50 protein-coding genes and 3 tRNA genes (2 of these 53 only partly in view) are annotated in these 56,822 nt (G+C 70.1%); 19 read left to right on the top strand and 34 right to left on the bottom strand.

Features of this window, described 5'->3' with window-relative positions; all coding sequences use genetic code 11:
• Positions 1 to 1,024, top strand: partial view of a DNA repair protein RadA gene (radA, locus tag ASF96_RS02895; protein WP_055935774.1) — the 3' portion only. Its footprint begins 344 nt before the window's first position; 1,024 of the gene's 1,368 nt are visible here — the last part of the coding sequence; the start codon falls outside the window, past its left edge; its stop codon occupies positions 1,022 to 1,024.
• Positions 1,025 to 1,423: 399 nt separating this feature from the next.
• Here radA and ASF96_RS02890 read toward each other — a convergent pair whose 3' ends face one another.
• From ASF96_RS02890 to ASF96_RS02865, 6 genes are all read right to left on the bottom strand, one after another.
• Positions 1,424 to 1,834, bottom strand: a complete 411-nt coding sequence (locus ASF96_RS02890) for a hypothetical protein (protein ID WP_055833399.1) — start codon at positions 1,832 to 1,834, stop codon at positions 1,424 to 1,426.
• Positions 1,835 to 1,927: 93 nt separating this feature from the next.
• Positions 1,928 to 2,644: a FadR/GntR family transcriptional regulator gene (locus tag ASF96_RS02885; RefSeq protein ID WP_055935772.1), complete on the bottom strand. Its 717-nt coding sequence runs from the start codon at positions 2,642 to 2,644 to the stop codon at positions 1,928 to 1,930.
• 25 nt (positions 2,645 to 2,669) lie between these two features.
• Positions 2,670 to 3,449 (bottom strand): 3-oxoacyl-ACP reductase, encoded by a 780-nt coding sequence (locus tag ASF96_RS02880; RefSeq protein WP_055935769.1) that lies wholly within the window; start codon positions 3,447 to 3,449, stop codon positions 2,670 to 2,672.
• An 81-nt stretch (positions 3,450 to 3,530) separates the two neighbouring features.
• The gene (locus tag ASF96_RS02875) at positions 3,531 to 4,886 is read right to left on the bottom strand and encodes an aldehyde dehydrogenase family protein (RefSeq protein WP_055935766.1); all 1,356 of its coding nucleotides are present in this window, start codon (positions 4,884 to 4,886) and stop codon (positions 3,531 to 3,533) included.
• Positions 4,883 to 5,677, bottom strand: a complete 795-nt coding sequence (locus ASF96_RS02870; protein WP_055935763.1) for a gamma-glutamyl-gamma-aminobutyrate hydrolase family protein — start codon at positions 5,675 to 5,677, stop codon at positions 4,883 to 4,885. Before ASF96_RS02870 ends, ASF96_RS02875 begins: the two co-directional genes overlap by 4 nt.
• A complete protein-coding gene (locus ASF96_RS02865) occupies positions 5,658 to 7,013 on the bottom strand; it encodes a glutamine synthetase family protein (protein WP_055935760.1) in 1,356 nt (451 codons plus the stop codon). Before ASF96_RS02865 ends, ASF96_RS02870 begins: the two co-directional genes overlap by 20 nt.
• A 147-nt stretch (positions 7,014 to 7,160) precedes the next feature.
• Here ASF96_RS02865 and ASF96_RS02860 point away from each other — a divergent pair, with 147 nt between their 5' ends.
• The gene (locus ASF96_RS02860; RefSeq protein ID WP_055935757.1) at positions 7,161 to 8,702 is read left to right on the top strand and encodes an amino acid permease; all 1,542 of its coding nucleotides are present in this window, start codon (positions 7,161 to 7,163) and stop codon (positions 8,700 to 8,702) included.
• Positions 8,703 to 8,763: 61 nt separating this feature from the next.
• Here ASF96_RS02860 and ASF96_RS02855 read toward each other — a convergent pair whose 3' ends face one another.
• The 3 genes from ASF96_RS02855 to ASF96_RS02845 form a co-directional block, all read right to left on the bottom strand.
• Complete coding sequence (locus ASF96_RS02855; protein ID WP_181016005.1) at positions 8,764 to 9,426, bottom strand: hypothetical protein; 663 nt, start codon at positions 9,424 to 9,426, stop codon at positions 8,764 to 8,766.
• Positions 9,427 to 9,471: 45 nt separating this feature from the next.
• Positions 9,472 to 9,981: an amino-acid N-acetyltransferase gene (locus ASF96_RS02850; protein WP_055937627.1), complete on the bottom strand. Its 510-nt coding sequence runs from the start codon at positions 9,979 to 9,981 to the stop codon at positions 9,472 to 9,474.
• A gap of 70 nt (positions 9,982 to 10,051) precedes the next feature.
• Positions 10,052 to 12,577 (bottom strand): ATP-dependent Clp protease ATP-binding subunit, encoded by a 2,526-nt coding sequence (locus tag ASF96_RS02845; RefSeq protein WP_055833379.1) that lies wholly within the window; start codon positions 12,575 to 12,577, stop codon positions 10,052 to 10,054.
• Positions 12,578 to 12,767: 190 nt separating this feature from the next.
• On the opposite strand from ASF96_RS02845, the gene ASF96_RS02840 reads away from it, so the two are divergent.
• Genes ASF96_RS02840 through ASF96_RS02830 form a run of 3 tightly spaced genes read left to right on the top strand, consistent with a single transcriptional unit; the run spans position 12,768 to position 14,238 of the window.
• The gene (locus ASF96_RS02840; RefSeq protein ID WP_055935754.1) at positions 12,768 to 13,394 is read left to right on the top strand and encodes a hypothetical protein; all 627 of its coding nucleotides are present in this window, start codon (positions 12,768 to 12,770) and stop codon (positions 13,392 to 13,394) included.
• A complete protein-coding gene (locus tag ASF96_RS02835; RefSeq protein ID WP_156458687.1) occupies positions 13,394 to 14,008 on the top strand; it encodes a hypothetical protein in 615 nt (204 codons plus the stop codon). Before ASF96_RS02840 ends, ASF96_RS02835 begins: the two co-directional genes overlap by 1 nt.
• Entirely contained in the window at positions 14,005 to 14,238 is a 234-nt protein-coding gene (locus ASF96_RS02830; protein ID WP_055833368.1) for a helix-turn-helix domain-containing protein, read from the top strand. Before ASF96_RS02835 ends, ASF96_RS02830 begins: the two co-directional genes overlap by 4 nt.
• A gap of 9 nt (positions 14,239 to 14,247) precedes the next feature.
• On the opposite strand, the gene ASF96_RS02825 is transcribed toward ASF96_RS02830, so the two are convergent.
• The 3 genes from ASF96_RS02825 to ASF96_RS02815 all read right to left on the bottom strand — a co-directional run bounded on the left by ASF96_RS02825 (position 14,248) and on the right by ASF96_RS02815 (position 16,791).
• The gene (locus tag ASF96_RS02825; RefSeq protein ID WP_055935746.1) at positions 14,248 to 14,985 is read right to left on the bottom strand and encodes a hypothetical protein; all 738 of its coding nucleotides are present in this window, start codon (positions 14,983 to 14,985) and stop codon (positions 14,248 to 14,250) included.
• A 77-nt stretch (positions 14,986 to 15,062) separates the two neighbouring features.
• Positions 15,063 to 16,529, bottom strand: coding sequence for a cardiolipin synthase (gene cls, locus ASF96_RS02820; protein ID WP_200934059.1), 1,467 nt, complete (start codon positions 16,527 to 16,529; stop codon positions 15,063 to 15,065).
• Between the two features lie 64 nt (positions 16,530 to 16,593).
• On the bottom strand, positions 16,594 to 16,791 hold the full coding sequence (locus ASF96_RS02815; protein WP_055833357.1) for a hypothetical protein: 198 nt from the start codon (positions 16,789 to 16,791) through the stop codon (positions 16,594 to 16,596).
• Between the two features lie 134 nt (positions 16,792 to 16,925).
• On the opposite strand from ASF96_RS02815, the gene ASF96_RS02810 reads away from it, so the two are divergent.
• Positions 16,926 to 18,086, top strand: a complete 1,161-nt coding sequence (locus ASF96_RS02810) for a DUF4192 family protein (protein WP_055935743.1) — start codon at positions 16,926 to 16,928, stop codon at positions 18,084 to 18,086.
• Here the strand turns inward: ASF96_RS02810 and lysS are convergent.
• The 13 genes from lysS to tilS all read right to left on the bottom strand — a co-directional run bounded on the left by lysS (position 18,037) and on the right by tilS (position 30,143).
• Complete coding sequence (gene lysS / locus ASF96_RS02805) at positions 18,037 to 19,557, bottom strand: lysine--tRNA ligase (protein WP_055935740.1); 1,521 nt, start codon at positions 19,555 to 19,557, stop codon at positions 18,037 to 18,039. The two genes, ASF96_RS02810 and lysS, sit on opposite strands and share 50 nt — an antisense overlap.
• A gap of 276 nt (positions 19,558 to 19,833) precedes the next feature.
• On the bottom strand, positions 19,834 to 20,688 hold the full coding sequence (gene panC / locus ASF96_RS02800; protein WP_055935736.1) for a pantoate--beta-alanine ligase: 855 nt from the start codon (positions 20,686 to 20,688) through the stop codon (positions 19,834 to 19,836).
• Positions 20,685 to 21,407 (bottom strand): DUF2520 domain-containing protein, encoded by a 723-nt coding sequence (locus tag ASF96_RS02795; protein ID WP_055835780.1) that lies wholly within the window; start codon positions 21,405 to 21,407, stop codon positions 20,685 to 20,687. Before ASF96_RS02795 ends, panC begins: the two co-directional genes overlap by 4 nt.
• Positions 21,404 to 23,080 carry a PH domain-containing protein gene (locus ASF96_RS02790; RefSeq protein WP_235560513.1) on the bottom strand — a complete coding sequence of 559 codons (1,677 nt, stop codon included), beginning with the start codon at positions 23,078 to 23,080 and terminating at the stop codon, positions 21,404 to 21,406. Before ASF96_RS02790 ends, ASF96_RS02795 begins: the two co-directional genes overlap by 4 nt.
• On the bottom strand, positions 23,077 to 23,724 hold the full coding sequence (locus ASF96_RS02785; protein ID WP_082509247.1) for a PH domain-containing protein: 648 nt from the start codon (positions 23,722 to 23,724) through the stop codon (positions 23,077 to 23,079). Before ASF96_RS02785 ends, ASF96_RS02790 begins: the two co-directional genes overlap by 4 nt.
• A complete protein-coding gene (locus ASF96_RS02780; protein WP_055833345.1) occupies positions 23,678 to 24,163 on the bottom strand; it encodes a DUF3180 family protein in 486 nt (161 codons plus the stop codon). The genes ASF96_RS02785 and ASF96_RS02780 overlap by 47 nt, the downstream gene beginning before the upstream one ends.
• On the bottom strand, positions 24,160 to 24,684 hold the full coding sequence (gene folK, locus ASF96_RS02775) for a 2-amino-4-hydroxy-6-hydroxymethyldihydropteridine diphosphokinase (RefSeq protein WP_055935735.1): 525 nt from the start codon (positions 24,682 to 24,684) through the stop codon (positions 24,160 to 24,162). Before folK ends, ASF96_RS02780 begins: the two co-directional genes overlap by 4 nt.
• Positions 24,681 to 25,049 carry a dihydroneopterin aldolase gene (gene folB, locus ASF96_RS02770; protein WP_055935733.1) on the bottom strand — a complete coding sequence of 123 codons (369 nt, stop codon included), beginning with the start codon at positions 25,047 to 25,049 and terminating at the stop codon, positions 24,681 to 24,683. Before folB ends, folK begins: the two co-directional genes overlap by 4 nt.
• Positions 25,049 to 25,852, bottom strand: coding sequence for a dihydropteroate synthase (folP, locus tag ASF96_RS02765; protein WP_055935730.1), 804 nt, complete (start codon positions 25,850 to 25,852; stop codon positions 25,049 to 25,051). Before folP ends, folB begins: the two co-directional genes overlap by 1 nt.
• The gene (gene folE / locus ASF96_RS02760) at positions 25,849 to 26,436 is read right to left on the bottom strand and encodes a GTP cyclohydrolase I (protein WP_055935726.1); all 588 of its coding nucleotides are present in this window, start codon (positions 26,434 to 26,436) and stop codon (positions 25,849 to 25,851) included. Before folE ends, folP begins: the two co-directional genes overlap by 4 nt.
• 6 nt (positions 26,437 to 26,442) lie before the next feature.
• Positions 26,443 to 28,446, bottom strand: a complete 2,004-nt coding sequence (ftsH, locus tag ASF96_RS02755) for an ATP-dependent zinc metalloprotease FtsH (RefSeq protein WP_055833329.1) — start codon at positions 28,444 to 28,446, stop codon at positions 26,443 to 26,445.
• A gap of 120 nt (positions 28,447 to 28,566) precedes the next feature.
• Positions 28,567 to 29,118: a hypoxanthine phosphoribosyltransferase gene (gene hpt / locus ASF96_RS02750; RefSeq protein ID WP_055935723.1), complete on the bottom strand. Its 552-nt coding sequence runs from the start codon at positions 29,116 to 29,118 to the stop codon at positions 28,567 to 28,569.
• Positions 29,119 to 29,141: 23 nt separating this feature from the next.
• Positions 29,142 to 30,143 carry a tRNA lysidine(34) synthetase TilS gene (tilS, locus tag ASF96_RS02745; RefSeq protein ID WP_055935721.1) on the bottom strand — a complete coding sequence of 334 codons (1,002 nt, stop codon included), beginning with the start codon at positions 30,141 to 30,143 and terminating at the stop codon, positions 29,142 to 29,144.
• A gap of 181 nt (positions 30,144 to 30,324) precedes the next feature.
• On the opposite strand from tilS, the gene ASF96_RS02740 reads away from it, so the two are divergent.
• Positions 30,325 to 30,858, top strand: a complete 534-nt coding sequence (locus ASF96_RS02740; protein WP_055833321.1) for an inorganic diphosphatase — start codon at positions 30,325 to 30,327, stop codon at positions 30,856 to 30,858.
• 72 nt (positions 30,859 to 30,930) lie between these two features.
• Here the strand turns inward: ASF96_RS02740 and ASF96_RS02735 are convergent, their stop codons facing one another.
• On the bottom strand, positions 30,931 to 32,388 hold the full coding sequence (locus ASF96_RS02735) for a M23 family metallopeptidase (protein ID WP_055935718.1): 1,458 nt from the start codon (positions 32,386 to 32,388) through the stop codon (positions 30,931 to 30,933).
• Between the two features lie 214 nt (positions 32,389 to 32,602).
• Here ASF96_RS02735 and ASF96_RS02730 point away from each other — a divergent pair.
• The 3 genes from ASF96_RS02730 (at position 32,603) to ASF96_RS02720 (ending at position 32,914) form a co-directional block, all read left to right on the top strand.
• Positions 32,603 to 32,675: transfer RNA gene (locus ASF96_RS02730), tRNA-Glu, on the top strand.
• 28 nt (positions 32,676 to 32,703) lie between these two features.
• Positions 32,704 to 32,777 (top strand) — tRNA-Asp (locus tag ASF96_RS02725).
• A 64-nt stretch (positions 32,778 to 32,841) separates the two neighbouring features.
• Positions 32,842 to 32,914: transfer RNA gene (locus ASF96_RS02720), tRNA-Phe, on the top strand.
• 262 nt (positions 32,915 to 33,176) lie between these two features.
• Here ASF96_RS02720 and ASF96_RS16685 read toward each other — a convergent pair.
• On the bottom strand, positions 33,177 to 36,011 hold the full coding sequence (locus ASF96_RS16685) for a hypothetical protein (protein WP_156458686.1): 2,835 nt from the start codon (positions 36,009 to 36,011) through the stop codon (positions 33,177 to 33,179).
• Between the two features lie 578 nt (positions 36,012 to 36,589).
• Between ASF96_RS16685 and ASF96_RS02705 the strand changes: the two genes are divergently transcribed.
• A complete protein-coding gene (locus ASF96_RS02705) occupies positions 36,590 to 38,650 on the top strand; it encodes an MDR family MFS transporter (RefSeq protein ID WP_055935709.1) in 2,061 nt (686 codons plus the stop codon).
• 59 nt (positions 38,651 to 38,709) lie between these two features.
• Here the strand turns inward: ASF96_RS02705 and ASF96_RS02700 are convergent, their stop codons facing one another.
• From ASF96_RS02700 to ASF96_RS02690, 3 genes are all read right to left on the bottom strand, one after another.
• Positions 38,710 to 40,293, bottom strand: coding sequence for an AMP-binding protein (locus tag ASF96_RS02700; RefSeq protein ID WP_055935707.1), 1,584 nt, complete (start codon positions 40,291 to 40,293; stop codon positions 38,710 to 38,712).
• Between the two features lie 83 nt (positions 40,294 to 40,376).
• The gene (gene chrA / locus ASF96_RS02695; RefSeq protein WP_055935704.1) at positions 40,377 to 41,573 is read right to left on the bottom strand and encodes a chromate efflux transporter; all 1,197 of its coding nucleotides are present in this window, start codon (positions 41,571 to 41,573) and stop codon (positions 40,377 to 40,379) included.
• Positions 41,574 to 41,614: 41 nt separating this feature from the next.
• Positions 41,615 to 42,571: a Gfo/Idh/MocA family protein gene (locus ASF96_RS02690; RefSeq protein ID WP_055937621.1), complete on the bottom strand. Its 957-nt coding sequence runs from the start codon at positions 42,569 to 42,571 to the stop codon at positions 41,615 to 41,617.
• A 128-nt stretch (positions 42,572 to 42,699) separates the two neighbouring features.
• Here ASF96_RS02690 and ASF96_RS02685 point away from each other — a divergent pair, with 128 nt between their 5' ends.
• The 8 genes from ASF96_RS02685 (at position 42,700) to ASF96_RS02650 (ending at position 51,052) form a co-directional block, all read left to right on the top strand.
• Entirely contained in the window at positions 42,700 to 43,854 is a 1,155-nt protein-coding gene (locus ASF96_RS02685) for a polysaccharide deacetylase family protein (RefSeq protein WP_055935701.1), read from the top strand.
• A gap of 158 nt (positions 43,855 to 44,012) precedes the next feature.
• Entirely contained in the window at positions 44,013 to 45,140 is a 1,128-nt protein-coding gene (locus tag ASF96_RS02680) for a glycosyltransferase (protein WP_055831824.1), read from the top strand.
• A 43-nt stretch (positions 45,141 to 45,183) separates the two neighbouring features.
• A complete protein-coding gene (locus ASF96_RS02675) occupies positions 45,184 to 45,441 on the top strand; it encodes a glutaredoxin family protein (protein WP_055831826.1) in 258 nt (85 codons plus the stop codon).
• An 11-nt stretch (positions 45,442 to 45,452) separates the two neighbouring features.
• Positions 45,453 to 46,391 (top strand): amidohydrolase family protein, encoded by a 939-nt coding sequence (locus ASF96_RS02670; RefSeq protein WP_055935698.1) that lies wholly within the window; start codon positions 45,453 to 45,455, stop codon positions 46,389 to 46,391.
• Positions 46,381 to 47,622, top strand: a complete 1,242-nt coding sequence (locus ASF96_RS02665; protein ID WP_055935695.1) for a kynureninase — start codon at positions 46,381 to 46,383, stop codon at positions 47,620 to 47,622. The genes ASF96_RS02670 and ASF96_RS02665 overlap by 11 nt, the downstream gene beginning before the upstream one ends.
• Before the next feature lie 68 nt (positions 47,623 to 47,690).
• Positions 47,691 to 49,439, top strand: a complete 1,749-nt coding sequence (locus ASF96_RS02660; RefSeq protein ID WP_200934058.1) for a cation:proton antiporter — start codon at positions 47,691 to 47,693, stop codon at positions 49,437 to 49,439.
• Between the two features lie 186 nt (positions 49,440 to 49,625).
• Positions 49,626 to 50,378, top strand: coding sequence for an SDR family NAD(P)-dependent oxidoreductase (locus ASF96_RS02655; protein ID WP_055935692.1), 753 nt, complete (start codon positions 49,626 to 49,628; stop codon positions 50,376 to 50,378).
• A 197-nt stretch (positions 50,379 to 50,575) separates the two neighbouring features.
• Entirely contained in the window at positions 50,576 to 51,052 is a 477-nt protein-coding gene (locus ASF96_RS02650; protein ID WP_055831833.1) for a hypothetical protein, read from the top strand.
• A 116-nt stretch (positions 51,053 to 51,168) separates the two neighbouring features.
• Here ASF96_RS02650 and ASF96_RS02645 read toward each other — a convergent pair whose 3' ends face one another.
• The 4 genes from ASF96_RS02645 to ASF96_RS02630 form a co-directional block, all read right to left on the bottom strand.
• Positions 51,169 to 53,514, bottom strand: coding sequence for an ATP-binding cassette domain-containing protein (locus ASF96_RS02645; protein WP_055935689.1), 2,346 nt, complete (start codon positions 53,512 to 53,514; stop codon positions 51,169 to 51,171).
• 162 nt (positions 53,515 to 53,676) lie between these two features.
• Positions 53,677 to 55,230: a DEAD/DEAH box helicase gene (locus ASF96_RS02640; RefSeq protein ID WP_055935685.1), complete on the bottom strand. Its 1,554-nt coding sequence runs from the start codon at positions 55,228 to 55,230 to the stop codon at positions 53,677 to 53,679.
• Positions 55,231 to 55,449: 219 nt separating this feature from the next.
• On the bottom strand, positions 55,450 to 56,022 hold the full coding sequence (locus ASF96_RS02635; RefSeq protein ID WP_055935682.1) for a DNA-3-methyladenine glycosylase I: 573 nt from the start codon (positions 56,020 to 56,022) through the stop codon (positions 55,450 to 55,452).
• A gap of 90 nt (positions 56,023 to 56,112) precedes the next feature.
• A protein-coding gene (locus ASF96_RS02630; RefSeq protein ID WP_055935679.1) for an NADH:flavin oxidoreductase/NADH oxidase crosses the window boundary here: on the bottom strand, positions 56,113 to 56,822 show its 3' portion. The gene runs 403 nt beyond the window's last position; only the last 710 of its 1,113 coding nucleotides appear in the window; its start codon lies beyond the right edge, outside the window; the stop codon is at positions 56,113 to 56,115.

The raw sequence follows: 56,822 nt of genomic DNA, 5'->3' as shown, positions 1-56,822 counted from the left end.
CGCGCAAAGCGCCCGCGCGGGGCGACGCGTGCTCTACGCCAGCGGTGAAGAGTCCGCCGCCCAGGTGCGTCTGCGCGCCGAGCGCACCGGCGCGCTCCACGAAGAGCTGTTCCTCGCCGCCGAGACCGACCTGGCCACGATCCTCGGGCACATCGACCAGGTCGAGCCCGGCCTGCTCATCGTCGACTCGGTGCAGACGGTGTCCTCCTCCCACAGCGACGGCGCCGCGGGTCAGCCGGCGCAGGTGCGCGAGGTCGCGTCGGCGCTCATCCGTGTCGCGAAAGAACGCGGGCTGCCTGTCATCCTCGTCGGCCACGTCACCAAAGACGGCTCGATCGCCGGACCCCGCATCCTCGAGCACCTCGTCGACGTGGTGTGCCACTTCGAGGGCGACCGGCAGACGTCGCTGCGCTTCGTGCGCGCGCTCAAGAACCGCTTCGGCCCCACCGACGAGGTCGGCTGCTTCGACATGACCGGCACCGGCATCTCCGAGGTGTCCGACCCGAGCGCCCTGTTCCTCGGGCACGGCGAACCCGAGCCGGGCACGTGCGTCACCATCGCGATGGAGGGCCGCCGCGCCCTGCCCGTCGAGATCCAGGCACTCGCCGTGCGCCAGACGGCACCCAACCCGCGGCGCATCGTGAACGGCGTCGACTCGTCGCGCGTGGCGATGGTCCTCGCCGTGCTCGAGAGCCGCATGGGCCTCACCCTGTCCGACCGCGACGTGTATGTCTCGACCGTCGGCGGGGTGCGCCTGGTCGAGCCCGCGGCCGACCTCGCCATCGCCATCGCTGTGGCCAACGCCGTGAAGAACCGCAAGGTGTCGAAGCGCCTCGCCGCGATCGGCGAGTTGACGCTCACCGGCGAGATCCGCAACGTCACTCAGGCCGCGCAACGGGCGTCCGAAGCCAGGCGCCTGGGCTATCACACGGTGCTCGACGCCTCGTCGCGCAAGCTCGCGCAGGCGCTCAACGAACTGCAGGTGCGCGGCATGCCGCGCGACGACAGCGAACCGGGGTTCTGAGCCACTCGGACCGACGCCGCGACGCTGCGGTCGAGGTGCCTCCGTCAAGGTCCCGTGGTCGAGGCGCCGCGATCTCGACGCCGCGCTCAGGCGCCGCGGTCGAGGTCCCGCGACGGTGGGATCACGCTGCGCTGAGCAGCGGACGACCCGAACCGGGCCGGGTGAGGGCGTGAAAGATCCCCCGGAACGATAAACCCGCGTCGTCGATCAGCGACCCGGAGGAGCGGCCCGCCGGCGGCGGTGCGGCGACGTCATGCCCAGAACCGCGGGGATGACAAGTCCGGCGGCGCACACGGCACCGGCGATCAGGAACTCCATGTCCCCGAGTCTTGCACGCGTCCCTCACCCGCGCGAGTCCGATACTTCACCCGCGAGCGGGGGTCGGTCCGCGGTCGGGCCTCAGGCGTCGAGCGCGGCGATCAGATCGGCGGGCGACGCCTGGATCGGGTGCGGCCCCGCGATGTCGAGGAACACCGAGGTGATGGCATCCTGGTGCGCTCCGAGGAACGCGCGCAGCCACTGCGGCGACTGCAGCGCCACGTGCGGCGGCAGCGTCTCGGGCTTGTGGGCGGCGTCGCTGAACAGCAGCAGTGCGATCTCGCCGGAGTCGGGGTCGCGGTACGTCCACACCTCGCCGACGTCGAGCGGGTTGTCGGGGTCTCCCGCGCTCATCAGCGGAACCACCGTCGGCCCGTGCCGCAGGGCGAAGGCGATCGCCGCCATGTCCTGGGTCTGCAACGCATCGGTCAGCGCGGTGTTCTTGAAGTCCACGGCGACCTTCTTCCCCTTGCGCTTTTTGCCTCCCGCCATCCTCCGAGCCTAACCGCGGCTCCTCGGCTCCGCGGCGACGCGTCGCGGAACTGCACCGCGCGGCCGGGCTACTCGAGGCCGAAGCCCCGCTCGCTACGCCAGGAACCCGCGCAGCAAGGCCTCCGACCCGGCCAGGTGATCCCGCATCGCCGCGTGGGCGGCATCCGGTCTCCCCGCCAGGATCGCCGACACGATCGCCGCGTGCTGCGAGGTCGAGTGATCGATGTTGCGCGGCAGCAGGGGGAACGTGTCGAGCCAGGCGTTCACACGCGCCCGGTTGTCGGCGACGAGGGGCACGAGCGAGGGGATGCCGGCGAACTCCGCGATCGTCAGGTGCAGCAGCGTGTCCAGGCGCCGGTAGTCCGCGCCGGAGGCCGTGGCCGCCGCCTCGTGCCGAGCCCAGAGCACATCGCGCTCGTCGGCCGACAGCGCGCGGCCCGCGGCGGCCCACGCCGCCCCGGTCTCGAGCACGCCGCGCAGCGCGATCACGTCGGCGAGCTCGGTCTGCGCCACCGCCGCGGGCTCCGACGGACGCGGCACGGGGTCGATCACGAATGTGCCGCCGTAGCGTCCGCGCCGCGTCTCGAGCCATCCGGCGTCGGCCAGTTCGCGGATCGCCTCGCGCACGGTGTCGCGACTCACGCCGTACAGCGCGGCGAGCTCGCGCTCCGCCGGAAGGGACTCCCCGGGAGCGACCAGGCCGAGACGAACGGTCTGCACGATGCGCGCCGTGGTGTCTTCGAGCGCGTTGCCGCTGCGCACCGGCCGGTACACGGCTCGGCGCAGGTCGTCGAGCGGCGCGTCTGTCACCGTCTCAGCCTGTCATGTCACCGGTTCACAGGGGCGTGACGTAGGCGTTGGTGATCCCGCCGTCGACGACGAACGCCGTCGCGGTGATGAACGACGCGTCGTCGGATGCCAGGAAGGCCACCGCCGCGGCCATCTCGTCGGGCTCCGCGAACCTCCCCATCGGCACGTGCACGAGCCGACGCTGCGCCCGCTCGGGGTCTTTGGCGAACAGCTCCTGCAGCAGCGGCGTGTTGACGGGTCCGGGGCACAGGGCGTTCACGCGGATGCCTTGGCGGGCGAACTGCACGCCGAGCTCGCGGGTCATGGCGAGCACGCCGCCCTTCGACGCCGTGTACGAGATCTGCGAGGTCGCCGAGCCGAGCAGCGCCACGAACGACGCCGTGTTGATGATCGATCCCCGGCCGGCGGGCACCATGTGCCGCAGGGCGGCGCGCGAGCACAGGTAGACGCTCTTCAGGTTGACGTCTTGCACGCGGTCCCAGGCGGGCAGCTCGGTCGTCTCGATCGAGTCGTCGTCGGCGGGCGAGATGCCGGCGTTGTTGAACGCGATGTCGACGCTGCCGAGGTCGGCGGCCACGCCGTCGAAGAGGGCGTCGACCGATGCCTCGTCGGCCACGTCGACCTGACGGAAGACGCCGCCGACCTCGGCGGCGGCCGCGGTGCCGGTGGTCTCGTCGAGGTCGGCGATCACGACGCGCGCGCCTTCCGCGGCGAAGCGGCGCGCGGTGGCGAGGCCGATGCCGCTCGCGCCGCCCGTGACGATGGCGACGCGGCCGCCGAGACGCTGGGTGAGGTCGATGGTCATTGCGGGTGGTTCCTTTCGAGCGGTACCGCGTCCCCCTGTCTGTTCGGGGGCAAGTGGGGAATGGGGGTCAGGGTGACGGGTTCACTCGGTGGCGTAGAACACGTTCTTCACCTCGGTGAAGTGCTCGGCGGCATCGGGACCCAGCTCGCGACCGAGGCCCGACGCCTTCATGCCGCCGAAGGGCGTCGAGTACCGCACCGAGGAGTGCGAGTTCACCGACAGCACGCCACTGCGGACGGCGCGGGACACCCGGATGCCACGGCCCAGGCTCTCGGTCCAGATCGAGCCCGCGAGGCCGTACGCGCTGTCGTTGGCGAGGCGGATGGCATCCGCCTCGTCGTCGAAGGGCATCACGGCCAGGACCGGACCGAACACCTCCTCGCGAGCGACGCGGTCGCCGGGCTGCGCCAGCACCACGGCCGGGGCGAACCAGAAGCCGTCGCCCTCGGGCGCGGATCCCCGGAACGCCACGTCGGCCCCGTCGAGGAAGCCCTGCACGCTGGAGCGGTGCGAGGCCGAGATGAGCGGCCCCATCTGGGTGTCCTCCCGCGTCGGGTCGCCGACCTTCCAGGCCGACACGGCCGGTTCGAGCAACTCGAGGAACCGGTCGAAGACGCTCCGCTGCACGAGCAGGCGGCTGCGGGCGCAGCAGTCCTGCCCCGCGTTGTCGAACACGGAGCCCGGGACGCCGGCCGCCGCCTTCTCGAGGTCGGCGTCGGCGAAGACGAGGTTCGCGCTCTTGCCGCCGAGCTCGAGGGTCACCGGTTTGAGCATTCGCGCGCACCCGGCGGCCACCTCGGTGCCGACCTCGGTCGAGCCGGTGAAGACGACCTTGTGCACGTCGGGGTGCGAGACGAAGCGCTGGCCCACGACCGAGCCCGAGCCGACCACGACGCGGAAGAGCCCCTCGGGGAGCCCGGCCTCGAGCGCCAGCTCGCCGAGCCGGATCGCCGTCAGCGGGGTGAGCTCGGCAGGCTTGAGCACGACGGCGTTGCCCGCGGCGAGCGCCGGCGCGAAACCCCAGGCGGCGATGGTCATGGGGAAGTTCCACGGCACGATGATCCCGACCACGCCGTAGGGCTCGTGGTAGGTCACGTCGAGCCCTCCGGCGACCGGGATCTGCGACCCGATCAGGCGTTCCGGCGCCCCGGCGTAGTAGTTGAGCACCTGGGCGACGTGCTGCGCCTCCCAGCGGGCCGAGCCGATGGGGTGGCCCGAGTTCTTCACCTCGAGCGCGGCGAGCTCGTCGACGTGCGCCTCGACGACCCGGGCGAACGACCGCAGCGCGTCGGCGCGGGCGACGGGGGCGAGGGCTGCCCACGCGCGCTGAGCGCGCACGGCGTCGGCGACGGCGGCATCCACCTGGGCGAGATCGGCGCGCTCGATGGTCGTGATCGGCGACCCGGTCGAGGGGTCGGTGACGGTGAACGTGCTCATGCGAGAGCTCCCTGGTGCTCGGAGGTGGAGATGTCGGTGCCGGAACGCGCGGCGCGATACGCCGCCGCCGCGGCGACGAGTCCCAGGAACAGCCGCCGGTCTTCGGCGTTCTCTTCGGGATGCCACTGGACGGCCACGAGGTAGTCGTCGCCCTCGGCCTCGACGGCCTGCACGAGTCCGTCGTCGGTGCGCGCCGTCACCCGCAGGCCCGCGCCCAGTCGGTCGACGCCCTGGTGGTGGTAGCTGTGGACGGTGAGCGATCCGGCGCCGACGAGACCGGCGAGTCGGGTCGAGGCATCCACCTCGACGACGTTCTCGGCGAAGACGCCTCCGCCCACGCGGTACCGCTCGGTGCCGAGGGCCTCAGGAAGGTGCTGGTGGAGCGTGCCGCCGAGGGCGACGTTGAGAAGTTGCAGCCCCCGGCAGATGCCGAAGATGGGGATGCCGCGCTCCCGCGCCCCCGCGAGGAGTGCGAGTTCCCAGGCGTCGCGGTCTGCGCGCGCCGGGTCGGTGAGCGGGTGACGTTCGGCGCCGTAGAGCTCGGGCTGCACGTCGAGGCCCCCGGTGAGGATGAGGCCGTCGAGCCCGTCGAGTACGGCGGCGGCCGCCCGCTCGGGGCGCGGCTGCGGCGGCAGCAGCACGGCGCTGGCCCCCGAGGCGGTGACGGAGTCGAAGTACTGCTGCGGCAGGAACGATGCCCGCACGTCCCACACGCCCTGCTTCGCTCGCTCCAGGTAGGTCGTGAGCCCGACGACGGGTGTCCGGGTCGGATCAGAGGCGCTCGAAACCACGCACCCGCTCCCAATCGGTCACGGCGGCGTCGAAGGCCTCGACCTCGATGCGCGCCTGGTTGAGGTAGTGCTCGACGACGTCGTCGCCGAAGGCGGCGCGGGCGATCGTCGACGCGCGGAACAGCTCCGCCGCTTCCCGCAGGGTCGTCGGCAGCGTGTCGACGCCCGAGGTGTAGGCGTTGCCCGAGAGGGGCTCGGGAAGCGGCAGCTCGTTCTCGATGCCGTACAGGCCGCCGGCGATGATGGCCGAGATGGCGAGGTAGGGGTTCACGTCTCCGCCGGGCACGCGGTTCTCGACCCGCAGCGACGAGCCGTGGCCGACGACGCGCAGCGCGCACGTGCGGTTGTCGACGCCCCAAGCCACCCCGGTGGGCGCGAACGAGCCCAGCGCGAAACGCTTGTACGAGTTGATCGTCGGCGCGTACAGCAACGTGAATTCGCGCAGGGTCGCCAAAATGCCGGCGATCCAGTGCTCCATGAGGGGGCTGAAGCCGTGCGCGCCGTCGCCCGCCATCACGGCGTCGCCGCCGTCGCCGCGGACCGACAGGTGGATGTGGCAGCTGTTGCCCTCGCGCTCGTTGAACTTGGCCATGAACGTCAGCGACTTGCCGTGGCGGTCGGCGATCTCTTTCGCGCCGTTCTTGTAGATCGTGTGGTTGTCGGCGGTCTCGAGCGCTTCGGCGTAGCGGAAGGCGATCTCCTGCTGGCCGAGGTTGCACTCGCCCTTCACGCCCTCGCAGTACATGCCCGCGCCGTCCATGCCGAGGCGGATGTCGCGCAGCAGCGGCTCGAGCCGCGTGGTGGCGAGCAGGTTGTAGTCGACGTTGTAGTCGGTCGAGGCGCGCAGGCCCGTGTACCCCTTGGCCCAGGCTTCGCGGAAGGAGTCGTCGAAGACGATGAACTCCAGCTCCGTGCCCGCGTAGGCGGTGAGTCCGCGCTCCGCCAGACGCGCGCGTTGGGCGTTCAGGATGCCGCGGGGCGACTGCCCGACGTGCCGACGGTCTCCCCACGCGAGATCCGCCATCACCAGCGCCGTGCCTGGCTGCCAGGGGAGGCGGCGGAGCGTGTCGAGGTCGGGGACCAGCAGCATGTCGCCGTAGCCCGTCTCCCAGCTCGACATGGCGTAGCCGTCGACGGTGTTCAGGTCGACGTCGACCGACAGCAGGTAGTTGCAGGCCTCGGCCCCGTGGGGCAGCACCTCGTCGCGCCAGAAACGCGCCGCGACGCGCTTGCCGACGAGGCGGCCCTGCGCATCGGGGAAGGCCACGACGACCGTGTCGATCTCGCCGGCCTCGATCGCGGCATCCAGTTCTGCGGTGGTGAGATTGCCCGCCATGGTGTCCCTCTCGCCTGCTCGTCGCGACCTCGCGTGCGGAGGTCGTAACGAGGAACTTACACGCCAAAGGTAGACAGGTCGACCAATAGAAGGCCATGATTCTGCGCAGGCGCTCCTGAAGCCTGCCCGTTACCGTCTGGAGGCCCTATGTCCACCTCGAGCAGTTCCCGCAGAAAGGTCGCCGGCGCCACCTATACGGCGACCGACTCCACGTACTTTGAGAAACGCACCCTGAAACGTTCGGCCGGCGTCTGGGGGCTGTGGGGCCTCGCGGTCGCCGCCGTCATCTCGGGCGATTTCTCGGGGTGGAACTTCGGCGTCGCCAACGCCGGCTTCGGCGGCATGCTCATCGCCTTCGTGGTGCTCGTGGTCATGTACTACGGGCTGACGTTCTCGATCGGCGAGATGGCCGCCGCCATGCCCCACACCGGCGGCGCCTACTCGTTCGCGCGATCCGCGATGGGTCCCTGGGGCGGCCTGGCCACGGGCCTCGCCGAGACCATCGAGTACGTCGCCACGACGGCGGTCGTCGTCTACTTCTCCGGCCAATACGCCGACTCGGCGCTGGAGCTGCTCACCGGCGTGAGCCTGCCCGCGTTCGTGTGGTGGATCATCCTCTACGCGCTCTTCATCGCCCTCAACGCCGCCGGCGCGAACATCTCGTTCGGCTTCGCGATCGTCGTGTCGATCATCTCGATCGGCATCATCGTGGTCTTCGGCGTGATGTCCCTGGTCACGGGGGCGTTCGACTGGGCCTCGCTGTGGAACATCGTCCCCGATGCGGGGCAGACCGAGTTCCTCCCCCACGGCGTCGGGGCGATCCTGCTGGCCCTCCCCTTCGCCATGTGGTTCTTCCTCGGCATCGAGGAGCTGCCGCTGGCCGCCGAAGAGTCGCACGACCCCGCTCGCGACATCCCGCGGGCCGGCCTCTGGGCCCGAGGGACGCTCATCGTCACGGGTCTCATCGTGCTCTTCCTCAACACCGGCGTGCTCGGAGCCGAAGCGACCGGGACCTCCGTCGAACCCCTGCTCGACGGGTTCCGCGCGATGGTCGGCGACCAGGCCGCGGCACTCCTGTCGCTGCTCGCCCTGGTCGGGCTCCTCGCATCGCTGATGGGCATCATGTTCGCCTACGGCCGCAACATGTACTCGCTCTCGCGCGCCGGTTACTACCCGCGCTGGCTCTCTCTCACCGGTGCCCGGAAGACCCCGTGGGTGGCCCTCGTGTTCGGTGCGGTGCTGGGCTTCTTCGCCCTGGTGATTGTGCAGGCCGCGGGAGGAGATGCGAGTCCCGCCGGAGCGATCGTGCTGAACATCGCCGTCTGGGGCGCGGTGCTCGCGTACTTCCTGCAGATGGTCTCGTTCATCGTGCTCCGCAAGAAGTTCCCGAACGCGGTGCGTCCGTACAAGAGCCCGTGGGGCCTGTTCGGTGCCTACTCCGCGGCGATCATCGCCGCCGTCGTGTTCTTCGGCCTGCTGCTGAACTCGGCCTACCTGCTGGCGATCGTCGCGATCATCGTGGTCTACGCGGTGATCTTCGTCGCCTTCGCCGTCTACGGCCGCCACCGCCTCGTGCTCTCGCCCGAAGAGGAGTACGCCCTCTCCGGCGGTCTGCACGGCGACCCGCAGAAGGAGGGCTACGACGCCCTGCAGGGCGAGGTGTTCGGCAAGGATTCCCCGCGCAGCTGACCCGGTGATGACGGAGGGGTGGATGCCATGGCATCCACCCCTCCGTTCGTCGCGGTGCGCGTCACTGCAGGACGAACGACGCCGTCCCCGCCGACGGGATGCCGCCGATCGACACGCTCAGGTGGTACGTCGCTCCGCTGCCCGGCGCGTACGGCCGCTCGCTCTCGCACGAGCTCACCGAGGAACGCGTGCGGTCCCAGGTGAGGGGCGCCGAGCTGGTGACGGTCTGGCCGGCGGCGAGGGTGACCTCGAGATCGCTCGGCTCGGACTGGCAGTCGGTGGAGCGCCACCACACGTCGGAGCCGCTCGTCACGGTGAACGACTGCGCGCTCGTTCCGACGTTCATGGTGCAGGCGTTCGCCGACGAGTTGGTGAGGCGGATCGAGAGCTGCGGGTTCTCGCCCTGCGCGTACTCGGCCTTGTCCGACAGCGCCTCGACCGAGATGTCGGCGGCGGTGCACTCGACGGGCCCCGACGACACGCTCTGCGTCGGGGTGGAACTCGGAGTCGCCGCGGCCGGCGGAGCAGCCGACGAGACGGCGGGGTCGGGGGCACTCTCGGCGGTGGCAGGCGTCTCTTCGGCCGTCGGGACGGCGCGCCAGGGCGGAGCCGCGACGAGCCACACGACGAGGCCGATCACGATCAGGGCGAAGAGCCCTGCCGCGAGACGACGTCGACGATAGACCGCCGGGGACTGCCTCCGCCTTCGGGGGGCATCGGTCATGGTTCCAGGGTAGGCGTCACGGCTGAGTCCCCGCCCACGGCGCGCTCAGAGCTGCTTGAGCATGCGCGTGTTGCCCAGGGTGTTGGGCTTGACGTGCGCGAGGTCGAGGAACTCCGCGACGCCCTCGTCGGGACTGCGCACGAGCTGCGAGTACACGTCGGGGTCGACCACCTGCTCGCCGATCTCGGCGAACCCCCGACGCGTGAAGAAGTCGACCTCGAAGGTCAGGCAGAACAGGCGGCTGACGCCCAGCTCGCGCGCCCGCTCCTCGAGCATCTCGACGATGGCCCGCCCCACGCCGTGATGCAGCCACTCGTCATGAACGATGAGGGTGCGCACCTCGCCCAGGTCTTCCCACATGACGTGCAGGGCGCCGCAGCCGATGACGACGCCGTCGGCCTCGGCCACGACGAACTGCTGCACCGACCCGTAGAGCACCACGAGGTCTTTGCCGAGCAGGATGCGCTTCTGCACGAACGGCTCGAGCAGTTCGTGGATGCGTCGCACGTCGGCGGTACCGGCGGGGCGGACGACGAACGGCGCGGAAGAGGTCATCGACCCAGCGTACGCCGCGACGACGAAGGGCCCGGATGCCATGGCATCCGGGCCCTCGTCTGTTATGCGATCAGCTGCCCGCCAGAGTGTCGGGCGTCGCGGCGATCTCGCCAGCGGTTCCGACCCCGATCGCGACCTTCTCGCCGCGGGGGGCGGTCTCGAACGCGAACTGACCGTTCTCGACGGTGACCTTGACGTGGTCTCCCGCCTCGAGCTCGCCGTGCAGGATCTTCTCGCTGAGACGGTCCTCGACCTCGCGCTGCATGGCGCGACGGAGCGGTCGCGCACCGAGCGTCGGGTCGAAGCCGATCTCGATGAGCTTGTCCTTCGCGTCGTCCGAAAGCTCCACCGTCATGTCGCGGTCGAGCAGACGGTCGGCCAGGCGCTTGACGAACAGGCCGACGATCTGGCGAAGCTCGGGCTTGCTCAGCTGCGGGAAGACGATGACGTCGTCGACACGGTTGAGGAACTCGGGCTTGAAGTGGCGCTTGAGCTCTTCGTCGACCTTGCCCTTCATCCGCTCGTACGACGTCTGGGCGTTGCCCTCGACCTGGAAGCCGACCGGGCCCCCGGCGATCGCCGACGAACCGAGGTTCGTCGTCATGATGATCACGGTGTTCTTGAAGTCGATGACGCGACCCTGACCATCGGTCAGGCGACCCTCTTCGAGGATCTGCAGCAGCGAGTTGAAGATGTCGGGGTGGGCCTTCTCGATCTCGTCGAAGAGCACGACCGAGAACGGCTTGCGGCGCACCTTCTCGGTGAGCTGGCCGCCCTCTTCGAATCCGACGAACCCGGGAGGGGCACCGAACAGACGCGAGACGGTGTGCTTCTCACCGAACTCCGACATGTCGAGCGAGATCAACGCGCCCTCGTCGTCGAAGAGGAACTCGGCGAGCGCCTTGGCGAGCTCGGTCTTTCCGACACCCGTGGGGCCGGCGAAGATGAACGAGCCCGAGGGACGCTTGGGGTCCTTGAGGCCCGCACGCTGACGACGGATCGTGCGCGACAGGGCCGCGATCGCCTCTTCCTGGCCGACGACGCGCTGGTGCAGCGCCTTCTCCATGAACATGAGGCGGCTGGACTCTTCTTCGGTGAGCTTGAACACCGGGATGCCGGTCGCCTGGGCGAGCACCTCGGCGATCAGACCCTCGTCGACCACCGCGTGCGAGGCGACGTCACCGGAGCGCCACTGCTTCTCGAGGCGCAGGCGCTCGGCGAGGAGGGACTTCTCCTCGTCGCGCAGCGACGCGGCCTTCTCGAAGTCCTGCTCCTCGGAGGCCAGCTCCTTCTGCTCGCGGACCTTGGCGATCTTCTCGTCGAACTCGCGCAGCTCGGGCGGCGACGACAGGATCGACAGACGCAGGCGGGCGCCGGCCTCGTCGATCAGGTCGATGGCCTTGTCGGGCAGGAAGCGGTCGCTGATGTAGCGGTCGGCGAGGTTGGCCGCCGCGACGATCGCGCCGTCGGTGATCTGCACCTTGTGGTGCGCCTCGTACCGGTCGCGCAGCCCCTTCAGGATGTTGATCGAGTGAGGCAGGCTCGGCTCGGCCACCTGGATCGGCTGGAAGCGGCGCTCGAGGGCGGCGTCCTTCTCGAAGTGCTTGCGGTACTCGTCGAGCGTGGTGGCACCGATGGTCTGGAGCTCACCGCGGGCGAGGAGGGGCTTGAGGATCGACGCGGCGTCGATCGCGCCCTCGGCGGCACCCGCACCCACGAGGGTGTGGATCTCGTCGATGAAGACGATGATGTCGCCGCGTGTGCGGATCTCTTTCGTGACCTTCTTCAGGCGCTCTTCGAAGTCGCCGCGGTAGCGGGACCCGGCGATGAGCGAACCGAGGTCGAGCGAGTAGACCTGCTTGTCCTTGAGCGTCTCGGGCACGTCGCCCTTGACGATGGCCTGCGCGAGGCCCTCGACGACCGCCGTCTTACCCACACCGGGCTCACCGATGAGGACGGGGTTGTTCTTCGAGCGACGCGACAGGATCTGCATCACGCGCTCGATCTCTTTCTCGCGCCCGATGACGGGGTCGAGCTTGTTGTCGCGCGCGGCCTGCGTGAGGTTGCGACCGAACTGATCGAGCACGGCCGAGCCGCCCTGCGTGCCGGTCGAGGTCTGCTCACCGGCACCCGAGGCGACGCCCGCGGGCTCCTTGCCCTGGTAGCCCGAGAGCAACTGAATGACCTGCTGGCGCACCTTGTTCAGGTCGGCGCCGAGCTTGACGAGCACCTGGGCTGCGACACCCTCGCCCTCGCGGATGAGACCGAGCAGGATGTGCTCGGTCCCGATGTAGTTGTGGCCGAGCTGCAGCGCTTCGCGCAGAGACAGCTCGAGGACCTTCTTCGCACGCGGCGTGAAGGGGATGTGGCCGGTCGGCTGCTGCTGCCCCTGGCCGATGATGTCCTGCACCTGCTCACGGACGGCGTCGAGCGAAATGCCCAGCGACTCCAGCGCCTTGGCAGCCACGCCCTCACCCTCGTGGATGAGGCCCAGAAGGATGTGCTCGGTGCCGATGTAGTTGTGGTTCAGCATCTTCGCCTCTTCTTGGGCGAGCACCACTACACGACGAGCACGATCGGTGAATCGTTCGAACATCCTCAGTCCCTCCAAAAATGGGCTGACAGGCACGCCTCCGCGCGCCGTACATCGAGAGTAACCAGCGGCCGGATGCCGGGGACCCATGTTCGCCGTGGGCATACCGAGACGACGGCCGGTCTTGCGCAACACATCGATAGTCGTTACTTTATCGACAACCGATAACAACGATCATCGATAAGGAGTTGTCATGACCTCCCCCCGTCCGACCTCCCGTGTCCTCTCCCCCAGCGACACCGCCGGCTACGTCTTCTTCATCGTCGTCGGCGTCGCGATCGCCGTGTGGGCCGTCGTCCGCAGCGTCGCGAACATCGTCGCGGCCGTCCCCAACCGCAACGTCCGCGTGCCGATGCCCTTCGTGGACACCGCCGCCCAGGCACCCATCGGCCCCGCCGGTGCCCCCGTGCCGATCGAACTGACCGGCGGCGTGGTCACCGCCCCGTCCCTCCCCGCCCCCTCCCTGTGGGCGCTCTTCCTCGCCGAGGGCCTGTTCGCCGCGGTGGTGGTCACGGTGGTGACGCTGCTGCTGCTCGTCACCACCTCGGTGCTGCGCGGGCGGATCTTCAGCCGGCGGCAGACGGTCCTCGTGTCGACCGCGGGCATCGTCGCCCTCGCCGGCGTGGCCGGTGTGCCGTTCTTCCACAACATGGTCGCCAACGGCGCCATCGCCTGGCTCTCGGAGCGCACCTACGACCGCGGCACCGTGTCGCAGATCGATCTGCCGAGCTTCATCGGGGTCGCTTTCGTCGTGGCCCTCGTCGGCACGGTCTTCGCCGTGGGCGACCGCCTACAGCGCGACACCGAGGGGCTGGTCTGATGTCGAATCCCTCCTGGGTCTCCCCGCGCATGGAGCGCGGCATCGTCTGGCTCTTCGTCGCGGCGGGCGCCGTGATGGGCCTCACCCTGGCGCTTCCGGGCGTTCGGGCGGCGATCGGCATCGCGACGGGCGACGGCGGGTTCAGTCTTCTCACCGATGCCGAGGTCGAACACTCCGCCGCCGCGGGCGGTGCGGGCATCGCGTCCGCGCGGTACGAGTCCGCCTGGGTCGTGGCCACGGGGCTCAGCACGGGTGCGCGCACCCTGTTGGTGCTGGGCGCCTCGTTCGGCGCCCTCACGGTGCTGATCACGGTGGGCGCCGTCGTGCTCTTCTTCCTGCTGCTGCTGTGGCGGCGGCCGTTCCACCGTGCACTCGTCCTGGCCACGCAGGTCGCCGGCTGCGCTCTGCTGGTGGGTGGGATCCTCTCGGCGGGCCTGTCCGGACTCGGGCGCATGATGGCCGCGGATGAACTCAACCCGGCGGCGGGGGAAGTCTTCGTGGTCGGCACGTCATTCGACCTGGTGTGGGCTCTCGTGGGGCTCGGCGTGCTGGCGCTGTCGCTCGTCTTCTCGCGCGGCATCCGCCTCCAGCGCGACACGGAGGGGCTGGTATGAGTCCCGCGGCGAGCGACGAGGGCCCCACCGGCATCCACTGCCGCCTCGACGAGCTCCTGGAGGCACGCGGCATGACGCTCACCCGTCTGAGCGAACTCGTCGGGGTCTCGGTCGTGAACCTCTCGGTCCTGAAGAACGACCGCGCTCGCGCCGTTCGCTACTCGACGCTCTCGGCCATCTGCCGGGTGCTCGAGTGCGAGGTCGGCGACCTGCTGGTGGTGGAGCGGTGACCCCCGCCGTCAGCGGGTGCCGATGACCGCGATCGCGCCCGTCGTCTCGACGTTTCCCCCCGACAGCACGACGGACGCATCGCCCGAGGGGACGTTGCCGCCCACATCGGCGAGCGTGACGCGGGGAGCGATGTCCATCGTGCAGATCTGATCGCTCGGGGGCGTGGCGAACTGCACGGCGATGTCACTCGCCGACGTGGTGACCGACTCGACCGTGGGCGGGCATCCCGAGCTGCCGTAGGTGAGGATCGCGACGAGCGAGTCATCGACCCATCCGGCGCTGGGGGCGAAGTCGGTCAGTCCCGCGGGGGCCGCCGACGGCAGCCCATTGAGCGACACCTCGCCCTGCGCGACACCGTCGACCGAGACGGTCCACGCGCGGGTGACGTCGGTCCCCTCGGGCAGTCCCACCAGCGTCGCGCGCGGCGCCATGTCGCGCGTGCAGGAGTCGCGGCCCGACTCCTCGAGCGTCACGGACACCGTGCCGTCCGCCACCGACGGTTCACCGCTCACCACGGGCGGGCACGACGAGCTCCCCTGGGTGACCAGCGCGATCGAGCGGCCTCCCTCGAGCCACGCGGCACCGATCTCGCCGACGGGCGCCGTGGCCGTGGCATCCGGGGTCGAGACCGAGGGATCGGCCGACGCGGCCGACGATGCGGCACCGGTCGCGCAGCCGGTGAGCGCTCCCGCGGCGAGAAGAGCGGCACCGATGACTCCGGCGAGGGACAGCGAGCGACGAGACATGGAACCTCCAACGGGGGGACGTTCCGGCTCATGATGGCCGAAGATCCTGGATGCCAGCGGCGAATGCCGCGATCGCGTCACTGCAGAGCGGAGGTGAGGCGGGCGAGGTTGTCGAGGATCGTGGAGCGCAGGGGCTGGGTGCGCCACTCCTCGATCGTCAGTTGACGGCTCAGTTCGCGGTACCGCCCCTCGACCTCGCGCATGTCGTGCACGAAACCCTCGCCGCGCACCAGGAGCGACACCTCGAGGTTCAAACCGAACGAGCGCATGTCCATGTTGCTGGAGCCGATGACGGCCACCTCGTCGTCGATGGTCACGCTCTTGCTGTGCAGGATGTACGGCTTGCGGTACATCCAGATCGTGACGCCGGCGCGCAGCAGCGCCTCGTAGTAGCTGCGTTGCGCGTGATAGACCATCGCCTGGTCGCCCTCTTCGGAGACGAAGAGCTCGACGTGCACCCCGCGCTGGCAGGCCGTGGTGATGGCGAGCAGCAGAGCCTCGTCGGGCACGAAGTAGGGACTCACGATGATGATGCGTTCGCGGGCGGCGAAGAGGAGCCCCAGGAACAGCTTGAGGTTGTTCTGGAAGTCGAAGCCCGGGCCCGAGGGCACGATCTGGCAGTCGAGTTCGCCCGGACCCGAGGTGACGCTGAACAGGTCGATCTCGTCGCTCAGGGTCTCGTCGGTCTCGCTGTACCAGTCCGACAGGAACACCGCGTTGATGCTCGCCACGACCGGTCCCTCGACGCGCACCATGAGGTCGACCCAGTGCAGGCCGCGGCGGATGTTCTTGCGCAGGTTGTACGAGGAGTCGGTGACGTTCTGCGACCCCATGTACGCCACGTCGCCGTCGATCACGAGCAGCTTGCGGTGGTTGCGCAGGTCGGGACGCTGGTAGCGGCCCCGCAGCGGCTGCACCGGCAGCATGAGGTGCCAGTGCGCCCCCATCGCGTCGAGCCGTCGCAGAGTCTGCTTGTAGAACGGCTTGCCCCGGTTCGCCCAGTGGTCGAGCAGCACGCGCACGACCACGCCGCGCGCAGCGGCCTGTTCGAGGGCGCGGAAGAAATTGTCGGTCGAGTCGTCGGACTGCAGGATGTAGAACTCGACGTGCACGTAGCGCCGGGCCTGGCGGATGGCGTCGGCCATGGCGTCGAGGCTGCTCTGGTAGTCGGCGATGAGCGTCGCGGCGTTGTCGCCCGCGAGAGGCATGGCACCCAGGTTGCGGTTCAACCGCACGAGCGCGCGGAACCAGTCGGGTGCGTTCGGCTGCAGCGTGCCGAACTCGAGCGAGGCGCTGGTGTCGTGGATGTACTCGTTGATCGCGGCCTGTTTGCGTCGGCGCTTTCGCGGCAACCGCGGATTGCCGATCAGCAGGAAGAGGAAGACGCCGACGAAAGGGATGAAGTAGATCGCGAGCAGCCAGGCCATGGCGGCCGTGGGGCGCCGGTTGCGCGGCACGATGATGATCGCGGCGATGCGCACCACCAGGTCGACGACGAAGAGCGTGATGACGAGCCAGCTCGTTTCGAACGCGGCGTTGATCACGGATCCTCCTGGACGGGTCGTGGACCCAGCGTAGCGACGGCGTCCGACATCGACCGCGCGTCCGTCAGTTCGCGGAACCCTCGCTGCTCGCAGCGACCGGCGGGAGTCCGCGCTTCGCGCGCTCCTGCGCCTCGATGCGGGCGTACACCTTGCGCTCCGTGCGATCCATGCGGATGACGTTGCGGAGGATGAAGAAGAACACCACCGACACGACCAGGGTCGGCAGGATCGCCCACAGCATCGCGACCCAGGTGGCATCCATGCCCCCAGAATACCCGGGCAGCCGGGATCAACGGTCGCCGCACCCGTCCTCCCCACCCCTGCACCCTGGGGAACTGTCCACCGTCGAGCCATTTCGGCCCGCGCGGACCTCTCCCTCCGCGGCACTCTCGACCCATGACCACCACCGTCGTCCGAGCCTCGTCCTCGTCGTCCTTCCTCGCGCTCGTCCCCCGCCTGCTGGAGTGCACGCCCCACCGCAGTCTCGTGCTGGTGCCCTTCGCCCACGGCCGGTCGCTCGGCGCTCTGCGCGTCGACCTGCCCCACGGGCGCGGGCAGGCAGAGCTCGACAGCATCGCCTCCACCGTCATCGGCACCGCCTGCAAGGTCGCCCGCACCGACGCCATCGCCCTCGCCGTCTACGCCGACGAGACGCTGAACGGGGGTGCCCCTCTCCCCCACCGCGCCTTCGTCGACGCCGTCCTCGCCCGCGCCGACATCTGCGGGCTCAGGGTCGTCGACGCGCTCGTCGTGGGCGCGAACGCCTGGAACAGCTACCTCGACCCGTCGATACCGGCCGGGCGTCCCCTCGCCGAGATCGGATCCGCCCTGACCGACGCCCCCGACACGCTGGTCGCGCCCGACCAGTTCTCGGCGGCAGAACTCCCCGACCCCGACCCCGCACTGGCCCGCGCGGTCGCGCGCCTCCTCGACGACGTCGACCGGGTGCTCGCCCGGCCCCGCGACCGAGCGCGACTCAGCGCTGCACGCCAGGGGGCGGCCGACGACATCGTCACCGCCCTGGCCGACCCTCCCGCGCTGCTCGAGGACGCCGCCCGCACCCGCCCCGACGAGGTGACCCCGGCGCGGCTGGCCGCGCTCGCGTTCTGCCTCGAGCGCCCCGCACTGCGCGACGTCGCCCTCATGCAGTGGGCGGGTGACATCACGGTCGGCGACGCCGTGTTCGACGCGCAGACGACCTTCGGCGACGGTGAACCCTTCCCGGTCGACCTGGCGCGGCCGATGTGGGGCGAAGGCCCCGCTCCCGACGCCGACAGGCTCCGCCACGCGCTGGAGCTCTGCCGACGGGTGGCGTCGGTGGTTCCGCGCGAGCGGCGTCCCGGTGCGTTGTCGGCCTGCGCCTGGCTGGCCTGGGCCACCGGTCGCTCGTCGCACGCGGGCACCTACGCGCAGGCCGCCGTCGAGATCGACAGTGCACACGGCCTCAGCGCGATCGTGCTGACCATGCTCGACGCCGGACGCCTGCCGGAGTGGATCTTCGACCGACCTACTTCACCAGCGGGAAAAGAATCGTCTCGCGGATCCCGAGGCCGGTGATGGCCATGAGCAGGCGGTCGATGCCCATGCCCATGCCGCCGGTGGGGGGCATCCCGTGCTCGAGCGCGCGCAGGAACTCCTCGTCGATCGGCATGGCCTCGTCGTCGCCGCGCGCGGCGAGCTTCGCCTGCTCGACGAAACGCTGCCGCTGGATGACGGGGTCGACGAGCTCGGAGTACCCGGTCGCCAGTTCGAAGCCGCGAACGTACAGGTCCCACTTCTCCACGACGCCCGCGATCGAGCGGTGCTCGCGCACCAGGGGGCTCGTGTCGACGGGGAAGTCCATGACGAAGGTCGGGCGGGTCAGCCCGCCCTTGACGAAGTGCTCCCACAGTTCCTCGACCCACTTGCCGTGCGTCTCGTGCGGCGGGGCGTCGACGCCGGCCTCGGCGCCGAGAGCGCGCAGCTCGTCGAGCGAGGCCTGGGGGGTGATGGTCCGACCCGCGGCCTGCGACAGCGAGTCGTACATCGAGATGCGGTCCCACTCCCCGCCCAGGTCGTACTCGGTGCCGTCGGCCCACGTCACCGTGGTCGAGCCGGCCACCGCCATGGCGGCATCCTGAATGAGGGTCTGCGTCAGATCGGCGATGCCGTTGTAGTCGGTGTAGGCCTGGTAGGCCTCGAGCATCGCGAACTCCGGGCTGTGCGTGGAATCGGCGCCCTCGTTGCGGAAGTTGCGGTTGATCTCGTACACGCGGTCGATGCCGCCCACGACGGCGCGCTTGAGGAACAGCTCCGGCGCGATCCGCAGGTAGAGCTCGGTGTCGAAGGCGTTGGAGGTCGTGATGAACGGACGCGCGCTCGCGCCGCCGTGCTGCACCTGCAGCATGGGCGTCTCGACCTCGACGAAATCGCGTTCGGTGAACGTGCGGCGCAGGCTCGCATTCACCTTCGCCCGGGCGAGCACGGTCTCGCGTGCCCGATCGCGGACGATCAGATCGAGGAACCGGCTGCGCACGCGGCTCTCTTCGTTCAGCTCGGAGTGCAGGTTGGGCAGCGGCAGCACGGCCTTCGCCGCGATGGTCCACTCCGACACCATGATCGACAGCTCACCGCGTCGGCTCGAGATGACCTCACCCGAGACGAACACGTGGTCGCCCAGGTCGGTGAGCTCCTTCCACGCCTGCAGGGACTCCTCGCCGACGTTCGCGAGAGAGACCATCGCCTGGATCCGGCTCCCGTCGCCGGCCTGGAGCGAGGCGAAGCACAGCTTGCCGGTGTTGCGGCTGAACACCACACGTCCGGCGACGCCCGCGACCTCGCCGGTCTCGGCACCCGCCTCGAGATCACCGAACCGTGCACGCAACGCCGAGATCGTGGTGGTGACGGGCACCGCGACGGGGTACGGCCCACCGGCGGCGTCGGCGCGCTCGGCGAGCAGGCGCTCGCGCTTGGCGAGGCGGACCGCCTTCTGCTCGAAGACCTCGTCTTCGGTCGGTTCGGCGGTGTCGTTCGCGGGCGCGTCGGTCATCAGGGATGCTCCTCGGGGTCGCTTCCAGTCTATTCGCCGGGATCACCGGCGCCGTGGCGGTCGATTGGCGCGGCGACCGGCGCGCGGCGCTCAGCGCCGGGCCCGCAGCGCACGGCGTCTCAGGCCCGGCCCGCAGCGCACGGCGCCCCGCGCCCGGTGTCCTGCGACAGACACCTCGGCGAGCGCCCGCCGCCCCGCACCGATGCGCGGCGGCGCGGCCCAGACGTCGCCCAGCGACGACAGCGCAACCGACCCCGCGCGGCCACCGCCTCCGCGTCAGCGCAACGAGATCTCGGTGTTGTCGATGAAGCGGTGTCCCGCGACCGTCGCCGCGATGAGGGCGAGGGCGCGCCCCGTGTGGCCTTCGTCGACGGGCAGGAACGTGGCCGGGTCGACCACGTTGAGGTACTCCAGGGTGATGCGCTGCTCGCCCATCAGCGACGACTGGGCCGCGGCGATACAGGAGTCCACGCCCAGATCGGCGTTCGAGGCGGCCGCTTCGAGGGCGCGCGGCAGAAGCGAGGCCGCGCGGCGCTCGGCGTCGTCGAGCAGCGCGACGCGGCTCGACACGGGCAGCCCGTCGGGAGTCCGCACCGTCGGCACGGTGGCCACGTCGATCGCGAAGTCCAGATCGCGGATCATGCGACGCACCAGGAACACCCGCTGCGCGTCGCGTTCGCCGTAGACGGCCACGTCGGGGGCGACCAGATGGAAAAGTTTCGCCTCGACGGTCAGGACGCCATCGAAGTAGAACGGACGCACGCGCCCCTCGTACCGCAGGCCGACATCGCCCGCCGAGACGCGGGTGGTGGCCGTTCCCCGGGGCAGGAACTCCTCGGCGGTCGGGGCGAACACGACGTCGACCCCGAGCTCGGCCAGGACCCGCGCGTCGGCGTCGGGAGAACGCGGGTAGCTCGCCGTCTCTTCCGCGGTGCGGAAGCGCAGGGGGTTCACGAACGTCGACACGACGACGACATCGGCGTTCGAGCGGGCCTCGTGGATCAGATCGACGTGACCGTCGTGCAGAGCGCCGAGGGTCGAGACGAGGGCGACGCGCGGGCCGCCCGCCGGTCGATCTGCGCCTCGGATTTCTCCGAGTCGGGTGCGCAGATCCTTAAGGGTGCGGATCATCCGTCGATCGTATCGTCGCCGTCGAGCCCTCGAAGTCCCGCGCCCTCGATCAGAGCCTGGTCGACGCTGGAGCGCACGAGCGCCGAAAGGTACCCCCCGGGGTTGTCCACGCCCACGCGCGTCAGCAGGTCGGAGGACTGGCGCACGATCGAACGCGAGAACTCGGTCGCCGTCGCGATCGCCTCGGCGTAGACCGTGCGGTCCTCCTCGGCCACCACCACCGGCTCGCACCCGAGCTCGACGGCCAGCGCCTGGGCGATCGGCAGAACGGGGCCGGGCGCCGTGACCGCCGCGTAGGCCTGGGCCAGCTGGCGCAGATCGATCGACGAGGCCCCGGTGAAGACGATCGCCGGGTGGATGGCGAGCGGGATCGCGCCGCGCTGGGCAGCGGGGTCGAGCACCCGGGCGCCGTAGGCCGGGTCGGTGTGCAGCACGAGCTGGCCCGGTTGCCACGCGCCGACATCGGCGAGGCCCGCGATCAGGCCCGGCAGCTGCTCGTGCGGAACCGCGATGACGACCAGCTCGCTGCGGCGCACCACCTCGTCGGCGCTCAGCACGGGCAGCCCCGGCAGGATGGCCTCGACGCGGTCGTCGTCGGATCCCGAGGTGATCGCCGTCAGCGCGTGACCGGCACCGGCGAGCGCCGCGCCGATGACGGGGCCGACCCGGCCCGCGCCGATGATGCCGACGCCGAGACGACCGTCGCGCCCGCCACTCATCCGGCCCACCGGTGACTGCGGTCGCCCGCCGCCGCCGCCACGGTCGTCAGAGCGGTCTGCTCGAACAGGCGCACGGCGTCGTCGCGGTCGATCGCTCCGATCGCGGTCTGCGCGGTCCCGGCGATGACGTGTCCCGTCACGGTGGCCGTCCGAAGCGCTCGCGCGAGCGGACCTTGGTGCAGACCGATCGACTGCAGTCGCGCCAACGGGATCACGGTCAGCGAGCGCCACACGAAGCCGCGGCGGAGCAGCAGCGCGTCGTCGGTCAGCCGCACGCCGTTGCGGCGCCACGACAGGGGCCGCAGCAGCCGCGCGCGAGCGGGGGTCGTCACGTAGGGGTCGTCGTCCACCGGACCCAGGATGCCGTCGCGGAACACGAGTGTCCATTCGGCGCTCGACAGGCTCGGGGCGAGGATGCGCAGCACGCGCTCCACGTCGGCGCGGGTGCCGATCGGCAGCACCGCGGCGAATTGGTCGCTGCTGGTGTCGCTCGACGCGCGTCCCGACAACCGGTTCAGTGACACGCTCCACCAGCCGAACGGGCGCCACAGCAGGGGCTGACGCACCTCGATCGCGTGCACGCGGCCCGGCGGAACGATCTCGGACACCGTGGTGAACAGGCCGAAGGTGACGCGCACGCCGTCGGACGTGGGGGCGATCGAGTACCGCAGCCCCCGTGCGATCGAGCGCACGTAGTACGCGCCGAAGGCGAGGAACATGGGCACGACGGTGAACAGCACCCAGAGCGTCGACACCGAGGCCGCCACCACAATGCCCACGACGAGGGCGATGAGTACCAGCGTCGACCCGCTCAGGACACGGGATGCCACGAGCCGCCCGATCGGGATCCGCACGATGCTCTCGGGCTCGGCATCCGAAAGGTCTTCTCCGTCGACGAGTCCCTGCAGGCCCGCTCCCACGGCCTCGGCGGCCTGGCGGGCCACCGACGACCTCCCGGCGGTGCGCGCCCCCGCCTCGGCGAGGCGTCGACCGGAAGCGAGACGCAGGATGTCACCGCGGATCGCCTCGGCGTCTTTGCCCGAGAGGTACTCGAGCTTCACATTCGCATCGAGGCCCGCTCCCACGACCTCGAGCTTCGCGAGGCCGAGCAGACGCGCGACCATCGGCCGGGTGAGGTTGACGCCCTGCACCCGGTCGAGGGGCGCCCGTCGGTGCGTGCGGAACAGCACGCCCGAGCGCACCTCGACGTCGTCGTCGCCGATGCGCAGGGTGTGGAACCGCCACGACAGCCGGAAGATCCCCAGCAGGACCAACACCACCACGAGGGCGATTCCGCCGGCGATCAGCAGGAGATTGTTCGCGAGTAGGAAGTCGACCGGGTCGGGCGGCAGCGCCCCCGGGGGCAGGTCGGTGAAGGCGGGGAAGAACCACTCGATCAGTCGCTCCCGCAGGTTCGCCACGAGCAGACCGATGATCACGACCAGCGACAGTCCACCGCGCAGCACGGGCGTCAGCGGGTGAAGTCGATGCCATTCGCCGTCGCTGTAGGGCGAGCGTACGACCGGTCGCCGCAGCGGCCCGGCGGGGGCCGCGGCGCCCTCCGAAACGCCCGCCGCGTCGGCGGAACCCTCGGCATCCGGTCCGGTCGCGTCATCGGCGAACTCCGGTTCGCCCGGGAACTCCGCGGAACCCGCGGAACGGTCGTCGCTCACAGTCCCGTCCGGCGGGTCTCGGCGACGGCGATGAGCGTGTCGCGCAGCTGCTCGGCCGCCTCCTGCGTGAGTCCGGGGATGGTCACGCCGGTCGAGGCCGCGGCGGTGACGAGTTTGAGCTGCGCGATGCCGAAGCCGCGGTCGAGCGGCCCGTGGGTGATGTCGACGAGCTGCATGCGCCCGTAGGGCACGGCCACGACCCGCTGCCACAGGATGCCGCGGCGGAAGACCAGGTCGTCGCGGCGCAGCTGGTAGCCGACCGAACGCGCTTGTCGCGGCGTGATGATCAGGCCGATCGTCGTCACGATCAGGATCACCCCGGCGGGGATCCACTGCCACGGCACCTGCGTGAACACCTGGATGCCGATGGCGACGGCCGCGACGACGACGATCACCGCCGCTTGCGAGATGAGTTGCACGCGCACGTACGCCCGCGCCAGTTGGTGCCACGTGCCGTCGCCGAGCGGGAGTCGGCCCGCCGCGCGCGGCTCGAGGATGCGAGGGTAGGTGCGCTCGTCGAGCACGTCGGTCTCGGCCTCGGTCGCGGTGACCGGTGCCTCGTGCTGCTCGGGGAGCGCCGGCGCCGCGAGCGGGTGCTCAGGCTCCGACGGGACCGGCGGGGGTGTCTCCGGGGGTATCGTCATCGTCGTCCTTCCGGATGGTGCAGAGCTGCTCGGCCACGAGCCCCGCCACGACGAGGACGACTCCGCACACGATCGTCGCGATGATCGATCCCATCGAGCCTATCGACGGCGTCACCGGACGGCTCAGCAGGAACGCCAGAAGTCCGATGCCGAACCCGGTGGCCGCCGCCCCCACGAGCGACGACGCCTTGGCCAGCATGGCGATGCGCAGCGCGCGGAACGGGTCGATCCGGCGGGCGCCGCGTCGGCGCGTCGCCCGATACACCGGCACGGCCAGAACGACGATGACGACGCCGAGCAGGGCCAGGATGGTTGGCAGGCTCGCCGCGGGCGAGAACGTGGCGCGCCCCGTCGCGGTGAGCAGGGTGTCGGTCACGAATCCGACGACGGCCCCGATGACCGCGGCGATGACGAGGATGCCCGCCCCCGTGCGCTTCACGCGCTGCCCCGCAGCCCCGACAGAAGAGCGTCGATCCGGCCGCGGCCGGGGATCTCGGCATCCGGATCCACCTCCAGCCACGGCGCCAGCACGAACTCGCGCTCGTGGGCGCGGGGGTGCGGCACGGTGAGGTCGTCGCGGTCGATCGTCTCGTCGCCGTACGCGATGAGGTCGAGATCGAGCGTGCGATCGCCCCACCGCTCGCGGCGCACCCGTCCGTGCCGCGCCTCGATGCGGTGCAGCGCGGCCAGCAGCTCGGTCGGGGCGAGACGCGTTTGCACGAGGGCGACGGCGTTGAGGTACCGGGGGGCGTCGGCGTCTTCTCCGGTGAGCGTGACCGCCACCGTCTCGAGCGGCGCCGAGACGCGCACCTCACCCGTCAACGCAAGGGTGCGCAGCTCGTCGACGGCGGCGGCGAGCGTGTCGGCGCGCGCGCCCAGGTTGGCGCCGAGGGCGACGACGGCGGTGACCGGGGTCGCGCGCGGAGCGGCATCGAGGCCGTGGGCCAGTCGGACGTTCACGCGCGGCTCCGCCGCACGGTCACGGCGACGTCGCCGAACGGCACGGGGATCGGCGCCTGCGGCTTGTGCACCGTGATGCGCACGGATGCCACCCGCTCGTCGGCCAGCACCTCGTCGGCGATGCGCTGGGCGAGGGTCTCGAGCAGGTCGACCGGCTCACCCTCGACGAGGGCGACGATGCGCTCGGCGAGCTCGCCGTAGTGCACCGTGTCGGCGACGTCATCGGTCTCGGCCGCCCGCCGCAGCGAGATGGCCAGCGCCGCATCGACGACGAACTCCTGACCGTCGCGCTTCTCATCGGCGTAGACGCCGTGGTACCCGAAGGCGCGTACCCCCGTCAGTGTGATCTCGTCGGCGGCATCCATCAGGACTCCCCTGCATCGGTGAACGCGCGCGCGACGGCGAGCGCGTCGCGTGTGGTCGGCACATCGTGCACGCGCACGGCCCAGGCGCCGTCGCGGGCCGCGAGCGCGCTGGTGACGGCCGTGGCGAGGTCACGGCGGCCGAGGTCGGCGTCGTCGCCGAGCACCTCGGCGAGGAATCGTTTGCGGCTGGTCCCGATGAGCACGCGGTGTCCGAGGCCGGCGATCTCGGGCAGAGCCCGCAGCGTCTGCCAGTTCTGCGCCCCGCGCTTGCCGAAGCCGATCCCCGGATCGACCACGATGCGCGTGGGCGCGATGCCCGCAGCCAGGGCCGCCTCGACGCGCGCGGCCAGCTCGGCGGCCACCTCGCGTCCGACGTCGGCGTAGTCGGCGCGGGCGTACATCTCGGTCGACGGGCCACGCCAGTGTCCGAGCGCCAGCTCGGCGTCGGTCTCGGCGACCGCCGCCAGCATGTCGGGGTCGGCGAGTCCCCCCGACACGTCGTTGACGAGCCGAGCGCCCGCGCGCACGGCGGCGACCGCCGTGACGGCGTTCATCGTGTCGATGCTCACGAACGCGCCCTCGGATGCCAGGGCCTCCACCACCGGGAGCACGCGCTGCTGCTCGACGCGCGGCGCGACCCGCTGGGCACCCGGGCGCGTGGACTCGCCGCCCACGTCGAGCAGGTCGGCACCCTGGTCGCGCAGGAATCGCGCGTGCGCGATGGCCGCATCGGGGTCGAGGTAGCGGCCGCCGTCGCTGAACGAGTCGGGTGTCACGTTGACGATGCCCATGATGAGCGTCACGCTCGCGCTCCGATGAGCGCGACCAGCTCCGCGCGGGCCGTCGGCTCGGTGTAGGCGCCGCGGGCGGCGATGGTCACCGTCGAGGCCTCGGTCTGGCGTCCCCCGCGCATGGTCACGCACTCGTGCGTCGCGTCGAGCACGACGAGAACTCCGCGCGCGTCTAGTGCGTGGGCGATCGCGTCGGCGACCTGCTCGCCCAGGCGCTCCTGCACCTGCGGTCGCGCCGCGAGGATGTCGATGACCCGCGGCAGTGCGCCCAGGCCCACGACCTCTTCACCGGGCAGGTAGGCGACGTGCGCGCGCCCGCGGAAGGGCAGCAGGTGGTGTTCGCACATCGAGCGGAACGAGATGTCGCGCAGCATGACGGCGCCCGAGGGAAGGGTGTCGGGCGCCGGTCCGCGCGACACCGAGATGGTGTGCTGCAGGGGGACGCCGGCATCCTGATCCACGCCCGCGAAGAACTCCGCCCACGACTCCGCGACCCGCGCGGGCGTCTGACGCAGGCCGGGGCGATCGGGGTCTTCCCCGATCGCCCCCAGCAACTCGCGTACTAATGCGGCGACGCGCTCCCGATCGACGGCCACGGCGCCTCAGGCGGTGGCCGGTCGCGTCTGCCCGCTCGGACGGGGCTGCGTGGCAGCCTGCGTCTGGGACTGCGCCTCGGTGGAGGCCGCGATACCGGCGGGCTGCGCGCGACGCGGCACGTCGACCGGCGGCTGGGTCGAGACCGGACGGTCGCCCGACGACAGCCACTGCGGGCGGGGCGTCAGTCGCTTGACGTCGGTGAAGATCTCGGCGAGCTCGATGTGGTCGAGCGTCTCTTTCTCGAGCAGAGCGAGGGCGAGGCGGTCGAGCACGGCACGGTTGTCGTTGATCACCTGGTAGGCCTCGTTGTGTGCCTGCTCGATGAGGGCCCGCACCTGGGCGTCGATGCGTTCGGCGATGCGCTCCGAGAAGTCGCGGCCGTGACCCATGTCGCGGCCCATGAACACCTCGCCCGACGACGAGCCGAGCTTGACCGGGCCCACCTCGTTCGTCATGCCGTACTCGGTGACCATCTTGCGGGCGATGCTCGTCGCCTTTTCGATGTCGTTCGAGGCGCCGGTGGTGGGGTCGTGGAAGACGATCTCTTCCGCGACGCGGCCGCCCATGGCGTACGTCAGCTGGTCCTGCAGCTCGTTGCGGGTGATGGAGTACTTGTCGTCGAGCGGCAGCACCATCGTGTAACCGAGCGCCTTGCCGCGGGGAAGGATCGTGACCTTCGTGACCGGGTCGGTGTGGTTCATCGCCGCCGCCGCGAGAGCGTGTCCGCCCTCGTGGTACGCCGTGATGAGCCGCTCCTTGTCGCGCATGACGCGGGTGCGGCGCTGGGGACCGGCGATGACGCGGTCGATGGCCTCGTCGAGCGCGCGGTTGTCGATGAGCTGCGCGTTGGAGCGGGCGGTGAGCAGCGCGGCCTCGTTGAGCACGTTCGCCAGGTCGGCGCCGGTGAAGCCCGGCGTCTTACGCGCGACGACCTCGAGGTCGACCGAGTCCGACAGCGGCTTGCCGCGTCCGTGCACCTCGAGGATGCGCTGGCGACCCTTGAGGTCGGGGGCGTCGACGCCGATCTGGCGGTCGAAACGGCCCGGGCGCAGAAGAGCGGGGTCGAGGATGTCGGGGCGGTTGGTCGCCGCGATGACGATGACGTTGACCTTGGGGTCGAAGCCGTCCATCTCGACCAGCATCTGGTTCAGCGTCTGCTCGCGCTCGTCGTGACCGCCGCCCATGCCGGCGCCGCGGTGGCGACCGACGGCGTCGATCTCGTCGATGAAGATGATGGCGGGCGAGCTCTCTTTCGCCTGGTTGAAGAGGTCGCGCACGCGGCTCGCGCCGACGCCGACGAACATCTCGACGAAGTCCGAACCCGAGATCGCGTAGAACGGCACACCGGCTTCGCCGGCGACGGCGCGGGCGAGCAGGGTCTTGCCGGTTCCGGGAGGGCCGTACAGCAGCACGCCCTTCGGGATGCGGGCGCCGACCTCTTCGAACTTCTTCGGGTCCTTCAGGAACTCTTTGATCTCTTCGAGCTCTTCGATGGCCTCGTCGGATCCGGCGACGTCTTGGAACGTGACCGTGGGCGTCTCTTTGGTCACGAGCTTGGCGCGCGACTTGCCGAACTGCATGACCTTGCTCCCCCCGCCCTGGGCGCTGGAGAGCAGCCACCAGAACAGCAGGCCGAGGAGGATGAGCGGGAGCATGAGGCCCAGCAGGCCGTCGAACCAGCTGGCCTTGGGCACGACGTCGTTGAAGCCGTCGGAGGGGGCGGCGGAATCGATCGCGGTGGCGACCTCGCTCGCGCGGGCCTGCCCGTAGTAGAACTGCACGTCATCGGCGCCCTCGAAGGGCTGCGACAGCGTGAGATCGACGCGCTGATCGGGGTCGTTCGTCACCACCTGGGTGACAGTCCCGCCCTTGAGCAGCTGCAGACCCTCCTGGGTGGAGACCTGACGCGCACCGCTGAGGTTGGAGATGAGCGAGAAGCCGATGACCAGAAGCAGACCGACCAGCAGAACGTAGATGATCGGATTACGCGTGATCTTCTTGAAATTCATGGTGGGCGAGCCCAGCCCTTTCGTGATCCTCCGCAGAATGCGGTCGAATTAGGCTAACGCCCGCGAACTATGCCGGGCCTGTGCGTTCGTCATGGGCGTACACGCCCGCTCTCGACGCGGTCAGGAGTAGACGTGGGGTGCGAGCACCGCGACGTCGCGGAGGTTGCGGTAGCGCTCGGCGTAATCGAGGCCGTACCCGATGACGAAGTCGTTGGGGATGTCGAAGCCCACGTACCGGCAGTCGACCTGCACCTTCATGGCGTCGGGCTTGCGCAGCAGCGCCAGCAGCTCGACCGACTCGGCTCCGCGCGAGGCGAAGTTCTCGAGCAGCCAGCTGAGGGTGAGACCGGAGTCGATGATGTCCTCGACGATCAGCACGTGCTTGCCGGTGATGTCGGTGTCGAGGTCTTTGCGGATCTGCACGACGCCGCTCGAGCGCGTGCTGGCGCCGTACGACGACACGGCCATCCAGTCCATCGAGACGTGGATCGGCAGGTGCCGGGCGAAGTCGGCCATGACCATGACCGCACCCTTGAGCACTCCCACCAGCACCACGTCGCGGCCCTCGTAGTCGCGGGCGACCTGCGTCGCCAACTCGGCGAGCTTGCCGTGGATCTGCTCCTCGGTGAGGAGGACTTCGCTGATGTCGTCGGAGATGTCGGCCGCGCGCATTCCGAAAGTCTACGTCGGGCGAATCAGGATGCCGCGCGCGCGACGATCTCGATGCGGGCACCCACGCGTCGGGCGAGGCAGGCGGGCAGATCGATCGGCCCCTGCCCGCGCCAGTCGGTCGCCAGCCGGGCCACCTCGAGCGTCTGGGCCCGAGACAGCGACACCCCGAACTCGCTCTCGACGACGTAGCGCACGATGCGGTTGCGCAGCGCCGCGGGGTTCGCGGCGAGGGCGGCGACCGAGACCGAGATCCCGGCCTCGGCGTGTTCGACGATGTCTTCGATCGTCTCGTCGATCATGTCCTGGAAGGCCGCGGCGTCTTCGCGCAGCTGCTCCGCGGTGCGTGCCAGGGCCTCGGCGATCCCCGGGCCGAGCTCCGCTTCGAGAACGGGCAGCACGCGCTCCCGCACGCGCACGCGGGCGTACGCCGGGTCGACGTTGTGCGGATCCGCCCACGGCTCGAGGCCCTCGGCGGCGCACGCAGCGACGGTCGTGCCCCGACGCACGCCCAGCAGAGGCCGAACCCACAGCGGGCCCGTGGAGTCGCGTCGCTCCGCCGGCATGCCGGCGAGGCTCAGGCTCCCCGAGCCCCGCGCGAGCCCCAGCAGCACCGTCTCGGCCTGGTCGTCGAGCGTGTGACCGAGCAGGACGGTGTCGGCGCCGATCTGCTCCGCCGCGCGGGCGAGGGCCGCGTAGCGTGCTGCGCGGGCCGCGGCCTCGGGCCCCTCGCCCTCCGTCGCGACCTCGACGGCGACGACGCGCGCGCCGATGCCCAGCCCGCGCGCGACTTCGGCGGCGCGAGCCGCCACGGCATCCGATCCCGCTTGCAGGGTGTGGTCGATGACGACCGCCTCGACCCGGATGCCACGACGCCCGGCCTCGAACGCGGTCGCCGCCGCGAGAGCCAGCGAGTCCGCGCCACCCGAGAGGGCGACGACGACGGCGCCGTCGGTCGTGTCGAGCGCCGCACGCACGGCGCGGCGCACCTCGGCGACGGACGGGTCGAGCCCGGGGCGGTGGTCCATGCCTCCACGGTAGCGGCGGGCTCGGCCGTCGCGCGGTGTCGCGCGTACCAGCGTGCCCGTGCGCGCGGCGGCGTCACCGGTCGCGAGAGCGCGCGTTACGCCGGAGTCGTGCACGCCCGTGCGGCGAGGTGCGTGCCGGATAGGCTGGGCGCGGAAATCCACAGATCTAAGGAGCACGAGTATGGGCGCGTACGACGCCGTCATCGAGATCCCCCGCGGCAGCCGCGTGAAGTACGAGGTCGACCACGGCACCGGCCGTGTGTACCTCGACCGCATCCTCTACACGGTGTTCGGCTACCCGGCCAACTACGGCTTCTTCGAGAACACCCTCGGCGAAGACGGCGACCCGCTCGACGTGCTGCTGCTGCTCGACCGCGACCTGCACCCCGGCATCCTCGCCAAGGTCCGTCCGGTGGGCGTGCTGAAGATGAGCGACGAGGCCGGTGGCGACGACAAGGTCGTGGCCGTGCTCGCGAAGGACCCGCGTTGGGACCACATCCAGGACGTCGGCGACATCGACGACTGGACCAAGAAGGAGATCACGCACTTCTTCGAGCACTACAAGGACCTCGAGCCCAACAAGTGGGTCAAGGTCGACGACTGGGCGGATGCCGCCGAGGCCGAGCGCCTGGTGGGCGAGGCGTTCACGCGCTTCGAGGAGCACGACGCCCAGACCAAGACGCAGGGCTCGGGCGAAGCGCCCAACACCCTCTGACCTCGGTCTGACGCAGAAAACCCCCGGTTATCGACCGGGGGTTTTCTCGTTCACCGGATGAGGTGGACCGGATCAGGTGTAGATGCCGCGATCGCGCAGCCAGCCCGCCGGGTCGGTCGTGCCGCCCCACGGCGGGTAGACCTCGAAGTGCAGGTGGCAGCCGAACGAATTGCCCGTCTGACCGGTGGCGGCGATCTGCTGACCCGCGCCCACGCTCTGTCCGTACGAGACGTAGATACCGCCGTCGACGATGTGGGCGTAGCCGGTCGACGAGCCGTCGCCGTGCTGGATGCGGATGTAGTTGCCGTAGCCGCCGTTGTAGCCCGCGTACGTGACGCGCCCGTCGGCAGCCGCGTAGATCGGCGAGTAGCACCCCGCGCCGAAGTCGAGGCCGAGGTGCCACGAGCTGGCGCAGTAGCTGCCGTTGCACTGGCTGGAGCGGGGGCCGTAGCCCGATGTGGTGCCCGCCGACGAGGGACGCGCCCACCCGGAGCCGCCGACATCGCCGCCTCCGCCGCCGCCGCCGCCACCGCCGCCGCCGCCGCCGCCGCCGCCACTACTACCGCCACCACCGCCGCTGTTGTTGTTGTTCTGGCGGTCGCGCTCTTCCTGCTCGCGACGCTCGCGCTCGGCGCGGTCGCGCGCCTCGGCCTCTTCGCGGGCACGGCGCTCTCGCTCTTCGCGCGCCTTGCGCTCGGCCTCGACACCGGCCTGGTAGTCGGCGACGGTCTTGGCCGTGGTGTCCTGCAGGGCGGCGAGCTGGGCTTCGAGCACGACCTGGTTCGACTGCTGCTCGGCGAGGGCGGCCTGAGCCGCTTCGGCGGCCTGCTGAGCGGCGACCATCTTCTCTTCGGCGATCTTCTGGAGACGGTCGCGCTCGGTGCGGGCGTCGCCGGCCTGGTTGCTCAGCTGCTGCGCGGAATCGCGCGCCGTGATGGCCGCGGCGTACACCGAACGGTTGCGGTCGAGGAGCTTGTCCATCGTGCCGAGCTTGGCCAGCAGATCGTCGGCCGTCGCGGCCGAGCCCGAGAAAAACAGGTCGAGCGAGGTGTCGTCACCGCCCGCGCGGTACAGCTGCGCGGCGACCTTGCCTGCCTTGTTCGCGGCGTCGACGGCCTCGGCGGCCTTCGCGTCGGCCTGCGACTGGATCTGCTGAGCGCGGTAGTCGGCGTCGAGATACGCCTGCTGCGCCGCGTAGTACTCGTCGGAACGCGCGATGACCTCGGCCTGCGTGCGCGCCACCTCGGACTGCAGACCCTGAATGAGGCCCTGAATGCGCGAGATCTCACCCGCCTTAGCCGACTCGTTCGCGCGCGCAGCCTCGACATCGGCCCACGAGGGGTAGTCGGCGGCGAAGGCGGGGGAACCGAAGCTCGACGCCGCAGCCCCGAAGGCGCCGACGGCGACAGCCCCGAAAGCTCCCAGCTTCAGCGCGCTGCGTCGGTCGAACGACGGCCAGAGGCGCCGCTGCTCCTTCGCAGTGGGCGCGCAGCCGCAGTCATCTGATTCGTCGGGGCGCTCGAGCGTCACGGGAATACCTCATCTCACCGGTTCGCAACTCGGCCAACAGTAGCAACACGAGTCACACGTACAACAGGGCGAGTTCCCGCTGTCTCGCCCCATCCTGGGCCCACGACACGCCGTCGGCGCGGACGCCACGCCCTCGATTGGCAATCTCCGAGATTGTGAAGTAGGCTCGGTCGTCGGCAAGCGAGGATGAAATCGCAAGGTTTCAGGCTCATCCGGCCCCATCGTTTAGCGGCCTAGGACACCGCCCTTTCACGGCGGCAGCACGGGTTCGAATCCCGTTGGGGTCACTTTCCGGTGGAATAACTTAATACGCATGGCCCTGTAGCGCAGTTGGTTAGCGTGCCGCCCTGTCACGGCGGAGGTCGCGGGTTCAAGTCCCGTCAGGGTCGCTCCACAGCGACGGGCCTTCTTTCGAGAAGGCCTTTCGTCTCGGAAGCGGCAGACATGCCGCTCGGCTCTGTAGCTCAGTTGGTAGAGCGCACGACTGAAAATCGTGAGGTCACGGGATCGACGCCCGTCGGAGCCACACGGATGATCATTACGTCATCCCAGAAACCCTCGCGGAGCTTCTATCCGCGGGGGTTTTGCCTTGCCCTGGTGAGAGGCGGTTTCCGTGTCGTCGAGGGGCCACTCCCGCCGATCACTGAGCGAGCGAAGTCCCGTCCATCGAGCCAGCGCGGCGAGCCGAGACGCCCTCGGCCTGGAGCTGGGGCCGGTCATGGAGCTTTCGCACCCGGCCGTCGCTCGGCTGATTAGTCGTTCTGACCATGGAGTGATGACTCCGTCGGTCAAGCAAGCTCAGCGCTCTCACCAACGACGTCGTAGGTGTTGCGGATCATCTGGCCGAGCGGTGTATCGAGATCCATCATTCGTGCGTCGTTGTCGCTGTAACCCAATAGCGGCGCGATGACGTAACTCGCATCACCGTCTTGCCACTGGACGACTTCCAAGCCCGCATAGTCGGCGAACACCTCCGGCACGTTCATCTCAGGCCATGTGGAGACGTCAAGCGGTGATCGCGAAAGCCTCCGAACAACAACGGCGCCCGCGTCGTCGTCCGGCTCCAGCACGCACGTACCCCAGCTGCCAAAGTCGCCGGCCCGCCACGGATCGGCATCCTCCCAGAATCCGACTAGCAAAGACCGATGATGGGGCTTCTTCTCTTCGACACCAACTGACTCCAAAGCACTTATCGCCTCTCTAAGCCGTTCCCGCTCTCGGTAAATCTCTCGTTCGAGCACTTCGAGATCGGGCGCGAAGAGCACTGAGCGAAGCCCGGCGTTGTACTTCTTGCCAGCCTGGTCGATATCGTCCAAGACGGCCGCTAAGGGATGTGGGATCGACTGCTTCGCACCAAACCGGGTAGTCGTCTTAACTATTCGTTCCCCGCCGGTCAGAAAACCCTCGGCGCGGAGCTTGAGTTCTAGAAGCGGGTCACGAAGATCGAGAGCGAGTTCTGTCACGTCTTGTGTGGGCCGCACGTCTCGGGTTCGCACCTCGAAGTACGTCCAAGAGTCAGGCATCCTCTTCATGTCAACGAGATAGCGTCGGAGTCCGAGATCTAGCACTTCCCGTTCCTGGCCCGTGCTGACCGTCCCGAGCGCTTCGGCGTATCTCGCCCGCAAGTCGAGAAACGCAACTATCTCTTCAGGCTGCGGCGCTTCGGTCTTCGCCAGCTCCAGTTCCAGCGTTTCGGCCGCGAGCCGATATCGCGCATGGCGAAGTCGAGGCTGCGGCAGGCGAACGACCCGGTCGACTTCAACCCGGGATGTGAGCCCTGTGATGCCGAGTACCGCTCGCTCTGCGTTGTCTCTAGCCTCACGTGTGGCGAACTTGGCTGTAAAGCTGACCTGTTGCTCGTCGATCGTCAGAGTCACCCCAAGTGCCAGTGGCTTATCGGCGCTCCCAATATGGTTCGGGTCACGAAGAAGCTTCGCTTGGTCATTATGGTCGACAAGGCTTGATCTACCTAGCGCGATAACCGCGGCGTCGAACGCGCCCATCACGGGGCGAACGAATGTGTCGAATGCGGTGGACGCTAGACGAGGCCGCGGAATTACGTGGAATCGCAGTTGGATCTCTCCGAGGAGAGCCGCATACTCGGTGTTGTCGCGCACTTTGCTGCGGACGAGACGGACGTCGTCTGCCTCTCGGGTCTCGATCAGGTTCTTTGCTTCGAGTTCAGTCATCGTCGCCAACCCATTGAGGACTAGACCTGATCGCGCCTCTGCATGCCGCAACACCTCACCGATTTCGGCGTAGGGAGCGCGTATCGAGTCCGGCTCTATTACTTCGATCAGACCCCATAGCAGCGCTATGGCGCCCTCAGACAACGTGAGCAAGTCACCAATCGAACTCTCAGAAGACGTCGGCTCGGTCACTCGCGCGAGGATCGCAGTAGCGGAAGGCACCCAGACTTCGAAACTGCTGAGGCCGTCCACCCACGACGCGACGGCAGCAAACGCAGCTTGAGCAACGTGCCCTCGCGACTTGGGATTCAGCACTCTTTCCCAGATGAATGCGCGGCGCCGATCGTGAAACCAAACTGTGTGATCCGACCGGCGGACGAACAAGCCCGCCTCCAACAAAGTGTCAGTCAGAATGCCCCACTGCAGAACGTCGAAACCTAGATACTGAAGAAGGAACTCATCGCTCGGTGGATCTGCAAAGGGGGCCAGTCGCGCTGCCGTTGCCCGGATGCCCTCAGGGATGCTTGTCCACGAAGCGCGCATAAGCGCCTCGAATCCGTTCGGCGCGGCGATCTCATCGAGCGATGCGTTTACACCTGAAAGCCGTACGGCATCAGCGATGAAGAACGGATAGCCGCTAGAGAGTCTGATAATCGTGTCCCACCAAGGTTGAGGCACGCGCTCCGACACGAGCCACGTTTGAATGGCAGGGCGAGCGAGCGGGAGCAGTTCGTGAGGCTTGCTGCCCCTCATCGATACCGTTCGAATGATCTGATCGCCCGAGGAATGGTGCGGAGTAACGCAGGCCACTATCCGCACCTCCCCGACAACGGCGTCAACAAGTTCAGCGAGCAACCCGTGGTCCGAGGGAACCAGACGCTCGGCATTGTCAAAACGGAGCACGATTGGTCGCCCGACAGCCTGGCTGAACTCCGCCGCTATTCCACACAGCTCTTGCGCACGATCAGGAACTCGGATTGTCGCCAGTTGGTCGTCGAAACCCAGCATGCCGCCCTTGGCCACATCGCCAAGGACCTTCTTCCCGATGTCGATCACATCTTTGCCGAGCTTTGATTCAGCAAAGGTGAGGGCGCGAGAGAGGACCGCCTGTCCGATCTCGCGGCCGGTAATCGACTTCGCTCGCGCGCCGATCGATTTCACGACGGCCCACGCGGAATGCGCGTCTGGCGCGTCGTTCAGATATTGCGACATGCAGTCCCCGATAGCGTCCGCAAGCGCGGTCTGCAACGATCCCTCAAGCGACTTGAGAACGATCGGACTCGATAGAAGCGGATCGCCTGGCCATGAAGTCAGACTTGAAAGGAAGCTCGACTTGCCGATGCCCGAATCGCCCACAACGAGCGTGAATCCCTCCACCGCAGCGACGACAGCTTCAAGGTCCGCGTCACGGCCGTACAGCGGTAAGGCGCTCATGTTCACATTCTGTCGTGATTTCGGCCGGTACGCCGCGACTCGTTCGCGGGGTACCGGCCGGCGATCCGACGGCCGCCTGCTCGCACGGGAGGGAGCCACGTCATCAGAGCGATGACCGCAAGCGTCCACCACCAGCGGCGAGCGAAGATCCCTAACTCATCACCCCAAGTGCGCAGGTCGCGCGCACGGTATCGCCCATCACTCTCCCCCCTCGAGCCTTCGGGGCTGCCTTCATCTCGCGGGCACGAAGAGAGTACGCGACGCGAGGACGCCCCTGGCCCTCCTTCACCTACGGCGCTCCGCACCGAAGAGCCGCGGCCCCACTGCGCCGAGAACCAGGCCCGGTGGCCGACAACGGGCCGCTCAGCGCCCGATCGGCCTGCTCTCGCGGCACCCCCTCTTCTCGACGCGGGCACCCTCGGCCGCGCCCCATCGCGAACCGCTCCCCACCGAGCGAGATTCCCCAGGGTGCAGCGCGCGTCGCCAGACAGCGCTACTATTTGTTGACTTTTAGCAAACACCTGGCGCCCGACTCCGCTCGATCGAGTCGCCCGCCGACCCTTCCCGATGAGGCCCCGATGTCAGACATCACTCGCAATCGCCGCGCGCACACCGCCGGCACCGACACGGTCATGACCCACCGCATGATCATGTTCGTCATCTTCGGCCTCATGGCCGGAATGTTCCTCTCCGCCCTCGACCAGACGGTCGTCGGCACCTCGATCCGCACGATCGGCGACGACCTGCAGGGCTTGAGCCTGCAGGCGTGGGTCACCACCGCCTACCTGATCGTCTCGACGATCTCGACGCCCATCTACGGCAAGCTCTCCGACATCTTCGGACGCCGTCCGTTGTTCCTGATCGCCATCCTGATCTTCATCATCGGCTCGGTGCTCGCCAGCTTCTCGACCTCGATGGTCGAGCTGGCGGCCTTCCGCGCGATCCAGGGCCTGGGCGCCGGCGGCCTCATGTCGATGCCCCTGGCGATCATGGGCGACATCCTCGCCCCGCGCGAGCGCGCGAAGTACCAGGGCTACTTCCTCGCCGTGTTCGGCATCTCGAGCGTCATCGGTCCGCTCGTCGGCGGCCTGTTCGCCGGTGCCAGCGAGATCCTGTTCATCACCGGATGGCGCTGGGTGTTCCTCATCAACGTGCCGATCGGCATCATGGCGCTGGCCATCGTCTGGCGGTTCCTGCACATCCCCAAGCAGCCGCGCGGGTCGGTGCGCATCGACTGGTGGGGCGCCACCACGGTGATCGTCGCCCTCGTGCCCCTGCTGCTCGTCGCCGAGCAGGGCCGCGAGTGGGGCTGGGGCTCGCCCATCGCCCTCGCCTGCTACGTGATCGGAGCACTCGGCATCCTGGCCTTCGTCATCGCCGAGACGAAGATGAAGGATGACGCGCTCATTCCGCTGAAGCTCTTCCGCTCCCCCACCTTCTCGATGGCGACGGTCATCGGCGTGCTCGTCGGCTTCGGCATGTTCGGTGCGATGCTGACCCTGCCGCTGTACCTGCAGCTCGTGCTGGGCTCCTCGCCCACGCAGAGCGGCCTCGAGATGCTGCCGATGATCCTCGGCCTGATGGTCGCCTCGATCGTCAGCGGACAGCTCATCGCCCGCACCGGCCGCTACCGCATGTTCCCGATCCTCGGCACGCTGCTCATGTCGGTCGGCTTCTTCCTGCTGACGTTCCTCAAGTACGACAGCCCCTACTGGCACGTGGCCATCGCCATGCTCGTCATCGGCCTGGGCCTCGGTCAGCTGATGCAGACGCTCACCATCGCGAGCCAGAACTCGGTCGGCGTGCGCGACATGGGCGTGGCCACGAGCGGGTCGACGTTCTTCCGCCAGATCGGTGGAACGTTGGGCACGGCCGTGCTGCTGTCGCTGCTGTTCACGCTCATGCCCACGAACGTGATCGGCTCGTTCTCGGACCGCCCGACCCTCACCGACGCGCTCGACGCCGCCCTCGACCCCACGGTGTCGTCGGCGCCGGCGAACGAGAAGATCATGTCGACGATCTACGGCCCGATCCTCTCGCAGGTCACCGAGGGCACGACCGCCCAGGTGCAGGCGGGCGTGCAGCAGGCGACGGATGCCGCGACCCAGGCGGTCGCCGCTCAGGTCGCCGCCGGGCAGATCCCCGCCTCGGCGCAGGCCGCGGCGACGCAGACCGCCGTCTCGCAAGCCCTCTCGGCCGCGTCGGCGCAGATCCAGCAGCAGGTGCCGGTCGCGCGGATCGGCACCGACGGAACGGTGAGCCTGGACTTCTCGAATGCCGGTGAGCGCTCGGCGTTCGTCGACACGGTGGCGACCACGCTGGAAGACCAGTTCGCGGCGGGCGGCGACACCTCCGCGCTCGGGGGTGCCGCCCTCGACGACACGTCGTTCCTGGTGGGCGCCGATGCGCGACTGACCAAGCCGTTCCTCGTCGGGTTCAACTCGTCGTCGACGACGGTCTACTGGGTCGCGATGTCGGTCGTGCTGCTCGCGTTCGTGCTGTCGCTGTTCTTCCGCACGCCGCCGCTGCGTGCCAAGTCGGCGCTGCAGGAAGCCGCCGATGAGCGCCGCGGCAAGGACGACGAAGACAAGCGCGCCGAAGAGGCCGCCGCGCAGACGGGTGCGCTGATCGCACCCTGACGCGTGAGACGACGAAGGGGGCGGGGAGTCACACGGACTCCCCGCCCCCTTCGTCGTCGTCAGGCCCGCTCGCGCGCCCGCAGGTCTTTGCGCAGGATCTTGCCCGACGTCGACTTGGGGATGACGTCGATGAACTCCACGCGCCGCACCTTCTTGTGCGGGGCGACCTCCGCGGCCACGAAGGCCTTCACGTCGTCCTCGGTCAGCTCACTGCCGGAGCCGACCACCACGAACGCCTTGGGGATCTCCTGCCCGTCGTCGTCGAGCACGCCGATGACCGCGGCATCCTGGATCTGCGGATGCGAGAGCAGCAGGGCCTCGAGCTCGGCGGGGGCGATCTGGTACCCGTGGTACTTGATCAGCTCCTTGAGGCGGTCGACGATCGTGAAGTATCCGTCGACGTGGTGCACGCCGATGTCGCCGGTGTGCAGGAACCCGTCGTCGTCGAGGGTCTCGGCCGTGGCATCCGGTCGGTTCAGGTAGCCGAGCATGACGTTCGGCCCGCGCACCCAGATCTCGCCCGGTGCCGTCAGGCCGTCGTCGCCGTGGATCTCGAGTTCGTCGCCCGTCTCGGGGTCGACGAGCTTCGCCTCGACGTTCGGCAGCAGCACGCCCACCGAACTCACGGGCATGTCGCCGCCGGCGGGGATCGCGTGCGACACCGGGCTGAGCTCGCTCATGCCGTAGCCCTGGAAGAAGCGCGCGCCGATGCGGCGCCCGGCGGTCTCGGCGGTCTCGCCGTCGAGGGGCGCCGCCCCCGAGAACACGCTGTGCACGCTCGAGAGGTCGAACTCGTCGACCAGGGGATGCTTGGCCAGCGCGACGGCGATGGGCGGCGCGATGAAGAGGAAGGTGCACCGCTGATGCTGCACCGACCGCAGGAACTCCGTCAGGTCGAACCGCGGCATGGTGACCAGGCTCGCCCGCTGCCTCAGGGCGAGGTTCAGCAGCACCGTCATGCCGTAGATGTGGAAGAACGGCAGCACCGCCAGCACCCGGTCGTCGCTCGAGATCTCGATCACCGGCCGGCACTGGTGCACGTTGGCCACGAGGTTGCGGTGCGAGAGCATCACGCCCTTCGGCACCCCGGTCGTCCCCGACGAGTACGGCAGCACGGCCACGTGCGTCGACGGGTCGAAACGCACCTCGGGCGGCGTGCGCCCCTCGCCCAGCAGGGAGCGCAGGTCGAGGTGTCCCTCGGCGCCGTCGAGCACGATCACGCGGTCGTCGTCGAGTCCCGCGGCCCGGGCGGCGGCGAGCGCCTGCGGCAGCAGCGGCGACACCGTCACGAGCCAGGTCGCCGCCGCGTCGCGCAGCTGCGTCTCGATCTCGCGCGCGGTGTAGAGGGAGTTGATCGTGGTGACGACGGCGCCGAGTCTCAGGATGCCGTGGAACACCGTCGCGAAGGCCGGAACGTTCGGGCAGAGTACGGCGACGACGGTGTCGGTGTCGACCCCGCGTGCGGCGAGAGCCCCGGCGAACCCGTCGACCTGGGCGCGGAGTCCGCCGTAGGTCGTCTCGGCGCCGCTGGCCGGGTCGATCAGGGCGACGCGATCGAGATCGTCGTCGGCGAGCGAGCCGAACAGGTAGTCGTAGATGCTCTGGTCGGGGATGTCGATGCGCGGGAAGGGGCTCTGGTACACGGTTCTCTCCTTCGAAAACGGTACGGCCGAAAACGGTACGGCGAGGTGCGGTGCGTTCATCCTGACAGCGGACGATGACCCTGTCACCCGAGGAGGCCGAGCAGCACTCCCCCGGCGGCTCCGACGAGCACCACGGCCCAAGCCGGTGCCCGGAACGCCGTCAGCAGCACGAAGCCGAGCGCCGCGAGGACGAACGGCCCGGGCCCGGTCACCGCGGTGGTGAAGACCGGGCTGTAGAGCGCCGCGGCCAGGATGCCGACGAGCGCCGCATTCGCCCCGCGCATCGCCGCGCGGACGCGGGGTCTCCCCCGCAGGGCGTCCCAGAAGGGCAGTACCCCCACGAGCACGAGGAAGCCGGGCACGAAGATCGCGAGCAGCGCGATCGCGGCTCCCTCGACACCGCCCGGTCCGACGTCCGACACGGCGCCCAGGTAGGCGGCGAAGGTGAACAGCGGGCCGGGCACGGCCTGCGCGGCGCCGTACCCGGTGAGGAAGACCTCGGGCGACACCCAGCCGGTCTCGACTACCGCGGCCTGCAGAAGGGGCAGCACCACGTGGCCGCCGCCGAACACGAGCGCCCCGGAGCGGAAGAACGCGTCGGCGAGCGCGACGGTGCCCGAGCCCGTCACCGCGACCAGTATCGGAAGCCCGACCAGGCCGGCGGCGGCGAGCACGAGGCAGACGACCGCCACCCGGCGCGACACACCGAACGGCGCGAGAGCGGCCGCGGGCGGCTCGGCGACACCGCGCAGCAGCCACAGGCCCACGATGACCCCGATGACCAGCGCGCCGATCTGCCCGAGTGCGCCGGGCGCGATGAGAGCCACCGCCAGAGCGATGACGGCGATGCCCGCGCGGCGGGCGTCGGGGGTCAGGGTGCGCGCCATGCCCCACACCGCGTGGGCGACGATGGCGACCGCGATGATCTTCAGCCCCGAGAGCACGCCGTCGCCGACGGGACCGCCCACGAGTGACGCGCCCGCGGCGAAGGCGACCAGGATCACGGCCGAGGGCAGCGTGAAGGCCACGAACGCGGCGAGCGCGCCGAGCGTCCCGGCGCGCTGCAGACCCATCGCGAAGCCCACCTGGCTCGACGCCGGCCCCGGGAGGAACTGGCAGAGCGCCACGAGGTCGGCGTAGGCGCGGTCGTCCATCCACCGCCGCCGCGCGACGAGATCGTCGCGGAAGTACCCGAGGTGGGCGACCGGCCCGCCGAACGAGGTCAGCCCCAGGCGCAGGAAGGCGAGGAACACCTCGCTCACGCGTCCCGGTCGTTGCATGGCCGGATCCTCTCGCCCCGGGGGAAACACCGGGTGAACCGTTACGTCAGCGGCACCCGCAGCAGGTCGTCGACCAGACGCAGGGTGAGGGCGGTGAGGTCCTGATCCGCGGAGACGTCGGCGCCGAGCACCGCGTCGCGGAAGCGCTCCACCTCGGCCACCATCGGGTTGGCGGCAGCTACGACGTCGATGACCTGCGGCGCGGCGTCGCGGGGCGTGATCGTCAGGCGTCTCGGGGCGTCGATCGCATCGATCGAGAGCGAGGCCGTCTCGCCCTGGAGCTCGCTGGGCAGTGCCGTGTCGGTGATCTTCGACCAGGCGACGTCGGCGACGAACCCGTCGTAGGCGGCGAGCGCGCTGCCCAGCCCGTCGGTGCCCGAGGCGATGCCGACGCGCACGCCGTGAATGCTCCGCGGCGCCCCGAGAAGCCGCACGAGGGCGTGCAGCGGGTACACGCCCAGGTCGCGCAGGGCGCTGCCCCCGAGCGCGGGATCGAAGATGTTCGTCTGCTCCCCGGCGAGCACGTGGTCGTACCGCGCGGAGCGCTTCTCGTAGCGCAGCGAGACGCGGCGGAGGGTCCCCAGCCGCGGCAGGGCGTCGCGCACGGCGGCCAGCCCCGGGTCGTACGCCGTGCGCATCGCCTCGAGCAGCACGACGCCGCGGGAACGGGCGTGCGCGACCGCGGCATCCCAGTCCGCTGCCGTCAGCACGGCCGGCTTCTCGACGAGCACCGGGATGCCGGCATCCACCGCCGTCCGCACCTGTTCCGCGTGCAGCGCGTTGGGGCTCGCGAGGTAGACGGCGTCGACGTCGGCGGCCGCGAGCAGGTCGTCGAGGCCGACGGCGGTCCCGGGCGCGCCGACCGCGTCGGCGAACTCCCGCGCGCGTCGGGGGTCGCGCGAGGCGACGCGCGAGACCTCGATGCCCTCGACCTCCGCCACCGCCCCGGCGAGACGCTCGGAGATGGTGCTGGTGCCGACGATGCCGATGCGGATCATGCCCCCATTGTCGCGCGAGTCCTCGCGCCCGCCCTCGCACCCGTCCTCGCGCCCGTCGAAACCGTTCATCGGCGCCGTGAACCGTCCCGATAGGATCGGCGCGAATCGCCACCCGAGCCCGAGGCACCATGACCACCACCCGAGCCCAGCACCGTCGCCGCTCCTCGAGACGCGTCCGTGCCCGCCGCACGCTCGTCGCCGCCGTCGCGGTCGCGGTCATCGCCGCCGGCGTCACCGCTCTCGCTCTGACCCGCGGGCCCGCCGCCCCACCCGTCGCCGACGAGACCGCCGTGGTCGAGACCCCCACGAGCACCCCGACGCCGACCCCGCCGACGCTGAGCGCCGCCCAGCAGCTGCTCGCCACCTCGACCGACGCGAGAGCCTGCGCGGTGTCGTACGAGGGAGAAGGCATCGAGATCGCCCCCGTGCTGCAGACCGAGGGCAACCGGTACCAGGGCCTGCCGATCCCCCGGACCGCCGGTCGCGTGTTCGCCGGGTGGTACGCCGCGGCCACCGACGCCGCCGCGCTGAACCTCTCCGCGCGACTGAACGGCGCCGACCTGGTGTCGTGCACCGATCGCGAGCGCACGCTGCACGCCGGGTGGACCTCCCCCGAGGCGAACACGGCCGAGGCCGCCGGCATCCCGATCCTGATGTACCACCAGTTCACGCGGAACCCGCAGGGCGAAGACACCTGGCTGCGTCTGAACTACGCCTACGTCGGCGACTTCGACGCGCAGATGGCGTACATCCAGCAGTCCGGCTTCTACCTGCCCACGTGGGACGAGCTGAGCGCGTTCATCGACGGCGCCCTGTACCTGCCGAAGCACTCCGTCATCATCACCGACGACGACGCCGACAGCTCCTGGCTCGAGCTCGCCGCACCGATCGTCGACGGGCGCAACCTGCTCACGACCTCGTTCGTCATCACCTCTTCGCGCACCGAGCCCACCCCGAACCAGTTCGTGCTGCAGCGCTCGCACACCCACGACCTGCACCGTGCCGGGGCCAACGGCAAGGGCCGCATGGTCAACGACGACGTCGAAACGATCGCTGCAGACCTCGAGAAGTCCGCCGAGATCCTGGGCGCGAAAGAAGTGGTGGCCTACCCGTTCGGTCACTACAACGACACGACGAAAGAGGCGCTGCGAAAGGCCGGCTTCGAGATGGGGCGCACCGTCGAGCAGGGGTACGTGCGCATCGGCACCGACAAGCTCGCCCTGCCGGTCGTCCGGATGAACTACGGAATGACCGTCGATGACCTGAAGGGGTACATCGGCTGATCAGGATGCCGATTCCCGACGTTTCCGACGGGATTCCCGTGCTTCGCAGGGGTGGGCATCCGCAGTCTCCCAGGTAACTCCGCCACAATGCCCAATTGAGCACGCGTCGGCCGGTCTACGCTGTGTACTTCTGTCTCACCGAGAAAACGCGAGCACCTATGGACCTTTCCGTCATCGTTCCGACCTTCAATGAGGGTCCGAACGTCGCCGAACTCGTCCGTCGTACGACGCAGGCGCTTCTCGGTCGCGACGTCGAGATCATCTTCGTCGACGATTCGACCGACGACACCCCCGACATCATCCGCGCCGTCGCCGCCGCCGCGCACGTCCCGGTGCGCCTCATCCACCGCGACGACCCCGTCGGAGGCCTCGGCGGCGCCGTCGTCGACGGCATCCGGGCCGCTGCGGCGGACTACTGCGTCGTCATGGACGGCGACCTGCAGCACCCGCCCGAGGTCATCGCCGAACTCCTCGACCGGGTCGAGGTCGGCGACGCCGACGTGGTCGTGGCCTCGCGCTACATCGCGGGCGGCACCTCCGACGGGCTCGCCAACGCGGTGCGCACCACGGTCTCGCGCGCGTCGACCCTGCTGACCAAGTCGATGTTCCCGAAGAAGCTGCACAACTGCTCCGACCCCATGACGGGCTTCTTCCTCATCGACCGTCGCTCGCTCGACCTCGAAGAACTGCACCCGCGCGGCTTCAAGATCCTGCTCGAGATCCTCGCCCGCAAGCAGATGCGCGTGGCCGAGGTCCCGTTCTCCTTCGCGCCGCGCTTCGCCGGTGAATCCAAGGCCTCGTTCAGCCAGGGAATGCGCTTCCTCACGCAGCTGACCATGCTGCGCTTCGGCCGCATGTCGGCGTTCGCCCTGGTCGGCGGCATCGGCGCGGTGGCCAACCTCGCGATCATGTGGGCCCTGGTGGCCGTACACGTCGAGTACATCCTCGCCGCGGTCATCGCCAGCGTCATCACCATCGTCGCCAACTTCCTCGCGCTCGAGTACCTCGTGTTCGCCGACATGCGGGCCGAGTCGGGGCTCATGCGCCACCGGTTCGTCAAGTCGTTCGCGTTCAACGGCGTCGAGGCGATCGTGCGCATCCCCGTCATCGCGATCCTCGTCGAGCGCGCGCACATGCCCAGCGTCATCGCGGCCGCCCTCACGCTGGTCGCGGCATTCGTGGTGCGCTTCGTCTTCCACGCCCTCGTCGTCTACGCGCCCAAGAAGAGCCGCGTGGGCAAGGCGGTGCGGGCCGTCGAGCCGCTCGAAGACGAACTGACGGCCTGATCCGATCGGCGCTCGTCGCCGTGCGGCGGCGTACGCTGGAAGCATGTCCAGCGAAGCTCCCATCCGTATGTTCGGCGCCGACTGGTGCCGTGACTGCATCCGCACCAAGAAGCAGCTCGACGAGCTCGGCGTCGCGTACGAGTACGTCGACCTCGTGGCCGACCCGGCCGCGGCCGACGTCGCGAAAGAGATCTCCGGGCGTACGAGCATCCCGGTGGTTCTGTACCCCGACTCCAGCCACCACGTCGAGCCCTCGAACGCCGACGTCGAGGCCAAGCTCCGCGAGCTGTCGCTGATCTGACCGGGGTCGGCATGACCCTCGCCACCGCGCGTCCCACCCGCCGCGCGCTCACCGGCGTCGCCGGCACGGCGCTTCCCGCCTTCGTCGATCACCACGTGCATCTGCACCTGATCGACCCGGAGCGGCTGGCGGCGCGCGGCATCGCCGGGGTCGTCGACCTCGGCGGCGATCCGGTGGCCCTCGCCCGTCGCACGACGGGCCTGCCCCGCGTCGCCTACGCGGGAGCCTTCCTGACAGCGCCCGGCGGGTATCCGCGTGGCCGGGGATGGGCTCCGGATGCCATCGTGCGCGACGTCTGGGACGCCTCGCTGCATCCGGGAGTCGTCGGGGGCGCACGCACGGCGGTCGACGAGCAGGCGGACGCCGGTGCGTCGGTGATCAAGATCGCCCTGCACGCCGACGCGGGACCGGTGGTGAGCGACGACGTGCTCGCCGCCGTCATCGTGGCCGCTGCCGAACGCGGTCTCGCCGTCGTCGCCCACGCGCAGGGTGCGGGACAGGTCGAGCGGGCGGTCGAGGCCGGCGTGTCGGCCCTGGCGCACACCCCCTTCGACGCCCGCGTCTCGCGCCGTCTGGTCTCGCGCGCCGTCACGGCGGGACAGGCGTGGATCTCGACCCTCGACATCCATCGCGGGGCCGAGCGAGAGCACGCGGTCGCCAATCTTCGCGCCTTCGCCGCCCGTGGCGGACGCGTGCTGTACGGCACCGACCTCGGCAACGGCCCGTTGCCGGTCGGTCTCAATCGCCGCGAGCTCCTCGCCGTACACGAGGCCGGCGTGCGCGGTGACGCGCTGATCGCCGCTCTCGCCGACCCGTGGCCCGCCACCGTCCCCGATGAGGCCGTGTCGACGTTCGTCGCCGGTCCCGCCCCCACCGACCCCGACGACGTGCCGACCTGGCTCAGCCGCGGAACGGTCGTCCCCACCGAGGAGCTCCCCCGTGCCGACTGATTCCGCCCTCGACGCCGAAGCCGCCGCCCTCGACGCCGCCGACCCCCTCGCGGCGCATCGCGACGCCTTCGTCGGCGCCGAGAGCCCGCTGGTCTACTTCGACGGCAACTCGCTCGGACGACCGCCCCGCGCCACCGCCGACCGACTCGCGCGGTTCGTGACCGACGAGTGGGGCGGTCGCCTCATCCGCGGGTGGGACGAGGCGTGGATGGAGCTGCCGTTCACCATCGGCGACCGGATCGGCGCGTCGACCCTGGGCGCGGCGGGTGGCCAGACGGTGATCGGCGATTCCACCACCGTGTTGCTCTACAAGCTGCTGCGCGCTGCCCTCGACGCGCAGATGACCACCGACGCGAACCGCGTCGAGATCGTCGTCGGGCGCGACGACTTCCCCACCGATCGCTACCTCGTCGAGGGGATCGCCGCCGAACGGGGTGCTCGGGTGGTGTGGGTCGAGGTCGACACCGCCCGGGGAGTGGATGCCGACCTGCTCCGCGCCGTCGTGGGCCCACGCACCGCCGTGGTGCTGCTGAGCCACGTGTCGTACCGTTCCGGGTTCCTCGCCGACGGTCCCGGTCTCACCGCGATCGCCCACGACGCCGGCGCCCTGGTGCTGTGGGATCTCTGCCACTCGGCGGGTTCCGTGCCGGTGGAGCTCGACGCCTGGGGCGCGGACCTCGCCGTGGGCTGCACGTACAAGTACTTGAACGGCGGCCCGGGGTCTCCGGCGTTCGCCTACGTCGCCACCCGGCACCAGTCGACGCTCACGCAGCCGGTCCAGGGGTGGATGGGAGCGGCCGACGTCTTCTCGATGGGGCCGCTCTACCGCCCCGCCGACGGCATGCGCCGGTTCCTGTCGGGGACGCCTCCGGTCCTGGCGATGATCGCCCTGCAGGACACCCTCGATCTTCTCGAGCAGGCCGGCATCGCGGCGGTGCGCGCCAAGTCCGTCGCCCTCACCGAATTCGCGCTGCGCGTGGCCGACGGCATCCTGAGTCCGCTGGGTGTGCGGCTCGCCTCCCCCCGCGATCCCGCCGAGCGCGGAGGGCACCTCACGCTCTCGCACCCCTCGATGCGCGCCGTGACCGCACGGCTCTGGGCCGACGACGTCATCCCCGACTACCGCGACCCGCACGGGCTGCGCATCGGGCTCTCTCCCCTGTCGACGAGCTTCACCGAGACCCTCGCCGGCATGCGGGCGGTCGCCGCCGCCGTCGTCCGCGAGGGGTGAGGGCCCCGCATCGGGCTTTCGCGGCTCCCGGCCGGGACTCGGACGCTCGCGAGGGATAGCCTCGGACGGTGATCGATCCCCTCCTCGCCATCGTCGCGGGCGTCGTGGTCGTCGCGCTGGTGACGGTCATCGCTCCCCGCTTCAACGTCGCGGGCCCGCTCGTGCTGCTCGCCATCGGCGCGGCCGTGAGCCTGCTGCCGTTCGTCCCCGCCTTCGCGGTCGACCCCGAGGTGATCCTGATCGGGGTGCTCCCACCCCTGCTGTACTCGGCCGCGGTGCAACTGCCCGCCATCGAGTTCCGCCGCGACTTCGCCCCGATCGCCGGGCTGTCGGTGCTGCTCGTGGTCTTCAGCTCGATCGTTCTGGGGCTGTTCTTCTGGGCGGTGGTCCCGGGGCTCGGCCTCGCGCTGGGCATCGCGCTCGGGGCGATCCTCAGTCCCACCGACGCCGTGGCGACCTCCATCGCCAAGCGCCTGGGCATCTCACCCCGCGTGGTCACCATGCTCGAGGGCGAGAGTCTGCTCAACGACGCCACCGCCCTGGTGCTCCTGCGCACGGCGGTCGCCGCCGTGGCATCCGGTTTCGCGTTCGCCGACGCCCTCGCCAACTTCGCGTGGGCCGTCGTGCTCGCCCTGGTGCTCGGCGCCGTCGTCGGCTGGGTGAACCTGCGCGTGCGCGAGCGCGTCACCAACTCCGCCGCCAACACCGCGCTGAGCTTCGCCATCCCGTTCATCGCGTACCTGCCCACCGAGCACCTCGGTGGCTCCGGTCTGGTGGCCGCGGTGGTCGCCGGCATCGTCACGGGCCAGGGCGCCGCCCGGCGGTTCACCCCCGAGCAGCGCATGAGCGACCGACTGAACTGGCGCACGATCGAGCTGATCCTCGAGGGCGGCGTCTTCCTGGTGTTCGGGCTCGAGCTGAAAGACATCGTCACCAGCAACCTGCGCGAGCACGAGGGCCTGTGGCACGGCACCTGGCTCGCCCTGTCGGCCCTCGGCATCGCTCTCGTCGTGCGCGGCCTGTACGTGTCGGGTCTCGTCTGGGTGCAGGGCCGCCGCAGTCACGGCCTCTGGCGTCACCAGGACCGCGTCGAGAACGCGCAACAGCGCCTCGACGACTTCGAAGAGGCGTACCACGCGGGTGAGCTCGACACGCAGGGTCAAGCCGACGACCCGGCGCGTGCCGCGCGGCGCATCGGCTGGATGCGCACGCGCATCTCGCGCACCATGGCCGACCTCGACTACTACCGCGACACGCCCCTGGGCGCGCGACACGGCACGGTGATCGTGTGGGCGGGCATGCGCGGGGTCGTCACGCTGGCCGCCGCCCAGACGCTGCCCGAAGACACGACTCAGCGACCGCTGCTGATCTTCGTGGCCTTCCTGGTCGCGCTCTTCAGCCTGGTGCTGCAGGGCATCACGCTGCCCGCGGTGGTGCGGACGGTCGGGCTGGCCGGGGAAGGCGGCCAGGGACCGTCACGGGAGGAGCAGCGCGCGCTCGACGCCGAGCTGCGCGACGCCGCGATCGCCGCCGTGCAGTCGGGAACCCTCACCCGACGCGACGGCGGCACCTTCCCCGCCGAGATGGTCGAACGCGCCGGAGCGCGGCTCACCCGGCCGCCCGACGACGAGGCGACCAGCCGGGTGCGCGACCTGCTGGAACTGCGCCTGGCGTCGCTGGATGCCATGCGCCGACGACTCGACCGCCTCAGCCGTGACGGCCGGTACAGCACCGCCGCCCTGCGCCACGCCCTGGCCGAGCTCGACGCCGACCAGCTGAGCCTGGAGCTGCGCATCGACGACGGCACCGACGACTGATCCCGGCCCCCAACCCCCGCGGGAGTCGCGAGGATGTGTCGCTTTCGGCACGTCGACGCGACAATTCTCGGCGACTCGCGCGGGGGGTGGGGCTGGAATAGGCGCGACGGCTGGTGGGTTCTCCCCCAGGCGCCTGCGGTCACCGCGAAAGCCGTGGTGACTCGACGGCGGGAGAGAAGTTCGTTCATGAGCAGGTTCACCGGCAAAGTCGCACTCGTCACCGGTGGGGGCAGCGGCATCGGCGCGGAGATCGCGCGGGAACTCGCCGAAGAAGGCGCCTCGGTCGTGGTCACCGACATCAACCGCGAGGCGGCTGACGCCGTCGTCGCGCAGATCACCGACGCGGGCGGATCGGCTGCCGCCTTCGCCCAGAACACGGCGAAGTGGCAGGACTCCGAAGCCGCCGTCGCCTTCGCGAAGGAGACGTTCGGCGCCCTTCACCTGGCGGTGAACAACGCCGGCATCGGCGCCGCCCCGCAGAACATCGGCGACTACGACATCGAGGCGTGGGACCGCGTGCGCGCGGTCGACCTCGACGGCGTCTTCTACGGCCTCCGGTTCCAGCTGCCCGCGATCGTCGAGGCCGGTGGCGGCGCCATCGTGAACATGGCCTCCGTCCTCGGATCGGTCGGCATCGCCCAGAACGCGGCGTACGTCGCCAGCAAGCACGCCCTGGTCGGCCTGACGAAGGTCGCCGCGCTCGAGTACACCGCGCAGGGCGTGCGCACCAACGCCGTCGGCCCCGGGTTCATCGACACCCCGCTCGTGCGCTCGAGCCTGTCGCCCGAGGCCCTCACCCACCTCGAGAACGAGCACGCGACGGGTCGCCTGGGCACCGACGCCGAAGTGGCCGCGCTGACGCTGTTCCTGCTGAGCGACGCCGCTTCGTTCATCTCGGGCAGCTACCACCTCGTCGACGGCGGGTACTCGGCCCACTGAGCCGACCGCTCCCGGGCCCGTCGCGCGTCGCGGCGGGCCCGGGGTGCGTCCGGCACGGCGAGGCCTGTCCCCCGATGGCTGGACGGAGGGCGTCCGGGCAGCCGTTTCCCGCAAGAACCGGACACCGACACGAGAGTGCGCCGGGGCGAGCTGACTGATTCCTCGCGGCGTACGGCACAATGGTGACGGAGGTTTCCATGAGCGATCCGATCCCGACGATGCCGTCATCTGCGGATGCCGCCGGGACCAGCCCCGTGCCCCTCGTGCACGCCGCGGCCGAGTGCCCGAAGTGCTTCACCGAGCTGCAGAGCGACCGTGACTGGTGGCGTGCCCGCCCCGCGGGCTCACGCCTGGTGGGGCTGGTCGTCTCGCGCCCCGACATGCCGACGGTGGTGCAGCAGCGCGACGACCTCACACGCTTCGGTGTGCCGATCGAGGGATTCCGCCACCCCGCGCCCGAAACGCTCGAGGGGTGGGCGAAGCGGCTGGACCGATTCTTCGGAACCCTCACGCACGGGGACGTGCTCGTGGTCGCGAGCGTCCACGCCCTCGGTCTCACACGCGAAGACGAGACGCGCGCGGTCGCCGACCTGCGCCGCCGCGGAGTGATGGTGAAGGTGCTGCCGCACGGCGACCGTCACCTGCACGACGCGTCGCTCACCGCACCCGCCTGACGCGGGCGGCGCCCCGCGTCTGTCGGACGCGGGCAGCGCATCGCATCCGTTCGCGCGCGGTCCCGCCCGTCGGGCGGAGCCTCACGACTCGCGTTCGGTCGACGTGGGCCCGCGCGTCACTCCCCGACGTACCGCGCCAGATACTCGCCCGTGAGCGTCGTGCGGGCCGCGACCAGGTCGGCCGGCGTGCCCTCGAACACCACGGTGCCGCCGTCGTGACCGGCGCCCGGTCCCAGGTCGATGATCCAGTCGGCGTGCGCCATCACGGCCTGATGGTGCTCGATGACGACGACCGTGTTGCCGGCGTCGACGAGGTGGTCGAGCAGCCCGAGCAGAGTGTCGACATCGGCCAGGTGCAGACCCGTCGTGGGCTCGTCGAGCACGTAGACGGCCCCCGACTTGGCCATCGAGATCGCCAGCTTGAGACGCTGACGCTCACCGCCCGAGAGCGTGTTGAGGGCCTGACCGAGCGTCAGGTACCCGAGGCCGACGTCGTTCAGACGAGCAAGGACCGCGACGGCCGGTCCGGTGACGAGGAACTCCGCCGCCTCGGCGACCGACAGCGCCAGCACCTCGGCGATGTTCTTGCCGTCGAGGGTGTACTCGAGCACGGCGTCGGAGAAGCCCGTTCCTCCGCAGAGTTCGCACACGGTCTCGACGGTCGATTGGAACCCGAGCTCGGTCACGATGACCCCCAGGCCCTTGCAGGCGACGCATGCTCCCTCGGAGTTGGCGCTGAAGAGCGCCGGCTTCACGCCGTTGGCCTTGGCGAACGCCGCGCGCACCGCGTCGAGGATGCCCGTGTAGGTCGCCGGGCTGCTGCGGCGCGAGCCCTTGATCGCCGATTGGTCGACCACCACGACGTCGTCGAACGATGGCAGGTGTCCGTGGATGAGCGAGGACTTGCCCGACCCCGCGACCCCGGTCACGACCGTCAGGACGCCGCGGGGCACATCGACGTCGACGCCCCGCAGGTTGTGGTCGACGGCTCCGCGGATGGGCAGGGAGCCGGTCGCCGCGCGCACCGCGGGCTTCAGCCGCGCGCGGTGGTCGAGGAACCGGCCGGTCAGGGTGTCGGAGGAACGGAGCCCCGCGACGTCGCCCTCGTACTGCACCCGGCCCCCGTCGCGCCCGGCGCGCGGGCCCAGATCGACGACGTGGTCGGCGATGTCGATGACCTCGGGCTTGTGCTCGACGACGAGCACCGTGTTGCCCTTGTCGCGCAGTTGCAGGAGGGTCTCGTTCATGCGCTGGATGTCGTGGGGGTGGAGTCCCGCCGTGGGCTCGTCGAAGACGTAGGTGATGTCGCTGAGGCTCGAGCCGAGATGCCGGATCATCTTGGTGCGCTGGGCCTCGCCACCCGAGAGCGTGCCGCTCGCGCGATCGAGCGACAGGTAACCCAGACCGATGCGCACGAAGGCGTCGAGGGTGTCGCCCAGCCCCTCGACGAGGGGCGCCACGGAGGAGTCGTCGATCGTCCGCACCCAGGCCGCGAGGTCGGTGATCTGAATGGCGGCGGCATCGGCGATGTTCACGTCGCCGATGCGCGAGGAGCGGGCGCCGTCGTTCAGCCGTGTTCCCGCACACGCCGGGCACGCGACGAAGGTGACGGCGCGATCGACGAAGGCCCGCACGTGCGGCTGCAGGGCATCGCGGTCTTTCTGCAGCAGGCTCTTCGTGATCTTGGGAACGAGTCCCTCGTAGGTCATGTTGGTGTTCGCGATGCGGACCTTGGTCTGCTCTTTGTAGAAGAAGTCGTGACGTTGCTGCGCCGAGTACTGCTCGATCGGGGTGTCGGCGTCGACGAACCCCGACTCGCTGAACACGCGCACCATCCAGCCGTCGGCGGTGTATCCCGGAACGAGGATGGCGCCCGCGTTCAGCGACAGCGTCTTGTCGACGAGCTGGTCGAGGTCGATGTCGCTGACCTTGCCGAGCCCCTCGCACTCGGGGCACATGCCCCCGGTGATCTCGAACGAGCGTCGCTCTTTCTGGCCCTTGCGGGCGCCCCGGGCGACGGTCACGGCCCCCGCGCCCGAGATCGACGGGACGTTGAACGAGAACGCCTGCGACGACCCGACGTGCGGCTGCCCCAGACGGCTGAAGAGCATGCGCAGCATGGCGTGCACGTCGGTGGCGGTGCCCACCGTCGAGCGGGCGTTGGCGGTCATGCGCTCTTGGTCGACGCGGATGGTCGCGCTGAGGTTCTCGAGCGCGTCGACGTCGGGCCGCGAGAGCTGACCCATGAACTGCTGCACGAACGTGGGATAGGTCTCGTTGATGAGCCGCTGCGACTCGGCGGCGATCGTCCCGAAGACGAGCGACGATTTGCCCGAGCCGCTCACTCCGGTGAACACCGTGAGCCGACGCTTGGGAACGTCGAGGTCGACGCCCTTCAGGTTGTTCTCGCGCGCGCCGCGCACGCGGATGACGTCGTGCGCATCGGGGACGGGGTCGCTCATGCGGCGCTCCTTCGAGGATCGGCCCCGGGTGGGCCGCCCCCAGTGTGGCGCAGACCCCCGACATCCGCGAGGCTCCCCGCACGCCGGCCCCGAACGACGACGGCCGGTGGAGACGACGACGCCCCCGCAGCCGGAGCTGCGGGGGCGTCGATCGAGGAGAGGTCAGCCCTGCGCGCGACGGTTGGTGCGCGGCGAGCGGGAGCCGACGACCATGCCGGTCGTGGGGGCGCCGGATGCCGAGCGGCCCGCGCCCTGCGGACGTGCGGCGCCGGCACCGGCGCGCTGTGCGCCGCCTGCGCCCTGGCCACGGCCCGCACCGGAACGCTGACCGCCACGACCGCCCTGGGGAGCGCGTGCGCCCGATGCGGCGTCGGCCGCCGGGGCGCCGGCGCTGCGACGACGACCGCCGCCGGCGCCCTGGGCGCCACCGCGGCCCGACGACTGCTGGCCCTCGCCGCGAGCGGCGCGCTTGCGCTGGGCGTTGGCGCCCTGCGAGCGTCCGCCACCCTGCTGCTGCGGGGCGACGACGGGCTCGGGCTTGACCCACTCGGCGACCTCGCCGACGAGCGCGACGACCTCGGGCGAGGTGGAGGTCACGACCGTGGGCGTGGCCGAGATCTTGGCCTTGCGCAGGATGTCGAGGGTGTCGCGACGCTGCTCGGGGAGCATGATCGTCACGACGTCACCGGCGGAACCGGCGCGGGCGGTGCGGCCCGAGCGGTGCAGGTACGCCTTGTGCTCGACGGGCGGGTCGACGTGCACGACCAGCTCGACGCCGTCGACGTGCACGCCACGGGCGGCGACGTCGGTGGCGACGAGCACCCGGGCGCGGCCGTCGCCGAAGGCGGCGAGGTTGCGGTCGCGTGCCGGCTGCGACAGGTTGCCGTGCAGGTCGACCGAGGGGATGCCTGCCGCGGTCAGCGCCTTCGCGAGCTTCTTGGCCTGGTGCTTGGTGCGCATGAACAGGATGCGGCGGGCGGTACCCGAGGCGAGGGTCTGCACGAGGCGGTTCTTCGCCTCGGTGTCGGCCGGCGCGAAGACGTGGTGGGTCATCGCGGCGACGTGCGAGTGGGCCTCGTCGACGGAGTGCAGCACCTCGTTGCGCAGGAATCGCTTGACGAGCTTGTCGACCCCGTTGTCGAGCGTGGCCGAGAACAGCAGGCGCTGGCCGTCGGCGGGCGTGCGCGAGAGCAGACGGGTCACGCCGGGCAGGAAGCCGAGGTCGGCCATGTGGTCGGCCTCGTCGAGCACGGTGATCTCGATGTCGCCCAGGTTGGCGAAGCCCTGACCGATGAGGTCCTCGAGGCGGCCGGGGCAGGCGACGAGGATGTCGACGCCGGCGGCGAGAGCGTCGACCTGGCGCTTCTGGTTCACGCCGCCGTAGACGGTGGTCGTGGTCAGGTCGAAGGCGGCGGCGAGGGGCTTGATGACCTCGTCGATCTGGTTCGCGAGCTCGCGGGTGGGCGCCAGAACGAGAGCGCGGGGGCGACGGCCGCGACGGCGGTCGCTCGTGGCCGCGAGGCGGGCGACGAGGGGCAGCGCGAAGGCGAGGGTCTTGCCCGAGCCGGTCTTGCCGCGGCCGAGCACGTCGCGCCCGGCGAGCGTGTCGGGCAGAGTGTCGGCCTGGATCGGGAAGGGCTCGTTCTTGCCCTGGGCGGCGAGAACGTCGATGAGGGGGGCGGGCACGCCGAGGTCGGCGAAAGTCTGAGACGTCATGAATACTCCTGCCGGCGCGCGGGCACGCACGGCGGTTCGGGATGCCGCGATGCTGCGGCTGCAATGGGCGAAGGCGCCGGGTGGCGCATCCGTTCGCCGTGAAGGTCAAAGGCCCGAGAGAGGGGCCGGTGCGTTCGACGACGCTGGGAGCGGAACGCTCCAATCGAACAGCCTACCGCCTCCAGTGGCGACACGCGGAATCGGCGACTCCGGTCGGCCTCAGCGCGACGCGCGCCAGCAGCCGGCGACGTGGTCGTCGACCATGCCGGAGGACTGCATGAGGGCGTACATCGTGGTCGGGCCGACGAAGCGGAATCCGCGGCGCCGCAGCTCTTTGCTCATCGCGGTGGATTCCGGTGTGACGGCCGGCACCTCGGCGAAGGTCGCGGGCGGCGTGTGCCCGGTGGGGGCGAACGACCACATCAGCGCGTCGAACTCGCCCTCGGCCAGGGCGGCCACGATGGCCGCGTTGCCGATCACCGCCTCGATCTTGCCCCGGTGGCGGATGATCCCGGCATCCTGCAGCAGACGCGCGACGTCGTCGGGACCGAACGCGGCCACGACCTCGGGGGCGAAGTCGTGGAAGACCTCGCGGAAGCGCGGGCGTTTGCGCAGGATCGTGATCCAGGCGAGCCCGGCCTGGAAGCCCTCGAGACTGAGCTTCTCGAAGAGCGGGCGATCGCCGCGCAGCGTGGAGCCCCACTCCTCGTCGTGGTACCGCTGATACTCGGCGTCGGAGCCCGCCCACGCGCATCGGACGACGCCGTCGGCGCCGGTCACCAGGTCGGTCATACGCCCAGGCTAGAGGGGGCCGCCGACATCGCGCCGCCCGTGTCCGGGGAGCACCGCGTGCGGGTCGCCCGGGCAGCAGGACTCGCGGCGTCAGAGATAGGCGCGGTGATAGCGGGGCTCGATCGACGCGCCGCCGGTCAGCACCAGCTCGGCACGGCGCGCCCAGTGCGGGTCGCGGAGCATCTCGCGCCCCAACAGGATCAGGTCGGCATGCCCGTCGGCGAGGATCGCCTCGGCCTGGCTCGGATCGGTGATGAGGCCCACGGCGGCGGTCGCGACTCCGCGTGCGCGAATGGTCGCGGCGCCGGGCACCTGGTAACCGGGGAAGGGCGCGTATTCGGCGCCCGCGACCAGCCCCCCGGACGAGCAGTCGATGAGGTCGACACCGTGGTGCGAGAGCGTCTCCGCCAGCTGCGCCGACGCCTCGGCATCCGACCCTCCCGGGGCGACGTCGTCGACCGAGAGACGCACGATCAGCGGCATGCCCGAGGGCACGCTCGCGCGAACGGCGTCGACGGTCTCTCGCAGGAGCGCGGAGCGCTCACGCATCCACCGATCGCCGCGCGTGTTCGTCACCGGCGAGAGGAACTCGTGCAGGAGATAGCCGTGCGCCCCGTGCAGCTCCACGGCGTCGAAGCCCGCCTCCACCGCCCGGCGCGCAGCCGACGCGAAGCCGTCGACGACGCGGGCGAGGTCGTCGTCGCTCGCGCGGGACGGTGCGGCGAATCGACCGAAGGGCTCCCCCGTCGCTCCCAGGGTCGCCCACCCTCCGCCGGCCGGCGGCACCGAGCCCCTCTCCC

The organism is Microbacterium sp. Leaf179, from assembly GCF_001423785.1.
In the GTDB taxonomy this organism is placed as follows: domain Bacteria; phylum Actinomycetota; class Actinomycetes; order Actinomycetales; family Microbacteriaceae; genus Microbacterium.
The sequence above is the reverse complement of the archived record's forward strand: the minus strand, read 5'-3'. Positions and strand labels throughout refer to the sequence as shown.

Excerpts from the sequence above, each read along its gene's own strand:
- ASF96_RS02875 (WP_055935766.1), bottom strand. The coding sequence starts at position 4,886 with ATGAGCACGTTCACCGTCACCGACCCCTCGACCGGGTCGCCGATCACG.
- ASF96_RS02815 (WP_055833357.1), bottom strand. The coding sequence starts at position 16,791 with ATGGATGCCACCTGGGTCGCGATGCTGTGGGCGATCCTGCCGACCCTG.
- ASF96_RS02880 (WP_055935769.1), bottom strand. The coding sequence starts at position 3,449 with ATGACCATCGACCTCACCCAGCGTCTCGGCGGCCGCGTCGCCATCGTC.
- ASF96_RS02670 (WP_055935698.1), top strand. The coding sequence starts at position 45,453 with ATGACCCTCGCCACCGCGCGTCCCACCCGCCGCGCGCTCACCGGCGTC.
- ASF96_RS02865 (WP_055935760.1), bottom strand. The coding sequence starts at position 7,013 with ATGGCGGGCAATCTCACCACCGCAGAACTGGATGCCGCGATCGAGGCC.
- ASF96_RS02810 (WP_055935743.1), top strand. The coding sequence starts at position 16,926 with ATGACCACCACCGTCGTCCGAGCCTCGTCCTCGTCGTCCTTCCTCGCG.
- ASF96_RS02655 (WP_055935692.1), top strand. The coding sequence starts at position 49,626 with ATGAGCAGGTTCACCGGCAAAGTCGCACTCGTCACCGGTGGGGGCAGC.
- ASF96_RS02675 (WP_055831826.1), top strand. The coding sequence starts at position 45,184 with ATGTCCAGCGAAGCTCCCATCCGTATGTTCGGCGCCGACTGGTGCCGT.
- ASF96_RS02635 (WP_055935682.1), bottom strand. The coding sequence starts at position 56,022 with ATGACCGACCTGGTGACCGGCGCCGACGGCGTCGTCCGATGCGCGTGG.
- ASF96_RS02830 (WP_055833368.1), top strand. The coding sequence starts at position 14,005 with ATGAGTCCCGCGGCGAGCGACGAGGGCCCCACCGGCATCCACTGCCGC.
- lysS (WP_055935740.1), bottom strand. The coding sequence starts at position 19,557 with ATGACCGACGCGCCCGCGAACGACACCGCCGAACCGACCGAAGACGAG.
- ASF96_RS02890 (WP_055833399.1), bottom strand. The coding sequence starts at position 1,834 with ATGGCGGGAGGCAAAAAGCGCAAGGGGAAGAAGGTCGCCGTGGACTTC.
- ASF96_RS02740 (WP_055833321.1), top strand. The coding sequence starts at position 30,325 with ATGGGCGCGTACGACGCCGTCATCGAGATCCCCCGCGGCAGCCGCGTG.
- ASF96_RS02680 (WP_055831824.1), top strand. The coding sequence starts at position 44,013 with ATGGACCTTTCCGTCATCGTTCCGACCTTCAATGAGGGTCCGAACGTC.
- ftsH (WP_055833329.1), bottom strand. The coding sequence starts at position 28,446 with ATGAATTTCAAGAAGATCACGCGTAATCCGATCATCTACGTTCTGCTG.
- ASF96_RS02845 (WP_055833379.1), bottom strand. The coding sequence starts at position 12,577 with ATGTTCGAACGATTCACCGATCGTGCTCGTCGTGTAGTGGTGCTCGCC.
- ASF96_RS02705 (WP_055935709.1), top strand. The coding sequence starts at position 36,590 with ATGTCAGACATCACTCGCAATCGCCGCGCGCACACCGCCGGCACCGAC.
- ASF96_RS02850 (WP_055937627.1), bottom strand. The coding sequence starts at position 9,981 with ATGACCTCTTCCGCGCCGTTCGTCGTCCGCCCCGCCGGTACCGCCGAC.
- ASF96_RS02795 (WP_055835780.1), bottom strand. The coding sequence starts at position 21,407 with ATGAGTGGCGGGCGCGACGGTCGTCTCGGCGTCGGCATCATCGGCGCG.
- ASF96_RS02785 (WP_082509247.1), bottom strand. The coding sequence starts at position 23,724 with ATGACGATACCCCCGGAGACACCCCCGCCGGTCCCGTCGGAGCCTGAG.
- ASF96_RS02640 (WP_055935685.1), bottom strand. The coding sequence starts at position 55,230 with ATGACGTCTCAGACTTTCGCCGACCTCGGCGTGCCCGCCCCCCTCATC.
- ASF96_RS16685 (WP_156458686.1), bottom strand. The coding sequence starts at position 36,011 with ATGAGCGCCTTACCGCTGTACGGCCGTGACGCGGACCTTGAAGCTGTC.
- ASF96_RS02690 (WP_055937621.1), bottom strand. The coding sequence starts at position 42,571 with ATGATCCGCATCGGCATCGTCGGCACCAGCACCATCTCCGAGCGTCTC.
- ASF96_RS02650 (WP_055831833.1), top strand. The coding sequence starts at position 50,576 with ATGAGCGATCCGATCCCGACGATGCCGTCATCTGCGGATGCCGCCGGG.
- ASF96_RS02860 (WP_055935757.1), top strand. The coding sequence starts at position 7,161 with ATGTCCACCTCGAGCAGTTCCCGCAGAAAGGTCGCCGGCGCCACCTAT.
- chrA (WP_055935704.1), bottom strand. The coding sequence starts at position 41,573 with ATGCAACGACCGGGACGCGTGAGCGAGGTGTTCCTCGCCTTCCTGCGC.
- ASF96_RS02835 (WP_156458687.1), top strand. The coding sequence starts at position 13,394 with ATGTCGAATCCCTCCTGGGTCTCCCCGCGCATGGAGCGCGGCATCGTC.
- ASF96_RS02855 (WP_181016005.1), bottom strand. The coding sequence starts at position 9,426 with ATGACCGATGCCCCCCGAAGGCGGAGGCAGTCCCCGGCGGTCTATCGT.
- panC (WP_055935736.1), bottom strand. The coding sequence starts at position 20,688 with ATGATCCGCACCCTTAAGGATCTGCGCACCCGACTCGGAGAAATCCGA.
- tilS (WP_055935721.1), bottom strand. The coding sequence starts at position 30,143 with ATGGACCACCGCCCCGGGCTCGACCCGTCCGTCGCCGAGGTGCGCCGC.
- ASF96_RS02685 (WP_055935701.1), top strand. The coding sequence starts at position 42,700 with ATGACCACCACCCGAGCCCAGCACCGTCGCCGCTCCTCGAGACGCGTC.
- ASF96_RS02825 (WP_055935746.1), bottom strand. The coding sequence starts at position 14,985 with ATGTCTCGTCGCTCGCTGTCCCTCGCCGGAGTCATCGGTGCCGCTCTT.
- ASF96_RS02840 (WP_055935754.1), top strand. The coding sequence starts at position 12,768 with ATGACCTCCCCCCGTCCGACCTCCCGTGTCCTCTCCCCCAGCGACACC.
- ASF96_RS02645 (WP_055935689.1), bottom strand. The coding sequence starts at position 53,514 with ATGAGCGACCCCGTCCCCGATGCGCACGACGTCATCCGCGTGCGCGGC.
- folB (WP_055935733.1), bottom strand. The coding sequence starts at position 25,049 with ATGGATGCCGCCGACGAGATCACACTGACGGGGGTACGCGCCTTCGGG.
- hpt (WP_055935723.1), bottom strand. The coding sequence starts at position 29,118 with ATGCGCGCGGCCGACATCTCCGACGACATCAGCGAAGTCCTCCTCACC.